Source organism: Pseudomonas sp. MWU16-30316, assembly GCF_020515645.1.
GTDB classification, from domain to species: domain Bacteria; phylum Pseudomonadota; class Gammaproteobacteria; order Pseudomonadales; family Pseudomonadaceae; genus Aquipseudomonas; species Aquipseudomonas cerasi.
The window spans coordinates 114,610-172,280 of sequence record NZ_JAIZAZ010000004.1; the positions used below are offsets into that span (position 1 = coordinate 114,610).

A 57,671-nucleotide genomic window follows, 5' to 3' on the forward strand; every position below is an offset into this window, starting at 1 on the left:
CCGTGGCAATACCAACGAGAAGCTGGAAAGCCTTGAGCAGTTCCGCTCGGACGCGACCCAGCAGGCCCTGCGCACCAATCACGGTGTCAAGATTTCCGATAACCAGAACACACTGAAAGTCGGCAGCCGCGGCCCATCGCTGCTTGAAGACTTCATCATGCGTGAAAAGATCACGCACTTTGACCATGAGCGTATTCCGGAGCGTATCGTCCACGCCCGCGGTACTGCAGCACATGGCTATTTCCAGACTTACGAAGACCACGGCGCCCTGAGTAAAGCAGGCTTCCTGCGCGATCCGGGCAAGAAGACCCCGGTGTTCGTGCGTTTCTCCACCGTTCAGGGCCCACGCGGCTCGGGCGACACCGTGCGTGACGTGCGTGGCTTTGCCGTCAAGCTCTACACCGACGAAGGCAACTTCGACCTGGTGGGCAACAACATGCCGGTGTTCTTCATTCAGGACGCCATCAAGTTTCCTGACTTCGTGCACGCGGTGAAACCCGAGCCGCATAACGAAATCCCTACGGGCGGCTCGGCTCACGACACCTTCTGGGACTTCGTCTCGCTGGTGCCGGAATCCGCGCACATGGTGCTGTGGACCATGTCCGACCGTGCGATCCCGAAAAGCCTGCGCACCATGCAGGGCTTTGGTATCCACACCTTCCGCTTCATCAACACCGAAGGTAAGTCGAGCTTCGTGAAGTTCCACTGGAAGCCCAAGTTCGGCGTGTGCTCGCTGGTCTGGGACGAAGCACAGAAGCTCGCCGGCAAGGACACCGATTTCCACCGCCGCGACCTGTGGGAGTCCATCGAGATGGGCGACTATCCGGAATGGGAACTGGGTGTACAGATCGTTGCCGAGGAGGACGAGCACAAGTTCGACTTCGACCTGCTCGATCCGACCAAGATCATCCCGGAAGAGCTGGTGCCGGTCACCCCGCTGGGCAAGATGGTCTTGAACCGTAACCCGGACAACTATTTCGCCGAAACCGAGCAGGTTGCCTTCTGCCCCGGCCATATCGTGCCGGGTATCGATTTCTCCAACGACCCGCTGCTGCAAGGTCGCCTGTTCTCCTACACCGACACGCAGATCAGCCGTCTGGGTGGGCCGAACTTCCACGAAATCCCGATCAACCGTCCGATTGCGCCGAACCACAACGGTCAGCGTGACGCACAGCATCGCACCACTATCGACAAGGGCCGCGCCTCCTACGAGCCGAACTCGATCGATGGCGGCTGGCCGAAAGAAACCCCTGCCGGCCCGGTAGATGGCGGCTTCGAGACCTACCCTGAGCGCGTTGAAGCGCACAAGGTGCGTGAGCGCAGCGAATCGTTCGGCGATCACTTCTCGCAGGCCACCCTGTTCTTCCAGAGCATGAGCCATCACGAGAAAGAGCACATCATCGCGGCCTACAGCTTCGAGTTGGGCAAGGTCGAGCGCGAGTACATCCGTGCCCGTCAGGTCAACGAGATTCTGGCCAACATCGATCTGGAGCTGGCCAAACGTGTAGCTGCCAACCTGGGCTTGCCAGCACCGACAGCCGGTACCGTACCTGCGCGTCAGACATCGGTAAAAGAGTCGCCGGCGCTGAGCCAGGTCAACCTGCTGTCTGGCGATATCGTTTCGCGCAAGGTTGCCATTCTTGTGGCTGACGGCGTCGACGGCAAAGCGGTCGAAGCCATGAAGGCTGCACTGACTGCCGAAGGCGCACACGCCAAGGTATTGGGCCCGACCTCCGCACCGGTCAAGACAGCTGACGGCAAGAGCCTGCCAGTGGACGCATCGGCTGAAGGCCTGCCTTCGGTAGCGTTCGACGCAGTGTTCGTGCCGGGTGGCAAGGCTTCGATCGAAGCCCTGAAAGGCGACGGCGTGGCATTGCACTTCATCCTGGAAGCCTACAAGCACCTCAAGGCCATCTCCTTTGCCGGGGAAGCCAAAGAGCTGTTGAGCCTGCTACGCCTGGAAGAAGATGCCGGGCTGCTGGAAGTGTCCGATAGCAAATCGTTCAAAGCGTTCTTCAACGCGATTGCTCAGCACCGTGTGTGGGATCGTGAAGTGAAAGCCAAGGCCGTTCCGGCTTGATCTGACGCTGCTACATCGCTCCCACGCTCCGGCGTGGGAGCGCCTTTCTGAACGTTCTCGCCCCCACATAGACTCCCCAACACTTCTCGTTCCTCACGCTCCGCGTGGGAATGCAGTTCTGGACGCTCTGCGTCCGCTTTGGAGGATCGACTCAGGGCTTCGCTGGCGTCAGGATGATCTGCGCTTTTTCATTGCGCTCGATCTGGCGACGCAATTGCAGCTCGAAATCCGGATTGGCCTTGACCACCCGCTTGGTCAGCAACGTGGCCAGCCACGGATAGTCTTCGGTGCGCGGCACCACCATCAGCACTTCACAGTTGAACGCTACGGTATCCGCCGCGATATCGTCCAGTTGACGACGCAATGCACGCATATCGCCGATCTTGAGTTCAATTGTCGTGCTTTCTGCCGACGGATCGATGAGCTTGGCAACCCTTCTGGCTTCGGCCGCCTTCAAATCCTCTTCGGCTTTTTCCAGCTCGGCCTTGCGCGCATGGGCAATGGCGCCGTTGACGCCGCTGGTCAGCGCCGGTGCCTTGGGCATCAGGGCGCGTGCGCGGCTCAGCGCAGAGGCCGCCGCGTTCATGTCACCCTTCTGCAGGCTGATCTGGCTGCGGCTCAGATAGGCTTCGGCCAAACGACGTTGAAAAGGCTCAAGACGGATGTCGGCAGGATTGGCAGCCTGCAACGCCGCCAATTGGTCCTCAGCCGTTGCCAGCTCATTACCGGCGATGTTCTGCTCAAGCTGAGCGAACGCGTCAGGCTGGGCCTCGGAGGCAGGCGTCTCGACAGTGGGCGCACTCTGGCAGGCACCCAGCAGGATGGAAAATGCGACAAGCAGCAGATAGCGTGGGGCGAACGGCTTCATTCCTGCGATTCTCTAGTTTGCGCAAAAAACGAGCAAGTCTACACCGCTCGCCTGGGTAGAACAAAGCTGAGCAAGAACAACGCTGCAGCGCAAACCACTATAGACGGTCCGGCAGGGGTGTCCTTGAACCACGACAATGATAGCCCGGCACACACGGCTATCACGCCCAACAGGCTTGCGCCCAGCGCCATTTGCTCCGGCGAACGGGCGTGACGCTGTGCCGCAGCCGCCGGGATGATCAACAGCGAGGTAATCAGCAGAACACCGACGATTTTCATCGCCACCGCGATCACCACGGCGATCAGCAGCATCAAGGTCATGCGCAGTGTAGCAACCGGCAGGCCCTCGACCCGCGCCAGTTCTTCGTGCACGGTCATTGCCAGCAGCGGGCGCCACAGCGCGACGATCAGCACCAAAACCAACGTGCTGCCGCCCAGAATCCAGCCCAGATCAGCCGGGCTGATAGCCAGCAGATCGCCGAACAGGTAGGCCATCAGGTCGATGCGCACTTCGTGCATGAAACTGAGCACCACCAGCCCCAGCGACAAGGTGCTTGGTGCCAGAATCCCCAACAGCGTGTCCGAGGCCAGCGGTTGGCGCTGTTGCAACGTGACCAGCAACACCGCCAGCAGCAGGCAGCCGAACGTCACCGCGATGGTCGGGCTGATATCCAGCAGGAAGCCCAACGCGACGCCGAGCAGCGCGGCGTGGGACAGTGTGTCGCCGAAATAAGCCATGCGCCGCCAGACCACGAATGATCCCAGCGGGCCAGCAACCACGGCCAGCGCAACGCCTGCGAGCAAGGCATACAGTAGAAAATCAGCCATGCTTGCAGCTGTCTCCGTGAACATGAGTATGAGGGAGGGACGCAGCGTCATTCACCACCGCGCCATGCAGATCATGGGCGTGGTCGTGATGGTGGTGATAAATCGCCAGGCTCTGCGCATTGTTGCCGAACAGCTCGACAAAGGCGGGGTCATGGCTGACCTGCTCGGGATGCCCGGAGCAGCAGACGTGACGGTTCAGACACACCACCTGATCGGTGGTGCTCATGACCAGATGCAGATCATGGGAAACCATCAACACGCCGCACTGGTGGCGGTCGCGCAGCCGGGTAATAAGGCTGTACAGCTCGGCCTGTCCGGCCACGTCGACACCCTGCACCGGTTCGTCGAGGACCAGCAACTCAGGCTTGCGCAACAACGCGCGCGCCAGCAGAACACGCTGCATCTCGCCACCGGAAATGCCTTGAATCGGGCTGTCGATGACTTTCCCGGCGCCGACTTCTTCCAGCGCCGACGCTGCGGCCGTGCGATCCACACCGGGCACCAGACGCAGGAAACGCAGCACCGACAGCGGCAGCGTCTGGTCCACATGCAGCTTTTGCGGCATGTAGCCGACACGCAGCCTCGGCTTGCGCCAGACGCTACCGGCGTCGGGCTTGAGCAGTCCGAGCACCGCACGCACCAGCGTGGTCTTGCCTGCACCGTTGGGGCCGATCAAAGTGACGATCTCGCCGGGTTTGACGCTCAACTGGATGTCATCCAGCACGTTTTGCCCGGAAAGCGTAACGGCGACCTTGTCCAGACGTATCAATGCATCCGACATCAAGCGGCCTTGCAGCCAGCGCACACGCCGACGATCTCGACCGTCTGGCCTTCGACCGCGAAGCCGACGCCTGCGGCGGCATCGACCACGGCATTGCTGATGGCCGGATGCTGCAGCTCGATCGCCGCATGACACAGGCGGCAAATCAGGAACTGGCCCTGATGCGCGTGGGTGGGATGGTTGCAGCCTGTGAAGGCATTGAGCGAGGCAATACGGTGCACCAGCCCGTTTTCCAGGAGGAAATCCAGCGCACGGTAAACGGTTGGCGGGGCCGCACGGCGACCGTCTTCATCACTCAGCACTGCAAGGATGTCGTAGGCACCCAGCGGCTTGTGGCTTTGCCAGACCAGTTCCAGCACGCGACGGCGCAAGGTGGTCAGGCGCAGACCCTGTTTGGCGCACAGCGCATCGGCTTCGGCGAGGGCCGAATGCACGCAGTGAGAGTGGTCATGGGGGCGACTGGCCAGGGGAGTATTGGGCATGAGCAGCGACGATATTGGCTAGAGACGTTATTATGTTACCCGTTCCTGGCTGATATGAGTGATTCGAGTGCGCCGTCTTTTAAATCTTGCTGCTGTTTTCTGGGTCAGCCTGCTGATCATCGCCCCTGCTCAGGCCGAGGTCCGAGTGCTGACCAGCATCAAGCCTCTGCAACTGATTGCAGCGGCTGTGCAGGATGGCGTCGGGACACCGGAAGTGCTTCTGCCACCGGGTGCCTCACCGCATAACTACGCGCTGCGCCCATCCGACGTACGGCGTGTACAGGAAGTCGAGTTGCTCTACTGGATCGGCCCGGACATGGAAACCTTCCTGCCGCGCGTCCTTCAGGGCCGCAAACTGCATGCAGTTGCCGTGCAGACGCTGCCGGGCATGCACTTGCGTCACTTTGGCGAAGACAATGCCTCGCATGATGACCACGAGCATGATCACGACAACGACGCAGACGAACATGACCACGACCACCGGCCCGGCAGTCTCGATTCGCACCTGTGGCTGTCGACCGTCAACGCGCGGGGGATCGCCGCAAAAATGGCCACTGACCTGAGCGCTGCCGACCCTGCCAATGCAGCACGCTACGCCAGCAACGCCGAGGCCTTCAGCAAACGCCTCGATACGCTGGACGGCCGTATCAAGCAGCGTGTCAGCGCAGTGGCAGGCAAGCCCTACTTCGTGTTCCACGAGGCCTTCGATTATTTCGAAGAGGCTTATGGGCTCAAGCATGCCGGGGTATTCGCCATCGCCGCCGAGATCCAGCCCGGCGCCCAGCACGTCGCCGCCATGCGCGAACGCCTGAAAGCTGCCGGCAAGACCTGCGTATTCAGCGAACCACCCCTGCGCCCGCGCCTGGCCGAAACCCTGAGCGCCGGCCTGCCGGTCAAACTGGCCGAACTGGATGGACTGGGCGGCTACACCCCGGCCACCGCGCAGGGTTACGAGCAAGTCCTGCAAAAGCTGGCGGATGATTTGGCAGGTTGCCTGAGCAGTCTCTGACTGCCACCGCCCACATCGCAGCACTGCTGTGTGACGCAGAGCGTCACGAACTGCATTCCCACGCTGTAGCGTGAGGAACGATAGTCGTCAGGGATAACACTATCGTGCCCATGCTCCGCGTGGGCATGCCGGTCTGGACGCTTCGCGTCCTCTTGCGACGCAGAGCGTCACGCACTGCATTCCCACGCGGAGCATGGGAACGAGAGTCAACCGTCCGACTGGTTCAGACGCGCGGAGACAGGTCTGGTCTCAGAGCGCAAACGGCAACGCAATGTGCGCTTCCTGGCGCTCGGCCAGGCGGCGCTCGAACTCCGCCGGATCATGAATCAGCACGTCCTGACCGGCGAAGGTTTCGGCGGCGATCAAACGTGACAGCCAGAAACGCACGCAAGCGATACGCAACATGGTCGCCCAGAGCTTCGATTCCGCCGCCGTGAACGGTCGCAAGCCCGCATAGGCACCCAGCAAGGCACGGGCGCGGACAGCATCGAGCTGACCGTTTTCGCGGGAACACCAATCGTTGAGAGCAATCGCCAGGTCATACAGCATCGGCCCCGAACAGGCATTGTAGAAATCGATCAACCCGGTCAGGTGCGTCCCTTCGAACAGTACGTTGTCACGAAACAGGTCGGCATGCAGGTTGGCACGCGGCAGCGCCATGATCTGTGGTTTGAACGCCTCGATCTCCTGAAGGCTGTTTTCAAGCAGCGCTCGCTGGGTCTCGCCCAGGTGCGACAGAAAATTGCGCCCCTCGCTCAACATCCAGTCCAGGCCGCGATCAGTCTTGCGCTCGACGATCTGCCCACGGGTCGCCAGATGCAGGTTGGCCAGCAACTCGCCAATCTGCACGCAATGCTGGGTGTTCGGCTCGCTGATGTGCTTGCCCGGCAGACGCGGCTGCAAAAGCGCCGGTTTGTTTGCCAGTTCGCGCAGCGCCTGACCATCGGTGGTGCGCAGCGCATAAGGCACCGGCAGATCGGCTTCATGCAGCACGTCGAGCAGTTCGATGAAGAACGGCATCTCCTGAACCGGGCCGCGCTCGACCAGCGTCAGCACGAACTCGCCCTGCTCCAGGCTGATGAAGTAATTGGTGTTTTCACTACCGGCAGCGATGCCCTGATAGTCAAGCAGACGGCCGAGCCCGTAAGGGGCGAGAAATGTTTCCAGCTCGGGCCGAGCCAGGGGGGTAAAAACGGACATATCAGGACTGCCAACGATTGAAGTGAATGTAGGGTGCTACCAGCTGAATATTTCCCACTGCGGGATCAGCATGTCCGGTTGGTCCGAACGAATGAAATTGGGGCTTGTACCATCGGCGCGCACCAGAAAATAGGGTTTGCCGTGTTTCGGGGTGATTTTAACCGCATACAGAAAGCCGTTCTGGCGATATTCCTGAATGGTTCTGTCACCGTCGGTGCGAATAGTAACGTCCGGCGCCGCTGAAGGTGGATCTTCTGCTGCAATAGCGAACAAAGGGCAAAAGGCCAACAGTCCGGTCAATATCAGTCGATTTACCTTGCACATGATAACCTTGTCCCTTTGTCGTCAATGGTTCGCGCATTCTAGCGCCGACCCCGCCGAAAAGGTTGATTCTGCTCATGACCCAAGCGCCACTCGTCCTGGTAGACGGTTCCTCTTACCTCTACCGCGCCTTCCACGCACTGCCACCACTGGCTACCTCCAAAGGATTGCCGACCGGTGCCGTCAAGGGCGTGCTCAACATGCTCAAAAGCCTGCGGCGTCAATACCCGGAAAGCCCGCTCGCGGTGGTGTTCGACGCCAAGGGCGGGACGTTCCGGGATGCGCTGTACAACGACTACAAAGCCAACCGACCGAGCATGCCGGACGATCTGCGTGTGCAGGTCGACCTGCTGCATGCCTGCGTCAAAGGCATGGGCTACCCGTTTCTGTGCGTCGAAGGCGTCGAAGCCGATGACGTGATCGGCACGCTGGCACGCAGCAGCGCGGCGGCCGATCGTCCAGTGGTGATTTCCACCGGCGACAAGGACATGGCGCAACTGGTCGACGGCCATATCACTCTGGTCAACACCATGACCGGCAGCGTGCTGGATGTGGCGGGCGTGAAAGAGAAATTCGGCGTCGGTCCGGAACACATCATCGATTACCTGGCCCTGATGGGCGACAAGGTTGACAACATTCCCGGCGTGCCCGGCGTTGGCGAGAAGACCGCGGTCGGTTTGCTGGTCGGCATTGGCGGTGGCATCAAGGAGCTTTACGAGAACCTCGACAAGGTCGCCTCCCTGCCGATCCGTGGTGCCAAGACCCTGGCCGCCAAACTCGAAGAACATCGTGAGATGGCCTTTCTGTCTTACGAATTGGCGACCATCAAGATCGACGTCCCGCTGGACATCGAACTGGATCAATTGCATTGCGGCGAGCCCGACCGCGACACGTTGATGGAGCTGTACGCCGAGCTGGAATTCAAGAGCTGGATCGAAGACCTGCAACGCGACGCCAAACGTGCCGGCCAGGAGCTGACCGTCGAAGAGCCGACCGTTGAGGCCAGAGAAGCGGCTTATGAAGTCATTCTTGAACAGAGCCAGTTCGATGCCTGGCTGAAGAAGCTGCAGGCCTCGCCACTGTTTGCCTTCGTCACCCAGAGCAACGGCACCGATGCCCAGCGTGCGCAACTGGTCGGCCTGTCCTTCGCCATTCAGACCCACGAAGCCGCTTACATTCCGCTGACCCATTCATACATGGGCGTGCCGCAGCAGCTGGACCGCGACACCGTGCTCAAGGCGCTCAAGCCGCTGCTGGAAGACCCGGACAAAATCAAGGTCGGCCAGCACGCCAAGTTCGCCATCAACCTGCTTGCCAATTGCGCGATCGACGGCGATCAGGCTCAAGGCATCGACCTGCAGGGCGTGCGCTTCGACACCATTCTGGAATCCTATGTACTGGACTCCACCGCCACCCGCCACGACCGCGACAGCCTGGTGGCCAAGTACCTGACGCACACGCCGATCAATTTCCAGGAGATTGCCGGCAAAGGCGCCAAACAACTGAGCTTTGACCAGATTGCCCTGGAGCAGGCGGGCAATTACGCCGCCGAAGAAGCGGACCTGACCCTACGCCTGCATGAAGTCTTCGACGCACGGCTGGCCGCGATTCCGACCCTGCAGCCGGTATTGAACGATATCGAGATGCCGCTGGTGCCTGTGCTGGCACGTATCGAGCGCCAGGGCGCGCTGGTCGATGCCAACCTGCTGGGCATCCAGAGCGTCGAACTGGGCGACAAGATGACCGCGCTGGAACGCGAGGCCTTCGCCATTGCCGGCGAAGAGTTCAACCTCGGCTCGCCCAAGCAACTGGGCGTGATTCTCTACGAAAAACTTGGTATGCCGGTTCTCAGCAAGACCGCCACCGGTCAGGCATCGACTGCCGAGGCCGTGCTTGCCGAACTCGCGGAGCAGGATTTCCCGCTGCCCAAGGTGCTGATGCAATACCGCTCGATGAGCAAGCTCAAGAGCACCTACACCGACCGCCTGCCGGAGCAGATCAACCCGCGTACCGGGCGTATTCACACCTCCTATCATCAGGCGGTGGCGGTCACCGGACGTTTGTCCTCCAGCGATCCGAACCTGCAGAACATCCCGATTCGTACTGCAGAAGGCCGGCGCATCCGTCAGGCGTTCGTGGCTCCGAAGGGCTACAAGCTGCTGGCCGCCGACTATTCGCAGATCGAACTGCGGATCATGGCGCATCTGGCCCAGGACGAAGGCTTGCTGCACGCATTCCGCAATGACCTGGACGTTCACCGCGCGACGGCTGCGGAGGTGTTTGGCGTCGAGTTGGAAAACGTCACCACTGACATGCGTCGCAGCGCCAAGGCGATCAACTTCGGCCTGATCTATGGCATGAGCGCGTTCGGCCTGGCCAAGCAGATTGGCGTCGATCGCAAGCAGTCACAGGCGTATGTCGACCGCTACTTCGCCCGCTACCCTGGCGTGCTGAACTACATGGAGCGCACCCGCGCCCAGGCTGCCGAGCAAGGTTTTGTCGAAACCATCTTCGGCCGCCGCCTGTACCTGCCGGACATCAACGCCAAAAACCAGTCCCTGCGCAAAGGCGCGGAACGCATGGCGATCAACGCGCCGATGCAGGGCACCGCTGCGGACATCATCAAGAAAGCCATGGTGGCGGTGAATGGCTGGCTGGACGAGTCCGGTCTGGATGCTCGGGTCATCCTGCAGGTTCACGACGAACTGGTGCTTGAAGTGCGCGAGGACCTGGTCGATCAGATCAGTGAACAGATCCGTCCACACATGAGCGGCGCAGCGGAACTGGCCGTGCCGTTGCTGGTGGAAGTAGGGGTTGGCAACAATTGGGACGAGGCTCACTGAGCCTGAAGAGGCGAACCTGTGCGCAGGTTCGTCAAATATTGTAGGAAATGTGAACTTTTCTTCACTGCTGGAACTTAACCGTTTGGACAGGAGTCAGACGTGTCGATTGGTTGAAAAATCGATCGTGCTCCTAGTTGTGTTAAGTGTTGGCAGTTATCCAGATCCCACCCTAAGGTCTGGACCTTAAGCCCCGGAACTTCCCCCTCCCCATGCGAAGTCCGGGGTCTTTTTTGCCTGCGATTTACTCCGCAGGCGCCTTGTCTTCCAGTTCCATCCAGTCGGCCAGCACGGTGTAAGCCTCTTCCAGTCCCATGCGCTTGGGGGCCGAGAACAACTGGATGCTCACTGCATCGCCCCAGCCTTTGCGAATCTCGGCCTGAACCTTGAGCAGCGTGTTCTTGGCCGCGCCGTAGGTCAGCTTGTCGGCCTTGGTCAACAGAATGTGCATCGGCATGTTGCTGGCGATGGCCCAGTCCAGCATCAGCACGTCGAAGTCGGTCATTGGATGACGGATATCCATCATCAGGATCAGACCCTTCAGGCTTTCGCGGCTGCCCAGGTAGGCTTCCAGGTGACGCTGCCAGTGCAGTTTGAGCGGGATGGGCACTTTGGCGTAGCCGTAACCGGGCAGGTCGACCAGACGGCGATCTTCGTCCAGGCCGAAAAAATTCAGCAACTGGGTACGCCCCGGGGTCTTGGATGTGCGCGCCAGGCTGGCGTGGGTCAGGGTGTTCAGCGCACTCGATTTGCCCGCGTTGGAGCGACCGGCAAATGCGACCTCAAAACCTTCGTCGTCGGGGCATTGGTCGACCTTGGCGGCGCTGAGCATGAACGTGGCCTGTTGGCACAGACCGAGAATGGGGTTTTTGAGTTGCATGTGATTTCCGGTGAAGACCTGCCTGCAAGGGGTGCGGCAAGAGGTGTCGGTTTCGTTTGGATGCGTGCGCATATAATGACACACCTGTCCCCCGGCCCACACTCACACCGTATCGCGCCGCTCTGACCGGTGTGCTGGAACATTCAGACATGACCTGCTTCACTCCTTATGCAAAAAGGCCGTCTGCGGTCGCCCATTTTTACAACCTCAGCGTTACACTAACGAACTCAGGCTTTCGCGTCCGGTCGAAACCACCGTCGCTTGAAGGCGATTCAATCTGCTCAGGAGTAAAGCATGCGTAATCTGATCATCAGCGCCGCTCTGGTTGCCGCCAGTCTGTTCGGTATGTCCGCCCAGGCCGCCACGCCCATCGAGGCAGGCAAGCAATACGTCGAGCTGGCGAGCGCTGTGCCTGTTGCCGAGCCAGGCAAGATCGAAGTCGTCGAGCTGTTCTGGTATGGCTGCCCGCACTGCTACGCGTTCGAGCCAACGATCAATCCGTGGATTGAAAAACTGCCGTCCGACGTCAAGTTCGTACGCATCCCTGCCATGTTCGGCGGCCCGTGGGATGCACACGGCCAGCTGTTCATCACCCTCGACACCATGGGCGTCGAGCACAAGGTTCACGCGGCCGTATTCGAAGCCATCCAGAAAGGCGGCAAGCGTCTGACCGACAAGAATGACATGGCTGACTTCGTCGCCACACAGGGCGTGAACAAGGAAGACTTCCTGAAAACGTTCGACTCTTTCGCAGTCAAGGGCAAGATCGCCCAGTACAAGGAACTGGCCAAGAAGTACGAAGTGACTGGCGTTCCGACCATGATCGTCAATGGCAAGTACCGCTTTGACCTGGGTTCTGCCGGTGGTCCGGAAAAGACCCTGGAAGTTGCCGATCAACTGATAGCCAAAGAGCGAGCGGCTAGCACAGCCGCCAAGTAAGCGCACATCATGCGCCGCTGGGGCAAAGGCAGTACCCGTATCGTTGGCCTGCATGATCCGCAGGTCAACGAACATCATCTGCTGCAAAACGGCTTGCCGGAAGACGGCAGGCTGCGTTTGCTCAGTTTCAATATCCAGGTGGGTATCAGTACCCAGCGCTACCATCATTACCTGACGCGCAGCTGGCAGCATTTGCTGCCGCATGGCGGTCGAGCTGGCAACCTGCAGAAGATCGGCGATCTGATCAATGAATTCGATCTGGTGGCACTGCAGGAAGTCGACGGCGGCAGCATGCGCTCCGGCTTTATCAACCAAGTCGAGCACCTTGCCCAGCTGGGTGGTTTTCCGTACTGGTATCAACAACTCAATCGCAACCTCGGGCGCCTGGCGCAGCACAGCAATGGTGTGTTGAGCCGTCTGCGCCCGACCAAGATCGAGGATCATCCGCTGCCGGGTCCTGCCGGGCGCGGCGCAATTCTCGTGCGCTTCGGCGAGGGCGAAGATGCCCTTGTCGTGGTCATGATGCACCTGGCGCTGGGGACCCGAACCCGAACCCGGCAGCTCGCCTACATTCGCGAACTGATCGGCGGTTACCGCCATCAAGTGCTGATGGGCGACATGAACACCCATGCCAACGACCTGCTGGAACACTCGCCGCTACGGGACCTGGGGCTTTTGGCTCCGCAGATAGAAGCAACCTTCCCCAGTTGGCGACCACAACGTTGCCTCGATCACATTTTGCTCAGCCCGACCCTGACGCTCGAACGTGTGCAGGTGCTGGCACAGCCCATTTCCGATCATCTGCCTGTCGCTGTCGAGATTCGCCTGCCTGACTCACTGCGTGGGGACTCACTGCCTGTGCCCTCTGGTGGAAGCCTTGCATGAGCGACGACGCGGAGCGTTGGAAAGAGAAATACCTTAAAGGGATCGAGCAACAGGACAAGCTCGAAAAACGCTGGGATGCGCGGCTCGATTTGTTGCGACGCGGTCTGGTACGCAGCAGTCTGGCAGCTGAGGGCTCTGACCGCGCCGTCGACGAATGCATGAAGGAGATGCGCGAAATTGTCCGCAAGGATGATATGGACGCGGGCCTGGCAGCCCTGATCCCGCGCCTCGAAAAGGCCGTACTGGACTCTGAACAACGCCGCGAAGTACGGGCCGCGCAAATCAGCTCGGCACTGACCGCACTGGTTGCGCAACTGCAGTCATTGCCGCTGCCACGCGACGTACGCAAGCCACTCAAGCGCTTTGCCAAGGAGCTTGAAGAGCGTGCCTCACAAGCCCGTGAGCTGCCCCTGCTGCTCGGCGAGTTGAGCAATTTGCAGGGCCAGGCCCTGACGCAGGTTGAAAAACCCGAGGAAGGTCCGCGCCAGGGATTGCTGCAACGCCTGTTCGGTTCGCGCGAAGGCCAAGGCAACGATACTCATCCCGAGGCTGCTCACCCCGAAGACCCCACCTCGGCACCGGACACGCATGAGCCCGATGCAGAGCCGCAGGCAGCAAGCACTCACGCCCCGGCAGACATCGCTCATGGCGAAGCCGAGGTCGATGACTCACCTGCCACCGTAGCCACCGCGGCCACAGACAGCACACCGCCCACGCCTGTCCCGGAAAACGATACGCCTGCCGTCGTGACACCCGCCGCTGCAACGCCTGAAGAACCTGCACCATCGGTCACGGCTGCGGATATTGCTCCAGCACCGGCAGAGTCCTTCGCCGAACCTGCACCTGTCACTGTCGAACCCATCGATTTCGCGGATCTCCTGGCGCCTGTTCCGTCAGTGCCCTATCAACAACGGCCCGCGCCAATCGACGCGACAGTTGAAGAACCCGACGCAGAGGCCGAGCAGCAGCCCGAGACGGCAGAAGGCGAAGAAGGCTACGCGCTACCCTCATCACCCGAGCCCAGCTACAGCTCGGTGGCTGCGCATATTGAACAAACCCTGCTGGGCCTTCTGGACGACCTGACCCTCTCCGAGCACTTTCGCCCGCAGGTCGAGGATATGCAGTTACGCTTGAAACATGGGCTTAACTGGTACGAATTGCTGCCGATCCTCGACGATATGGCGGTGCTGATGCTGGCGATCAACAACGGCGGTCAACAGGAGTTCGGCACCTACCTCAAGCAGCTCAATGAACGGCTCGAATCGTTTCAGAGCCACTTGCAGGCGGCCAGTGAAGATCACGCCGAGGATCAGTCCACCGCGCGCGACCTCAACGACCAGTTGCGCGAACAAGTGGGCGGTCTGCAAAGCAGTGTTCAGGACGCCTCCGATCTGCCCAGCCTCAAGCGGGTGCTCGACAATCGGCTTGAAGCCCTGCTCGGCACCATGGATCACTACCAGCTCAAGCGCGATGCCCGCGAGCGCGAAGTGGCCTCGCGACTGCAAGGTCTGGCAGCCCGCGTCGCGAGTATGGAACAGGAAGCCCTGGGTTTCAGGACTCACCTGGAAGAACAGCGTCAAAAGGCCCTGATCGACCCGCTCACCGGACTGCCCAATCGAGCAGCCTGGGGCGAGCGCCTCGAACAAGAGATGGCCCGGTGGCAGGAAGAAAAAAACAGTCTGTTGGTCTGCATTCTGGACCTGGACCATTTCAAACGCATCAACGATGGTTACGGGCATCTGGCTGGCGACAAGGTATTGAAGATTGTCGCCAATGTGTTCAGCAAACGCCTGCGCGCCAACGACTTCCTCGCACGCTTTGGCGGCGAAGAATTTGTCATGCTGCTGCCTGCAACACCTCCTGCCACGGGGCTGACGCTGCTCGACGAACTGCGCGCCGCCGTAGAGTCATGCCCCTTCCACTTCAAGGGTGAGCGAGTCACCATCACCGTGTCCATTGGCCTGACGGCTTTTCGCCCCGGAGAACGGAGCGACACCGCTATCAAACGTGCCGACCAGGCGCTTTACAAGGCCAAGGAGAACGGCCGGAACCGCATCGAACAAGGCTGACTGAAACATTTTGACCTGAACAAATAGTCGGCGGCCCATGCTATTTGTACACATTTTGTTATGATGTTTCATTTCCTGCCGACGCTGCCGACCTCATGAAGCTGTATTTCTCCGCCTTTATCATGCTCATCCTCACTGCCTGCGCCAGCGGCCCCAGGCTGGACACCAGCCACCCCTCGGTAAATTTCGATGGCCGTGCCCAGTATGTGGTGATGCACTACACCTCGGCGTCGCTGGAACGCTCGCTGCAATTACTGACCCATGGCGAGGTCAGCGCCCACTACCTGATCGGTGACGACAGCAAGGCCACCATCTACAAGCTGGTCGATGAAAACGCACGTGCCTGGCATGCCGGCGAAAGCGAGTGGGAAGGCCGCACCTGGCTCAACTCCAGTTCGATCGGCATCGAGATCGTCAACCCGGGCTTCAAGGAAACGCCGACAGGTCGCCTGTGGTATCCGTACACCGAAGCGCAGACCCAGTCGATCATTGTCCTGCTCAAGGACATCGTCAAACGTAACAAAATCGACCCCAAACACATCATCGGTCACAGCGACATCGCCCCGTTGCGCAAGCAGGACCCGGGGCCGTTGTTCCCGTGGAAACGCCTCGCTGCCGAAGGTCTGGGGAACTGGCCGGACGAACGCCAGGTTGCCCAGCGTCAGGCATTGCTGGCAGCCAACCTGCCGAGCATCACCTGGTTCCAGCAGCAATTGGCACGCCTGGGCTACAGCACTCCGCAAACCGGTGAGCTGGACGTCGCTACGCGCCAGGTACTGGCCGCGTTCCAGATGCACTATCGCCCGGCACGCTTCGACGGAGAGCCCGACGCACAGAGCGCGGCCATCCTGCAGGTGCTCAATCACTCGAATTGAAGCGCATGGGGGCTGGGGGCTGGCCCTCAGTCAGCCGATAAGGGCCTGGCGATCAAGCCCTCAGAGCGGTAAAGCCATATAGAACTGCGTGCCCTGCCCTGGCCTTGAGTACACGCCCATGCGTCCGCCGTGCAGTTGGACGATCTCCTTGCACAGCGCCAGCCCGAGCCCGGCGCCGCCTTTCTTGCGACCCACCTGGACGAAGGGTTCGAAGATCCGCCCCTGCTGTCCGTAGGCAATGCCTTCACCGTTGTCCTCGACACTTATGATCGCCCGCTCGCCGTGACGCCTGGCCTGCAGGCGGATCAGGCCGTTCGGCGGCGTGTGACGCAATGCATTGTCCAGCAGATTATCCAGCACCCGCTCCAGTTGAGACTGATCGGCATGCAGACGCGGCATGGGCTCCTGCATATCCAGCATCAGCACAATATCCTGCTCCTGGGCCTGATCCTCGAAGCGCGCCTTGGCCTCCTGCAGCAAGGTCTCGACGGAACAAGGTGCAAGTTTCAGCTTCTGCAGACCGTTCTGGTAACGCGAGAAATTCAGCAGGTCGTTGATGAGCTGCATGAGGCGCTGCATCTCTTCGGTGACTGTATTGAGCAGGTCGGCCTCACGGGACTCGGGAGCGAAATGCAGACGCTCCTGAAGGAGGCCGAACGCCATGTGCATGCCCGTGACCGGCGTGCGCAACTCATGCGAGGCGCGCAGGACGAACTCGCTGCGTACCCGCTCGAAAGCACGCTGTTCGGTCACGTCGTGCAGCACCATCACAGCACCCAGGATGTGGCCCTTGGTGTGACTGACCGGTGTCATGCTGTAGGTCAGCAATCGAGACTCGCCGTCGATTTCGATGGCCAGATCTTCCGGCGCGCGCTCCAGCGTTCCGCCCCGCAGCACCAGATGCAGTTGCTCATCCAGTTCTGGACGGCTCAATGCCTCGCCGAGACTTTGCCCAAGGCGACTCTCGTCCCATCCGAGCTGGCGCTGCGCAACAGGGTTCAGGTGCTCCAGGTGCCCCTGGCGATCGATCATCAACAGGCCGTCGTCGATACTGTCGAGGACCGCTTGCAGGCGCTGCTGGCCCGCCAGAAGCTCATCGACGTTGGTCGCCTGATGCTGACGCAGGGCTTCGGCCATGATGCCGAAGCGCCGGGTCAGCAGGTTCATTTCTGCGGCCGAGGAAATGGGCAGCGTGACCTCGTAATCACCTTCCCCAATGCGATCGGCAGCCTTGGCCAGCGCCTCGATCGGTGCACCGAAACGGCGGGCGATGCCGTGCGCGGTCACAAAGCCGATGCACAGCACCGCCAGCCCGACCAGCCCCAACAAGCCGGCGATCCACAATGCACGGTCCCTGGAATTGATCTCGGCGGTGCTGATGTTCTCCAGTGCCTTGCGATGCACACTCAGCAGACCGTTGCGCAGAGCGTCGAAACTCTCGCTCAGTTGCGGGTTGCCCCGTATGCCTCGCGGATCATCGCCATATTGCTTCCAGGTGGCAATGAATCGCTGATAATCGCCCCGGGTCTTCTCAAATCCGTTACGCACATTTTGCTGGGTGTCCTGCGCCGACCCTTCCTCCAGCAGTTCTTCGAACTGCTGCTGGATTCTGTCCAGCTCAGCCTCATTGCGATTGGCACCGGTCATCAACACCAGTTGATCACCCATGTTCTGGCGCAACTTCAAACCCAGATCGAGGATGGCGAAGTTATGCTGAATCAGTGATTCCTGAGTACGGGCCATCTGCATGACACTGACGAGCCCCAGCAGCAGCCCAAGCAACGCGACCGTGATAAGCGCCGAGATGCTCAGGAAGAGGCGAGTGCGCAACTTCATGGCCAGCTTCATTTGAGGTATTTCATAGGTTGTACTGTTTTCGTTTGCGGTAAAGCGTCGAAGCATCGATACCCAGCGTCTTGGCGGCCTGATCAAGGGTTTCACTGGTTGCCAGTACGGCCCCGATGTGTGCCTTTTCAAGCTCGTCCAGACTCAAGGCCGCGCCCACACGTGGTGCATTGTTGGTCGGTTGCTCAGCCATGCCTAGATGACTGACCTCTACGCGATCCTGTGGACAGATGATGCTGGCACGCTCGATCACGTTGCGCAGCTCACGAATGTTGCCTGGCCAGCGGTAATTGAGCAGCGCGGCACGGGCTTCTTCGCTGAAGCCTCGGGCCGGACGCGCGTATTCCTTGACGAAACGCGCCAGAAAGCGGTCCGCAAGGGTCAGAATGTCTTCGCTGCGCTCACGCAGGGCCGGCAGATTCAGGGTGATCACGTTCAGGCGGTACAGCAGATCCTCACGGAAACGCCCGCTGCGCACCATGTCTTCAAGGTTGAGGTTGGTGGCCGCCAGGATGCGCACGTCGGCACGGCGGGTCACCGGGTCACCGACTCGCTCGTATTCCTTGTCCTGAATGAAGCGCAGCAATTTGGGCTGCAGCGTCAGCGGGAAGTCACCGATTTCGTCGAGGAACAGGGTGCCGCCATCGGCCTGATTGACGCGGCCCAGCGTGCTTTCGCTGGCACCGGTAAAGGCACCGCGGCTGTGGCCGAACAGTTCGCTTTCCATCAGTTCTGCGGTCAGCGACGGGCAGTTGATGGTGACGCAGGACTTCTTGGCCCGCTTGCTCCAGCCATGAATCGCCCTGGCCAGCTCGCCCTTACCGGTACCCGATTCGCCCAGAATCAGGATGTTGGCATCGGTCACGGCAACCTGACGGGCCGTTTCCAGTATCGCCATCATCGAAGGGCTGTGGGAATCCAGACCATCCTTGGGCTTGCGAACCTCGCCTTCCAGTGCTTCGAGACGGGCAGACAGTTGCCTGACTTCAAGCTGCTTGGCCGTTGCAAGGCGCAACTGGTCAGGACTGCACGGCTTGACCAGGTAGTCGGCTGCGCCCGCCTGAATGGCATCGACAGCGGTATCCACCGCCGAATGGGCAGTCACGATCACCACACGCATCCACGGCGCCTGAATCCGCATCTGCGCCAGCACGTCCAGGCCGTTGTCTTCGCCCAGACGCAAATCTAGAAAGCACAGATCGAATACTTGACGCTGCATGAGCGTGTCGGCCTGGGCTGCGCTGTTGGCAGTGGCGACACTGTAGCCTTCGTCTTCCAGACAGTACCGGAAAGTGCGGAGGATGGCGGACTCATCGTCCACAAGCAGAATACGGCCCTGATTCTCAGTGGCTGCTTCCATTTTTCCTACGCTCCTTAATGAATTGTCTCAGTTAGTCTCGGAATCATCGGGCAAGTTGCATGGTCAATTCTGATTGATTCTTCGGCATGCATGGTAGCTTTCTGATCAGCTAATGGCGAACAGCCTGATTAATCCGCGTTTATGCCGTTAAAACCGTCCATTCGGAGACGAGATCTCACCGCAAAAGGAACGCTCCTATGTTTTCACTGAAAAAGATTGCTCTGATCACGGCCGCCGCTGCGCTGCTGGGCAGCGGCCCGGTGCTCGCCCAGCCAGACCTGCCCACTCAACTCGCCGAGGCGCGTCAGGAAGGTTCGATCTGGACAGCTTTCGCGCTGAACAAGCATCTGAGCCCGTTCAAGATCGATGTGGGTGTCGAACAAGGCACCGCGACGCTAAAGGGCAAGGTTGAAAACGAAGTGGACCGCGAGCTGGCCGAACGCATCGCGCTGGATACCAAAGGCATTGAAAAGGTGGACAACCAGCTGGAGGTAGATCCTTCTGTTGCCAGCGAGCCCGGCACACGGACCAACATGGCTCAGCGCTTCGAGGATGCGACGCTGGTCGCGACGGTGAAATCCAAACTGCTGTGGAGCAGCGTGACTGAAGCGCTGACCATCGATGTCGACAGCAAGGACGGCGTGATCACCCTCAAGGGCCGCGCGCAAAGCCCTGAAGCGAAGGAACTGGCGGGTAGCCTGGCGAGTAATACCGATGGCGTGGTCAGTGTCAACAACCTGATCAGCCTCAGCGCGGCCGACTCGATTGCGGCCAAGACCCAGCCACAGTCGCTGACCCCGACCGAGGAAATGAGTGACGCCTGGATCACCAGCAAGGTCAAGGCGAGCCTGATCTACAGCCGGACGCTGGATGGGCTGAATATCAAAGTAGACACCAAGGCAGGTGTGGTCAGCCTGAATGGCGTGGTTGCCAACTTCGCCGAGAAGGAACTGGCCGTGGAAATCGCGCGAAATATTCGGGGCGTAAAAGGCGTCAACGGCGACGCACTGAAGGTCATGGCGCGCAGCGCAGGCTGACAGTTCAGGGCCGGAGTGTCGAACGCTTCGTGCAGAACGCACGATTACAAAGGGGTAATCGTGCAGCTTGCTGGTAGGACGCTCTCGTCAAACTTAATAAGCTGTTGATTTTAAAGGATTTTAATCCACTCAAAAAACTGGCATGCAGTCTGCAATAACCTATTCAACAAGGTCGATACACAACGACCCATCAGATTGAATGCCCACTCAGGCCAGGGGAGTTTGCAGATGAACAGCCAGCGTATTTCACAATTGCGTATCTCTCCCCTGCATATCCAGCAAGGTCTTTTTCTGCTCCTTGCCCTGCTCGTCACTCTGATCGCCATTCAGCAGTTCCAGCGTTGGAATCAAGCCAACGAGGCAACTCAACCAAAACAGCAATTCATCCAGACCAGCAGCATCTCCTATCGCGGCGTCAGCGCTCCAGCGGTCAAGGACATGTCCTCAAACCTGCGCAACGTTGACGGCCTGGTTTCTGTAGATGAAGTCGCTCCACAGCAAAAATGGGCTTTCTGACCCGACCTTAAAAGCAGCACCCCCTTATTAAAACGGCATCAAAAAGGAGTATCACCATGTTGAGTTGGGCAATCACGTTTCTGATCATCGCTATCGTCGCTGCAGTACTGGGCTTCGGTGGTATCGCGGGCACGGCTACTGGTATCGCCAAGATCCTGTTCGTCGTCTTCCTTGTGATGTTCGTTGTGTCGTTCTTCTTCGGTCGTCGCGGTCGAGGCTGATAATGCACACGTCATTTCGCACACTGGCCGCCGCCCTGTTGATGGGTGGCAGTGTCATGGCCATGGCAGCCAATGATGGACAGTCTCGGGTCAATGAGCTTCTGAGCTCCGCCCCCGAGTACCGCACCACCTGGGCGAAAGTCGTCAAGAAGGAAGAGCGTTTGCCGGATTGGGTGATCAACCTGTCCGGTGCTTCCGAGCAGCAGATGACGGCGGCCACTGAAGATGGCGACAACTATCTGGTTGGGCCGCTTTGCGAAACGGCCGATACGTGCAAAAGCAAGCGCCTGATCGTGGCTTTCAGCCTCGACAAGGAAGATGCTTACGCTATGTTGGTTGAGGTGCCTGCCGGTCTTCCCGCAGACAAATCGCCAACACGTCACGCGACTTACCGTTATCTGGGTAAGCCTGACGAGGGTATGCAAAAGCTCTTGAATGAAGAGCTGCGCAAAGACCCTAACTGGTATTGATTCAGAAGAAAGGTGTCGACTCCAGGAGTCGACACCTTTCGGCTTTGTGCGGCCTGAGGAAGGTACGCGCATGACCAGGGGGCCGGGACGCGTTGATCAAGTGGATCGGCGTGACCTAGGGGTACAGGGAGTACCTCCGCCAAGGGCCGGGTCAGGCAAGCCGCCGTGCAAGTCCACGAGAATGCGTCGACCTTTCGAACGCCTCCAGTGACCTTGCACGGCGCTTTATATTTCCTTCCTGCTTCGATCCCGTATTAAATTGCATCCCTCGGCAACATCAGCCCCAGTGGCAACCTGACGCGTGCTTCAAGACCACCTCCCGAACGATTCCTCAACTCGACGTTACCCCCGTGCATGGCAGCAATACGCTTGACGATGGCCAGGCCGAGGCCGGTGCCCTTGCCACTGCGTGCGCGATCACCGCGAATGAACGGGTTGAAAATGGTGTCCAGTTCGGACGGATCGATGCCCGCCCCTCTGTCCAGCACACTCAACACTACGTAGGGCGCGTTTCGGTCACCGGATACATAGGCAGCGACTTCGATACCGTTGCCGGCATGGTGCTTGGCATTGCCAATCAGGTTGGTCAGCAGGCGCTTCATCGACACCCGACGCAGCGGGAAGGGCGGAATAGGCTCCAGACACAGACGGATGCTGTCTTCATCGTCATTGAAGGGTGCAACCACATCGCGCACCAGATGCCCCAGATCGACCTCTTCGATCTCCTCGTCACGGCCATCGCGGATGAACGCCAGGAACTGATCGAGAATGGCGTCCATGTCCTCGATATCGCGCACCATGCCTTCGGAGAACTCATTGTCGTTCATCAGCTCCAGAGACAGGCGCAGGCGCGTCAGCGGTGTGCGCAGGTCGTGGGAAACCCCGGCCAGCATCAGCTCGCGTTCCTGCCCGGCCTGCTCGACGTCTTCGGCCATCTGATTGAAGGCCCGATAGACTTCGGTCATCTCGCTCGGTGTGTCACTCACCGGCAGCCGCACGCTGCGCCCCTGCCCCAACTGGCGCGCCGCAAACACCAGACGCTTGAGCGGCTGACTCAGTTGACGCACGAAAATCCAGGCTGATGCCGTGGAAAGCAACCCGATGGCCAGGAACCAGCCCAGCACGTTCCAGATTTTCTGACCGCGCAACGGGTGCGGATAAAGCGGCACTTTCAGCCAGCCGTCACCCAGGCTCGGCGCTCGCACCCACAGCGCGGGGGGCGCGTGTACCCGCAGACGCACTTCCGTATCGGCACCCAGCTCCGCCTGCATCTGCCGCTGATAGATCTCACTGTAAGGCCAGTGCTGCTCACCTTCCGGCACGCCACCGCCCACCACCCGAATCAGACCTGCCGCCTCGGCAATCGCATCGCGGTCGCTTTCACCGGCAGCCCAATAAGCACGCAGTGTCAGAGCAACGCCGTGGCTGTATTGCCTGTCGACCAGCACGTCTTCGTTCATCAGCAGATAAACCAGCGTCAGGGCCTTGGAAAACAGCACGACGATGAGCACCAGCCAGAGCGTGCGGGAGAAAAAGCTTTGCGGGAACCAGAGCGGAGTCTTCATAACTGCAGCCATACACTTTGCAGGGCGAGCGAGGCTCGCAGGTTTGCCGAACGCGGGCCGGACCCGATGGACGAACGCAAAAAACCAGTACGTCGATAAGCCTGTGAAAGATTATCGACGTAACTGGCAGCAATGACGGATGTCTGTGCCGACAACCGGGTTATCAGCGACTTCCGGCACCGTCCGGAACGAATACATAACCTACGCCCCAGACTGTCTGGATATAACGGGGCTTGGACGGGTCAGGCTCGATCAGGCGACGCAGACGGGAAATCTGTACGTCGATGGATCGCTCCAGCGCATCCCACTCCCGGCCACGCGCCAGGTTCATCAGTTTGTCGCGGGTCAGCGGCTCGCGAGCGTGCATGACCAGCGCTTTCAGTACCGCGAATTCACCGGTGGTGAGCATGTGCACTTCTTCACCGCGCTTGAGCTCGCGGGTTGCCAGAGACAGCACGTAGTCACCGAAACTGACCGACTCGTCTTCGCTGCCAGGGGCGCCGGGCACCGGTGCCGCCTGACGACGCAACACCGCCTTGACCCGCGCCATCAGCTCGTCCGGGTTGAACGGCTTGGCCAGATAATCGTCAGCACCCAGTTCGAGCCCCTTGATGCGGCTCAGCTCATCGCCCTTGGCGGTCAGCATGATAATCGGCACCTGATTGTTCGCGGCACGCAGACGACGACAGGCTGAAAGGCCGTCTTCGCCAGGCAGCATAAGGTCCAGCACCACAAGGTTGAAAACCTCACGGGCCAGCAGTCGGTCCATTTGTTCCACATTTGCCACGGCGCGGGCACGGTAGCCCTTGCTGGTGAAAAAACGTTCCAGGAGACTGCTCAGCCCCGGATCGTCATCGACAATAAGGATTTTTTCGCCTTCGGCATTTTGTGCGGTGCTGCTCATCGGATGCTCCTCTGATCTCGGGGCGCATTATGGCGTAGCTGCGGTGATGCGCACCTTGTGCATTGTTAGCAGATTTTACTGGAGGCGACACTTGTGCCTGCGTTTTCGCCGAAAAAACACCCCATTTGTCGGCCGATCCCCTAATCCGGCTTCGCTGGGTATAATGCGCCGCCCTCGAAGTCAGGCAACGCCGGACTCATGGCGGTTCGCCAGCCCTGAAAATAAATGCTGGCGCACGATACCCAGGCAAGGCAATTCGTACATAGCCCAGTTTTTTGCTCACAACTCCAGGTGGTTTTATGGACAGCATCAACAGCCGCATCGCCGAAGAACTCGGCGTACGCCCACAACAGGTCGCAGCGGCCGTAGCACTACTGGATGAAGGCTCGACTGTGCCCTTCATTTCCCGCTACCGCAAGGAAGTGACCGGCAGTCTTGATGACACGCAACTGCGCCATCTGGAAGAGCGCCTGCGTTATCTGCGTGAACTGGACGAACGGCGCGTCAGCATTCTTGCCAGCATCGAAGAGCAAGGCAAGCTGACCCCGGAGCTGGCGCGCGACATCAAGCTGGCCGATACCAAGACCCGCCTCGAAGACTTGTACCTGCCTTATAAGCAGAAACGCCGCACCAAGGGCCAGATCGCCCTTGAAGCCGGGTTGGGCGAACTGGCCGATGGCCTGTTCAACGACCCGAGCCTGGCCCCTGAAGCAGAAGCAGCCCGCTTCGTCGACGCGGAAAAAGGCGTAGCCGATGTAAAGGCCGCGCTGGAAGGCGCCAAGTACATTCTGATGGAGCGCTTTGCCGAGGATGCCTCGCTGCTGGACAAGCTGCGCAGCTTCCTCAAGCAGGAAGCGGTGATCAGCGCACGCGTGGTACCGGGCAAGGAAGAGGAAGGCGCCAAGTTCCGCGACTACTTCGAACACGACGAACCGCTCAAAAGCATGCCGTCGCACCGTGCGCTGGCGATTTTTCGTGGTCGCAACGAAGGCTTTTTGAGCTCCGCACTGAAAGTCGGTGAAGAATTGCCGGGCGCCATGCACCCGTGCGAGCTGATGATCGGTGAGCGCTTCGGCATCCAGAACCAGAACCTCCCGGCAGACAAATGGCTGGCCGAAGTGGTGCGCTGGACCTGGAAGGTCAAGCTGTACAGCCACCTTGAAACCGATCTGCTGGGTGAACTGCGTGACGGCGCGGAAACCGAAGCGATCAATGTGTTCGCCCACAATCTGCACGACCTGTTGCTGGCCGCGCCGGCCGGTCAGCGCGCCACGCTGGGCCTCGATCCAGGTCTGCGCACCGGCTGCAAGGTCGCCGTGGTCGACGCCACCGGCAAACTGCTCGACTACGCCACCGTCTATCCGCACGTACCGAAAAACCAGTGGGACCAGACCATCGCCGTACTGGCCGCACTGTGCGCCAAGCATTCGGTCGACCTGATCGCCATCGGCAACGGCACCGCCAGCCGCGAAACCGACAAGCTGGCTGCCGACCTGATCAAAAAATACCCGGGCCTGAAGATGACCAAGGTGATGGTCTCCGAAGCAGGCGCTTCGGTGTACTCGGCATCGGAACTGGCCGCCAAGGAGTTCCCGGACCTCGACGTGTCGATCCGTGGCGCGGTGTCCATTGCCCGTCGCTTGCAGGACCCGCTCGCCGAACTGGTGAAAATCGACCCGAAATCCATCGGGGTCGGCCAGTACCAGCACGACGTGTCGCAGCTCAAGCTGGCACGCGGCCTGGATGCGGTGGTGGAAGACTGCGTGAACGCCGTGGGCGTGGACGTGAACACGGCCTCCGTGGCGCTGCTGGCACGCATTTCCGGCCTCAACACCACGCTGGCGCAGAACATCGTTGCGCATCGTGATGAAAACGGCGCGTTCAAGACCCGCGCGGCGCTGAAGAAAGTCAGCCGCCTGGGCGAAAAAACCTTTGAACAGGCCGCCGGTTTCCTGCGCGTCATGACCGGTGACAACCCGCTGGACGCCTCCGCCGTTCACCCGGAAGCCTACCCGCTGGTGCAGCGCATTGCGGCTGAAACCGACCGGGACATTCGCTCGCTGATCGGCGACGCCAGCTTTCTCAAGCGCCTGGACCCGAAGAAATTCACCGACGAGACCTTTGGTCTGCCGACCGTGACCGATATCCTTCAGGAACTCGAAAAACCGGGCCGTGATCCGCGTCCGGAGTTCAAGACTGCCGAGTTCCAGGACGGGGTCGAAGACCTCAAGGACCTGCAACTGGGGATGATCCTCGAAGGCGTGGTCACCAACGTCACCAACTTCGGTGCGTTCGTCGATATCGGCGTGCATCAGGACGGTCTGGTACACATCTCGGCGTTGTCCGAGAAGTTCATCAAGGACCCGCGTGAAGCGGTCAAGGCCGGTGATGTAGTGAAAGTGAAGGTCATGGAAGTCGATATCCCGCGCAAACGCGTCGGCCTGTCGATGCGCATGAGCGACACGCCCGGCGAGAAAATCGATGGCGCACGCGGTGCCCGCCCAGGTTCTTCGCCTCGTCAGAACAACGCTCCGCGCAAGGAAACCACTGCGCCAGCGCCCGCCAACAATGCGATGGCGTCGCTGTTCGCCAATGCCAAGCAACTGAAGAAGCGCTGATGGATATTCCTGAAGATCTGACCCACAGCGCCTATTTCAAGATGCTCGGCTGCGAGCTGCGGCGTCTGGACGAGGGCGTTGCCGAAGTTGCGTTGCCGCTGGAGGCGCACCTGCGCAATCGCGGCAACGTGATGCACGGCGGTGCAATCTTCAGCCTGGTCGATATCGCCATGGGCCTGGCCTGTTCCAGCGCTCACGGTTTCGACCAGCGCAGCGTGACCATCGAGTGCAAGATCAACTACGTGCGTGGCGTCTCCGAGGGCGAAGTCCTGTGCATCGCCAAGGTGCTGCACGCGGGTCGCCGCACGCTGGTGGTCGAGGCTGAAGTCGTTCAGGGCGACAAGCTCGTCGCCAAGGCCCAGGGCACATTTGCGGTGATCTAGACTTGATCAAGGGCTGATGAAAAGCATCCCTGCGAACTGAACCTAGCCGTACCGACATCATTTGGGTTAATTTCGGCACCATTAGCGTGGTGCCGAGTCCATTTGGGTAGTACGACAAAGAGCAGTGATTGTGAACAGGCGCTACCGACCCACCAGGCGACTACGCCAGTTCCTTTCTTCACCCTTGTAGACCGTCAAGTCCACCCCCATATCGGGGCGACCGATGCGTGAAGGATTACACCTTGAGCGAACTTTTAAACCGTCGTCTTGCATTGCTCGGCGAGCGTAACAACCTCTCTCTGCTGGAGCAGTGCCTGCACGGTATCGAGCGTGAGTGCCTGCGCGTTACCGCAACGGCAGAACTGGCCCGGACGCCCCACCCGCAAGCTCTGGGTGCCGCCCTGACCAATGGTCAGGTGACGACCGATTATTCCGAATCGCTGCTGGAGTTCATCACGCCAGCCTTGAAGAACCCGGCCGAGACCATCGACAACCTGGACCGGATCCATCGCTTCGTTTACAGCAAGCTGGACAACGAACTGCTGTGGAGTCCGTCGATGCCTTGCCCGTTGCCGGACGAAGAGCACATACCGATTGCCTATTACGGCACGTCGAACATCGGCAAGCTCAAGTACGTGTACCGCAAGGGCCTGGCGCTGCGTTACGGCAAGACCATGCAGTGCATTGCCGGCATTCACTACAACTTTTCGTTGCCGGAAGACGCGTGGGCGCTGCTCAAGCAGACCGAAGACTTTGCCGGCGATGCCCGCGACTACCAGTCGCATTCCTACATCGCGCTGATTCGTAACTTCCGCCGCTACAGCTGGCTGTTGATGTACCTGTTCGGTGCTTCACCGGCACTCGACGCGGGGTTCCTGCGCGGCCGCAAGCATCAGCTGGAGCAACACTTCGACGCCGACACCCTGTATCTGCCTTACGCCACCAGTCTGCGCATGAGCGACCTGGGTTATCAGAGTGACGCCCAGGCCGACCTGACCCCTTGCTACAACGATCTGGTCAGCTACACCGATAGCCTGCGCAAGGCCGTGGCCACGCCTTACAAGCCTTACGTCGAGGTCGGCACTCATGACCAGAACGGCGAGTGGGTGCAGCTCAATACCAACGTGTTGCAGATCGAGAACGAGTACTACTCCAACATTCGTCCCAAGCGTGTGACCTATAGCGGCGAACGCCCTATTCAGGCGCTGGTGGCCCGTGGTGTGCAGTACGTCGAAGTACGCTGCCTGGACATCAACCCGTTCCTGCCGACCGGCATCAGCCTGGAGCAGTCGCGCTTCATCGATGCCTTCGTGCTGTATTGCGCTCTCGAGGAAAGCCAGCAACTGGCCAGCCACGAATGCTCCAACGCACGCTCGAACTTCCTGTCAGTGGTCAAGGAAGGGCGTCGCCCGGGCCTGAGCCTGATGCGTGACAACCGCCCTGTGGATCTCAAGACCTGGGCAACCGAGCTGGTGGAGAAGATCACGCCGATTGCCCGCCTGCTCGATCAGGCTCAGGGCACCGATGAGCACCTCAAATCGATTGCCGTGCAACAGGCCAAGATCGACGATACCGCGCTCACACCGTCTGCTCAGGTGCTGGCCAGCATGGAAGCGCATAACGAGGGCTTTACCGCGTTCTCCCTGCGCCAGAGTCAGGTCCATGCCGAATACTTCCGCACTCACCCGCTGAGCGCTCAGGAACAGGCAGACTTCGAAGCCCAGGCCAAAACCTCGATCGAAGAACAGGCCGAACTGGAAGCGACCGAGGAAGTGGTGGATTTCGACACGTTCGTGGGGTCGTATCAGGCGAGCATTCTGTCGATCAGCAACTGATCGTGCAATTACTGTGGGGAGCTTGCTCTCGAAGGTGCCGGTGCAGGCGCGACTATCGTGCGGCGCTCTGCGTCGCATGCCTTTCTGGACGCTTCGCGTCCTCTTGACGACGCAGAGCGTCGAGAACTGCATTCCCACGCTGGAGCGTGAGGAACGATCATCTCAACTATCGTGCCCAATGCTCTGCGCTTCTGCCCGAAGGGCGTGGGTGAGCCTGCTCACGAAAGGGACGGTTCAAACGCCCCTTTCCGGAGGCTTGTACCAGCCTCTTCGTGAGCAAGCTCACTCCCACAAAATATAGCCAAGAGTGCTCTGCGTCCGCCCCCAGGCTTATATCGCCTTTTCGAAGATCTTCGAATTACGCTGGTAGTTGTACAGCGAGGCGCGGGCGCTTGGCAGACGGTCGACGCTGCTGGGTTCGAAACCGCGTTCGCGGAACCAGTGTGCGGTGCGGGTGGTGAGGACGAACAGGGTCTTGATACCCAGGGCCCGGGCGCGGTTTTCAATACGCTCCAGAAGCTCGTCACCACGGCCGCCGTGCCGGTATTCCGGATTGACCGCCAGACATGCCAGTTCGCCTGACTCCGAGTCCGCAATCGGGTACAGCGCCGCGCAGGCAATGATCAGCCCTTCCCGCTCGACCACACTGAACTGAGTGATCTCGCGCTCCAGCACTTCGCGGGAACGACGTACCAGAATGCCCTGCTCTTCCAGCGGCGTGATCAGGTCCATCAAGCCGCCGACATCCTCAATGGCCGCTTCGCGCACCAGCTCAAACTGCTCCTGCGCAACCAGCGTACCGCCACCGTCGCGGGTGAACAGCTCGGTCAGCAGTGCGCCATTCTCGGCATAGCTGACGATATGGCTGCGCGCCACACCACCGCGGCAGGCCTCGGCCGCTGCATCGAGCAATTCAGCCTGATAGTTGGCACCCAGACGCTGCAAGTGCGCAGGTACCTGTTGCGGACGCAGCTCGCGCACCAGTCGGCCCTGCTCGTCCAGCAACCCGGTTTCGGCACCGAACAGCAGCAGTTTGTCGGCAGCCAGATCAATGGCCGCACGCGTGGCGACGTCTTCACAGGCCAGATTGAAAATCTCGCCGGTCGGTGAATAACCCAGCGGCGACAGCAGCACGATATGACGCTCATCCAGCAGGCGATTGATGCCCTTGCGGTCAACCCGACGCACTTCGCCGGTGTGCTGATAATCGACACCTTCCAGCACGCCGATAGGCCGCGCAGTTACCACGTTGCCACTGGTCACCCGCAGCCGCGAGCCCTGCATCGGTGAAGCAGCCATGTCCATCGACAGGCGCGCCTCGATCGAGATGCGTAGCTGACCCACAGCATCGATCACGCACTCCAGCGTCTCGGTATCGGTGATGCGCATGTCGCGATGGTAACGCGGCGTAATGCCGCGCTGGGCCAGGCGGCTTTCGATCTGTGGACGCGAGCCGTGCACCAGCACCAGACGCACGCCCAGGCTGTGCAGCAGCACCAGGTCGTGGACGATATTGCCGAAGTTAGGGTGCGCAACGCCGTCGCCGGGCAGCATGACGACGAAGGTGCAATCACGGTGAGCATTGATGTACGGAGACGCGTGGCGAAGCCAGTTGACGTATTCGGGCATGACAACAAGAGCCTGTAGAGAAAATGGACGAAGAGAAAAAGCACGCACAACGGTGTGGTGGTTATCGTCGGAACAGGCTTGGCAACACGCGCAATCTCCTTTTATTCAACGTTGGTAGTACCGGGCTCACTGGGGAGTCAGGCAGTAATGTTCGATCAATTGACGTAACAGACGCACTGTAGGGTCCAGGCGTGACATTTCGAGGTATTCCCCCGGCTGATGCGCACAGGCGATGTCGCCCGGGCCGAGCACCAGCGTTTCACAGCCAAGGCGCTGAAGATAAGGCGCTTCGGTGCCGAATGCTACTGCTGCGGCCGTATGACCGGTCAGACGTTCAGCGACACGCACGAGTTCAGCGTCAGCGACCTGCTCGAACGGCGCGCATTCGGGGAACAGCGGCGCATAGTCGATCTGTACCTGATGCAGCTCGGCCAGCGGCTGCAGCTTCTGCCGAATGGCCGAACGCAGCACTTCCGGGTCCATGCCCGGCAGCGGACGCAGGTCGAATTCCAGCGAGCACTGGCCACAAATCCGGTTCGGGTTGTCGCCGCCATGAATACAGCCCAGGTTCAGCGTCGGCTGCGGCACCGTGAATTGCGGGTTGCGGTACTTCGCTTGCCACTGCGTGCGCAGGCCCTTGAGTTCGCTGATGGCGTCGTGCATGGCTTCGAGTGCGCTGTGCCCAAGGCTCGGATCGGAGGAATGGCCGCTGCGCCCGAGAATATCGATGCGCTCCATCATCACGCCCTTGTGCAGGCGGATCGGCTTGAGCCCGGTCGGCTCGCCAATCACCGCCGCACGACCCAGCGGGCGGCCGGCCTCGGCCAGCGCACGGGCACCGGCCATCGAGCTTTCCTCGTCGCAAGTGGCGAGGATCAGCAGCGGCTGCTTGAACGGCTGGTCAAGAAGGCCACGCACCGCTTCGATGACCAGCGCAAAAAAGCCCTTCATGTCGCAACTGCCCAGCCCGACCCAGCGGCCATCCACCTCGGTCAGCTTCAAGGGGTCGGTCTTCCACAGCGCCTCGTCGAACGGCACGGTATCACTGTGCCCCGCCAGTACCAGACCGCCTGGGCCTGTTCCATAGGTCGCCAGCAGATTGAACTTGCCGGGGGACACTTGCTGGATGTCGCAGGCAAACCCCAGATCGCCGAGCCATCCGGCCAGCAGATCGATGACGGGGCGGTTGCTCTGGTCCAGAGAAGGCTGAGTGCAGCTCACCGAGGGTACGGCGATCAGGGCGGCGAACTGGTCTTTCATGGACGGCAACGGCATGGACGCTTCCTGTAATCGGGACGGAACACGGCCCATCATAGGGCCATAGCAACCCAGGAATAAACCGTTTCGGGCCATGTCCTGTACACTGACGGCCTCAGCAGCCGTTCAATCATGGGCTGCGCTCCCGTTTATCCGTATCAGCGTTTGGATTCCCCCGGCCATGCAAAAAGAAACAGAAATCAAACTCCGCGTCAGCCGCGAGACCCTCGCTGCACTGCGTGAACACCCGTTGCTCAAGAAGCGCAACAAGAGTGGCTGGGAGCGCCTTGAACTGTCGAACCAGTATTTCGATACCCCGCAAGGTGAGCTGGCGCAGGCCAAAGTCGCCCTGCGCATCCGCCGCGACGGCGATCAGATCATCCAGACCATGAAGACTCGCGGGCAAAGCGTGGCCGGCCTGTCCGAGCGCAATGAATACAACTGGGACCTGAGCAAGGCCAAGCTGGACCTGAAGAAGCTCGAAGGCGATTGCTGGCCCGAGCAACTGGCCGATCTGGACAAGAAAACCATCAAGCCTCTGTTCACCACCGATTTCGTGCGTGAGAAAGCAGAGATCGCCTGGGGCCGTGGCAAGGCCAAAGTGGTGATCGAAGCCGCACTGGACCTGGGCCAGGTGGTAGCGGGCAAGCAGAAGGAAGAAATCTGCGAGCTGGAACTCGAGCTGCGTGAAGGCGAACCTCCCGCGCTGCTGGAGCTGGCCGCCGAATTGGCTGCAACGCTGCCGCTGATGCCGTGCGATATCAGCAAGGCCGAACGCGGCTATCGTCTGCTCGATGCCAGCAGCTACTCGCTGAGCCTGCACGCTCCCGCTCTGCACGCAGAAACGCCGCTGGACGACGCTTATTCCGCGCTGGCCTGGCATCTGCTGGGCAGCAGCCAGCGTCTGGCCGAGCAATACCGTTTCAACGGCCACTGGCGTCTGCTGCAGGACTGGGTCGAGATGCTCGCCGAACTGCGCGCCCTGACCAGCAGCCTCGGCCAGGCCGCGCCACGCACCTCGACTGCACAACTGCGTACTGCGCTGGACGCCTTGCTGGAAGACTGGCGACCGCTGGTTCAGGCCGGGCAGGACGATGCCGATGTACGCGGTGCCGCCCACGAGCAATTCCTGGAAGAATTGCAGGACACGCGCTGGGGCGAGTTCTCGCTGAATACCTCACGCTGGTTGCTGGCCCGCAGCTGGACCACCGAACGCAACACCCGCGGCAATCGTCAGGGCGCCGCACTGTTGAGCAGTTGGCTGCCACGCCTGCTGGGCGAAGAAGCCACGTCCCTGCAATTAAGTCGTTATCAGCAGCAGCCGGAAGACCTGGCAGAGCAACTGCCCCGCATCGAGCGCATCCAGTCCTGGCTGCACTGGGCACGCGGCGCGCTGGACCTGCCGGAACTGGATCGCTTGTATGGCGAACTGCGCAAGCTGGAAGAACTGGCGCATCTGGACATCAGCGACGAAGTCCTCGATGCCCGCGTGCAACAGGCAATCACCGTATTCCAGAGCCGCGCGTGGAAAACCCTGCTGCGCTTGTAAGGGCTGGATTCGTGGCATTGGTCCCCACGCTCCGCGTCCGATCTTGAACATGTGGTGCGGCGCAAATTTGTGACGCAGAGCGTCACGAACTGCATGCCAACGCGGAGCATTGGCACGATAGTCATCTTGATGCGTAGGTTAACTATCGTCCCCACGCTCCGCGTGGGGACGCCGTTCTGGACGCTCTGCGTCCGATCTTGAGTGTGCGGCGCGGCGCAAACTTGTGACGCAGAGCGTCACGAACTGCATGCCAACGCGGAGCATTGGCACGATAGTCAAAAGCGCACCTCGGCATCCGGTATGAGTTCAGCCTCCCTGGCGCAGCAGCGGCAGGCTGGTGGTGGATTTTATCTCTGACAGCGCTACTGTCGAGTTCACTTCCTGGATGCCGGGCACCAGCGACAGCTTTTCAAAGAAGAACCGCTCGTACGCCTCGATATCCGGGGTCACGATGCGCAGCAGAAAATCCACCGACCCCATCAGCACATAGCACTCCAGCACCTCCGGAAAACCACGAATCGCATCGGTGAACTCGGTGAAGTTGGAGCGCCCGTGGGCATTGAGTTTTACCTCGGCGAATATCTGTGTGTTCAGACCGATTTTCTTGCGGTCCAGCAACGCCACCTGACGGCGAATCACGCCTTCATCCTTGAGCCGTTGGATGCGGCGCCAGCAGGGTGATTGCGACAGACCGACCTGCTCGGCGATCTGCGCACTGGAAAGCGAAGCGTCTTCCTGCAGCAGCGCCAGAATCCTGCGATCGTAACTGTCCAGCTCGATTTGCATAATTAATTTTCTCAAACAGTCTGTGGCGCATTAACAAGTCTTATAAAGACTAATCCACCCAATGATGGACCAGAAATTTCTTTTCACGCATGCAAAGATTTCCAGCATCCTTCTGGAGTACCAGCATGCCCAATCTCGAAGCCGTCACCCCCCCTTCGCAGCGTCCAGATAGCTGGTCGTCGAGCAATGCGCAGTGCTGCGCACGCTACCGTGTCTGCGCCGAAGCCGAGCCTGCCTTGCTCTGTCAGGTGTTGAACCTGTTTGCCATGCAGTACCTGATTCCCGACCAATTGAGTGCCGTGCAGCAAGAGAACCTGCTGCTCATCGATCTTCAGGTCTCCAGATTGAGCTGGCATCGGGCACAAGTGATTGGTGAAAAAATGCGCAACCTGATCGACGTCTGCTCAGTGGAGGTCGAGCAAGTCGACGCCCGCAATACCGCGCAATCCCGTGTCGCCCTGGCGACGGGCTGAATCAATTCGCCTGCTCCGGCAATTCCCGGTCGCATAGAACGAACAACGCTGTCACGCTTGGCGTCTACTCTTGTTCATCGTCCAATGACGAATTGCCTCAAGGAGCGCACATGGCAGCCCTGGCCCCCTCTTCACAGGATCGCTGGCTCGATCTGAATGATGTGTTGCGTGATCTGGTTGCCGAAGGCTATCTCGGCCAGGACGACGCGGAAACGGCACTCACCCAACGTCGCAGCGCGGTGAACATCCAGCTGCATCCCCTCGAGTTTCTCGCTTCGCTGCAGTTTGACGACCTCAAGCGGCCGGGCAAGAAGCTGGACGTGGAAACCCTGACCGCCTGGCTGGCCAAAACCTGTGGCCAGCCTTACATGCGTATCGATCCGCTGAAGATCAACGTCGCGGCGGTCACACCACTGATGTCCTACGCCTTTGCCCAGCGCCACAAGATTCTGGCCGTGGCGGTCGATCGCGAATCGGTGACCATCGCCAGCGCGCAGCCTTATGTGCGCTCATGGGAAGCCGACCTGGCGCATGTGCTCAAGCTGCAGATCAAACGTGTGGTCGCCAACCCGTCAGACATCCAGCGCATGGCGATGGAGTTTTTCAGGCTGGCCAAGTCGGTCAGCGGTGCCAGCGCCTCTGAGCAAAAAATGAGCAACATGGGTAACTTCGAACAGTTGCTCAAGCTCGGCGCCAGCGATCAGGAGCCTGACGCCAACGACGCGCACATCGTCAATATCGTCGACTGGCTGTTTCAGTACGCCTTCCAGCAACGCGCCAGCGATATTCACATCGAGCCGCGCCGCGAACAGGGCACCGTACGCTTTCGAATCGACGGGGTGCTGCATAACGTTTACCAGTTTCCGGCGCAGGTGATCATGGCGATTGTCAGCCGCCTGAAAAGCCTGGGGCGGATGAACGTCGCCGAAAAACGCAAACCACAGGACGGGCGGGTCAAGACCACCACGCCTGAAAATCGTGAAGTGGAGTTGCGCCTGTCGACCCTGCCGACCGCGTTCGGCGAAAAAATGGTCATGCGGATCTTCGACCCCGAGGTGTTGCTCAAGGACTTCGACCAACTGGGCTTCTCCAGTGACGACCTGCGGCGCTGGCAGGAAATGACCCGCCAGCCCAACGGCATCATTCTGGTCACCGGCCCGACCGGTTCGGGCAAGACCACCACGCTGTACACCACCCTCAAGAAACTGGCGACCTCCGAGGTCAACCTGTGCACCATCGAAGACCCCATCGAGATGGTCGAGCCGGCCTTCAACCAGATGCAGGTGCAGCACAACATCGAACTGAGCTTTGCCGCCGGCGTGCGCGCGCTGATGCGACAGGACCCGGATATCATCATGATCGGCGAGATTCGCGACCTGGAGACCGCTGAAATGGCAATTCAGGCGGCGCTTACCGGTCACCTGGTGCTGTCGACGCTGCACACCAACGACGCACCCAGCGCCATCAGCCGGATGCTCGAACTGGGTGTGCCGCACTACCTGCTCAAGGCGACCATCCTCGGCGTCATGGCCCAGCGTCTGGTGCGTACCCTTTGCCCGCACTGCAAGGCCCCGATCAACCTGAACGAAACCGACTGGCAAACCCTGACGCGCCCCTGGCAGGCACCGGTGCCACCCGGCGCGCATCAGGCAGTCGGTTGTGTGGAATGCCGAGATACCGGCTATCGGGGCCGGGCGGGTGTCTACGAGATCATGGTCATGTCCGACAACATCAAGGCATTGATCTCGGCGGACCTCGACCTGACCGCCATGCGTCGTCAGGCCTTCAAGGAAGGTACGCGCAGCCTGCGTCTGTCCGGCGCGCAGAAAGTCTCGGCAGGCCTGACTACACTCGAGGAAGTGTTGAGGGTGACACCGCAGAGCGAACAACGTTGATCAGGGTGAAAGCGTTGTTCCAGAAGGCCGCGCGGCATGGCGAGCCAGCTAAAGTGAACTACGCGGTACACCTTGATTGAACTAGTTCGTAGCTTTGGCTATCCAACCCCTCAGAACAACCACAGCTGGAGTAATTCATCATGCGTCTCAAGTTCGCTGTCGCCACCGTAGCCTTGCTTTCCATCCCAATGGGTTCAGCGATGGCTGACACCTTCTGGCGTAATGTGCTGTCTTCCGGTGCAACCACCGGCTCGACTTACCTGACCTTCAAGGATCACAAGCTGATCGTTGCCGCCCAGGACGACGCAGGCAGCTTCGTCGCCAGCGACGGTGGCATCCGCGGTCCGTTCCTGGAAGCGGCCATCGAGCAGGTGCGCAAAGACAATCCAGGCCTGAAAGCCACCGACATGGAACTGGCCAACGCGATCCTGGATAAGAATCTGGTCGCTGAAAACCAGTAAGTCTTGCCGATTAGCTTCGCGCATAAAAAATGCCGCTCCATGGAGCGGCATTTTTGTGAGCGGCAATCGGTTATTCGCCGATAGCGCTCTTGTACCCGGCTGCATCCAGCAGCTTGGCCAGATCGCCGCTGGCGTCGCTTGGCTTGAGCTTGAAGATCCAGGCGTCGTACGGATCACTGTTGAGCGACTCGGGCGAATCGCCCAGCGCTGCGTTGACTTCGATCACCTCGCCCGCAACCGGCGAGTAGATATCCGAAGCAGCCTTGACCGACTCCACAACACCGGCGGTGTCAGCGGCAGCGAACACTTTGCCGATTTCCGGCAGTTCGACGAAGACCACATCGCCCAGTGCTTCCTGTGCATGGTCCGAGATGCCAACGGTCACGGTGCCGTCTGACTCCAGACGTGCCCACTCATGACTTTCGGCGAAACGCAGCTCGGCGGGAATATTGCTCATTTAGTCATCCTCAACATCGGGTCAGCGGAAAACCCGCCATTAGGTTAGATCAAGGTTTTGCCGTGGCGCACGAACGCAGGCTGCACCACGCGCACCGGGTACCATTTGCCGCGGATTTCCACCTCGGCCCGGTCAGCGGTCGCCATCGGAACGCGAGCCAGTGCAATCGATTTGCTCAACGTAGGAGAGAAACTACCACTGGTGATCTCTCCTTCGCCAATTTCTGCGACACGTACCACCTGATGCGCCCGCAAAACGCCGCGTTCTTCGAGCACCAATCCCACGAGTTTGAAGGCGGTTCCTTCAGCCCGTTCGCTCTCCAGTGCCTTGCGACCGATAAAATCACGGTCGGCAGGCTCCCAGGCGATGCTCCAGGCCATATTCGAGGCCAAGGGCGAAACATGTTCACCGATGTCCTGGCCATACAGGTTCATGCCCGCCTCAAGACGCAGCGTGTCACGAGCGCCCAGGCCGATCGGCGAAATACCCGCGCCAACCAATTCATTGAAAAAGCTTTGAGCCTCTTCGGCAGGCAGCATGATCTCCAGGCCGTCCTCGCCGGTGTAGCCGGTGCGCGCGATAAACCAGTCACCGTCATCAAGCCCTTCGAACGGCTTGAGCTGGTGGATCAGTTCGGCGCGGGCGCTTGAAACCAGCTCGGCGATACGGGTTCTGGCCTTGGGGCCTTGAATGGCGAGCATTGCCATTTCACTGCGCTCGACCAGTTGCACGTCGAAGTCGCCCAGTTGCGCCTGCATCCAGGCAAGATCCTTGACGCCGGTCGCCGCGTTGACGACCAGCCGATAACCTTCAGGCGTGAGGTAGACGATCATGTCATCGATCACCCCGCCGCTCTCGTCCAGCATGGCGCTGTACAAGGCACGACCGGGGGTTTTGAGCTTGTCTACATCATTGGCCAGCAGACGACGCAGCCAGACCCGGGCCTGACGGCCGAGCACATCGATCACGTTCATGTGAGAGACATCGAAGACCCCACAGTCGCGACGCACCTGATGGTGTTCCTCGACCTGCGATCCGTAATGCAACGGCATGTCCCAGCCACCAAAATCGACCATTTTCGCGCCAAGGGCGAGGTGCAGGTCGAACAGGGGGGTACGCTGTCCCATGGGTTTCTCCTTCCGGGCGTGGCGAAGGTGCGGGCAGACGAGATCGGCAAGCCCCCCAATAAACCGGAGTTTGCAGCACGTAACAGCTGACCGAATTGTCTGACAGACCGCACCAATTGCGGCGCATTGTAGCCGTAAGGTGAGAACCCCGCACCTAGCCAGTCTGACGGGCAGAGCGGCGAATCAGCCCAATGACGGGTAATAGTCCTACAAGCACCAGCGACAAAGCTGGCAACGCAGCCCGTGCCCACTCGCCCTCGCTGGTCATTTCGAAGATGCGCACCGCCAGCGTATCCCAGCCAAACGGGCGCATCAGCAGGGTTGCCGGCATTTCCTTGAGCACATCGACGAACACCAGCAGCGCCGCGCTCAGCGCCCCTGGCACCAGCAACGGCAGATACACGTTGAGAAACAACTTTGGTCCGCTGACCCCCAGACTGCGCGCCGCTTCAGGCAATGACGGGCGGATACGCGACAGGCTGTGCTCCAACGGACCGAAGGCGACGGCGATGAAACGCACCAGATAAGCCAGCAGCAAGGCCGAGAGGCTGCCCAGCAGCAAAGGCTTGCCTGCGCCGCCCAGCCAGCCGGACAGCGGAATGACCAGTTCGCGGTCCAGGTAACTGAACGCCAGCATGATTGAAACCGCCAGCACCGAGCCGGGCAATGCGTAGCCCAAATTGGCGAGGCTGACGCCGGAGCGGATCGCAGGCGTGGGCGCCATACGTCGGGCAAACGCCAGAATCAGCGCCACACTGACGGTGATCAACGCCGCCATGCCACCCAGATAGAGCGTGTGCAGAATCAGCCCTGTGTAGCGCTCATCCAGATCGAAGCGGCCACGCTGCCAGACCCAGACGATCAGTTGCAGCATCGGCACCACGAAAGCACAGAGAAACACCAGCCCACACCAGAAGCTCGCGGCCAATGCCTTGAGGCCGCGCAACCGGTAAAGCGCAGCGCCACGCGGACGCTCGTTGGCCGGTCGGCTTGCACCCCGGGCGCGGCGTTCGCCGTACAGCAGCACCAGCACGGCCAACAGCAGCAGGCTGGCCAGTTGCGCAGCGCTGGACAGGCTGAAGAAGCCGTACCAAGTCTTGTAGATGGCAGTGGTGAACGTGTCGAAGTTGAACACCGACACCGCACCAAAATCGGCCAGGGTTTCCATCAGGGCCAGCGCCACCCCCGCGCCGATGGCCGGACGCGCCATTGGCAGCGCCACGCGCCAGAACGCCTGCAGGGGTGTGTTGCCCAGCACTCGCGCAGCTTCCATCAAGCCCTTGCCCTGCGCCAGAAACGCCGTGCGCGCCAACAGGTAGACATAAGGATAGAAAACCAGCACCAGGACGATGATCACCCCACCGGTGGAGCGCACCCGAGGCAGGCGCAGACCGGAGCCGAACCATTCGCGCAACAGGGTCTGCACCGGACCGGAAAAATCCAGCAGCCCGACGAATACGAACGCCAGCACATAGGCGGGGATCGCGAAAGGCAGCATCAGCGCCCAGTCCAGCCAGCGGCGACCGGGAAATTCACACAGGCTGGTGAGCCACGCCAGGCTCACCCCCAGCAACGTCACGCCCACGCCGACACCCAGCACCAGGATCAGCGTATTGCCCAGCAGACGCGCCATCTGGGTTTCGAGCAGGTGCGACCATATCTGCTGGTCAACCGTCTCCCACGACAGCAGCAAAACGCTCAGCGGCAGCACGACCAGCGCTGCGATGGCGAAAACCAGGGGGTACCAGCGGCGTTGGGCAGGATGGGCCACGGTGTTCTCGAAATCGGGATGGATGAGTGAGTGACAAGTCTCTGCGTCATTCGTCTAGGGCGCTGGAGCGCCCACCGTTACACACCCGGAAAATGGGGGGGGATGAACCGTAGTATCAGGCCGGACATACACCTTTGTGGGAGTGAGATTGCTTACGAAAGCAACAGTCCAAACACCTCATTTACGGGGCTGTGCCGGCCTCTTCGCGAGCAAGCTCGCTCCCACGAGTCTTATGTATAACGATAAGCCACTGGGTATTAAATCAATTCCAGCCCGCGCGATCCATCATGCGTATCGCTTCTGCCTGACGCTTGCCTGCCACTTCGACCGGGAGGGTGTCGGCCTTGAACTGCCCCCAGCTCGCCACTTCTTCTGAAGGCGCCACGTTCGGGTTGGCCGGGAACTCCTGATTGACGCTGGAGAAAATCTTCTGCGCCTCAGGGCCGGTCATCCACTCGACCAGTGCCTTGGCCGCTTCAGGGTGCGGAGCGTATTGGGTCAGACCGATACCCGACAGGTTGACGTGCACACCGCGATCCGCCTGGTTCGGCCAGAACAGCTTCACCGCCAGGTCCGGTTTTTCCTTGTGCAGGCGGCCGTAGTAATAGGAATTGACGATGCCCACGTCGCATTGCCCGGCATTGATCGCCTCAAGCACTGCGATGTCATCGGAGAACACGTCGGTGGACAGGTTGTTGACCCAGCCCTTGAGGATTTTCTCCGACGCTTCGGCACCGTGGGTTTCGATCAGCGTAGCGGTCAGCGACTGGTTATAGACCTTCTTCGCGGTACGCAGGCACAGGCGGCCTTCCCAGTTCTTGTCGGCCAGCGCCTCGTAGGTACTCAGCTCGGCAGGCTTCACGCGGTCGGTGGAATAGGCGATGGTGCGCGCGCGAAGACTCAGACCGGTCCAGCCGTGCGTCGATGAGCGATACTGCGGCGGAATGTTGGCTTCGATCACCGGGGAGGTGAACGGCTGCAGGATACCCATCTGCTCGGCCTGCCAGAGGTTGCCCGCATCGACCGTCAGCAACAGGTCGGCGGTCGCATTCTGTCCCTCGGCCTTGATGCGCTGCATCAGCGGCGCTTCCTTGTCAGTGATGAATTTGATCTTCACCCCGGTACTGGCTGTGTACGCATCGAATACCGGCTTGATCAGCTCGTCGATCCGGGATGAATACACCACCACTTCATCGGCAGCCTGAGCGGTGCTGCCCAGTAAAGTCAGTGTCAGAGCAGCCAGAAGACGCTTGCTTGCCTGCATCGGGGTATCTCGCGTTCGCAAAGGAGGCAAAATGGTAGTGAATCCCATTTGCTATCTCAATCGAAGCGGCAGCGGAGCCGTTACCGGATGTGTCCAGGCTCGATCATGACCGGTGATCAGCACACAGCCCTGGCTCTGGAAAAGTTCGCGACCCGGCGCAGCTTGTCGACATCGAACACCTCCAGGTGCCCCTCTCCCAAGCGCACGATCCTGCGCTCATGCAGGTCCTGGAGCACTTCCAGCAAGGCCGGCGAGGCAAGCGCAAGACGCACCGACGCCTGAATGTCATCCAGCGCAATCAGGCGGCGTGCCTGGCTCAACGGGCCATACCCCTCGCTGAGCATCAACAGGCGCCAGGCAACCCGCGCCCGCGGCGGCAGGCGACGCATTTTCTCGGGGCTCTGCAGTGGCAAGCCGACCTTCTGGCTGAGCAGTGCGGCAAACCAGCGCCAGTACTCGGGGTGCCTGTCGAGCAGCCGGGCCAGGAATGGCTGCGGGATGTGCAGGAAGATGCTCTGTTCCAGCGAGCAGACTTCGAAACGGCGCGGCAGCCCGTCAAACAACGAGACTTCGCCAAACCAGCATGGCGCGCTCGCCGATTCCACATGCGTCAGCAGCCGCTGCTCGTGGGCACCGCCGATCCGCACGCGGCCCTCCAGCAGCACATAAACACCGCAGGGCAGATCGCCCTTGTCGAACAGCCGCTGGCCGGGCGTCTTGCGGCGCTGGCGGGCAGCCTCCAGCAGGCTATCCTGCAGATCGGCAGGCAGATGGGAAAACCAGTAATCGGATAGCAATCGTGACCGCCACGACACTCCATTTGTCATTTTTGCTCCCTTCTCTTTCAGCCATGCATGTTGTACAAGAAATCAGGCTCACGCCGGCCATCGTCTCAGGCAGGAATAATAATGAAAAACCTTGTCGATCATCTCAGCCAATACGCGGCTTATCACCGTGATTCGCGCAATATCGTGACGCACTTCGTGGGTATCCCACTGATCGTGCTGGCCGTGGCGGTGCTTCTCTCACGACCGGGATGGAATATAAGCGGGCTGTGGCTTTCACCGGCGGCGCTTCTGGCCCTGGGCTCGACGGTCTTTTACCTGCGACTTGACCGCGCTCTGGGCATCGTCATGGCGATATTACTGGCGCTGTGCATCTGGGCCGGGGCCGACCTTGCGCAGCAGCCAACCATGGTCTGGCTGAGTGCGGGCGTCGGGCTCTTTGTGATTGGCTGGATCATCCAGTTCGTCGGCCATTATTACGAGGGGCGCAAACCGGCCTTCATCGATGACCTGACCGGGCTGATCATCGGCCCGCTGTTTGTGGTCGCGGAGCTGGCGTTCCTGATGGGCCAGCGCAAACCGCTGCAGCACGCCATCGAAGAGCGCGTCGGCCCGGTCGGGCGTGCGACCCGCAAGGCGACGACCTAGGCGCCAAGCGCCGGGCACCGATCGTCACCAGCAACAACGATCAGTGCCCGCCTCTTAGCCGGCAAGCCCGGTGCTGTTCTGCAACCCGGCCAGCAACAGCCGCTGATACAACTCTTCGCGCAAGCCCTGCGGCTGGTCGAGCTGCATGCGTTGCAAGTGCGCAAGGAAGGCTTCGGGGTCCGGAGCATCGAGGGTCGCCTTGCCCAGCTCGAGGATTTCAGTGAGCTTGAGCTTGCTCTTCAGCCAGTTCAGGGCTCTCAGCAGATCGCGCTCCTCGGCGGTAAAGTCGCACCCCAGCGGGTACTCGGTAAACAGCGACGGATAGCGTGATGCGGTGTCCTTGAGGCGCTCGGGTGTGTTGTCAGTGAAGCGCGGATCGAGACGGAAGTCCTTGGGCAGCTTGCCAGCCTTTTGCGCCTGCTCGATCAGGCCCGATTGAAACCGCGAGTCGGTGATGTTCAGAATCCGCTCGATCACCGTCGCATCGGTCTGCCCACGCAGATCGGCGATGCCGTATTCGGTCACGACAATGTCGCGCAAGTGTCGGGGAATGGTGGTGTGGCCGTACTGCCAGACGATGTTGGAGCTGACCTCGCCGCCCGACTCACGCCAGCTGCGCAGCATCAGAATCGAACGCGCGCCTTCCAGTGCATGGGCCTGCGCCACGAAGTTGTACTGACCGCCCACGCCACTGAGCACCCGGCCGTCTTCCAGCTGATCAGCCACTGCCGCACCCATCAGGGTGACGGTAAACGCGCTGTTGATGAAGCGCGCATCGCGGCGTTGCAGGCGCTTGAGTTCTTCCTGGCCGTAAAGCTCGTTGATGTAGCTGATGGCGGTCATGTTGAACTGCGCCAGCCGCTCGGCGGGCAGCTCGCGCAGTCGCGCGTAGAAACTGCGCGGGCCGAGGAAAAAGCCGCCATGCACGACTACGCCACCAGGATGGGCATCCTCATCCAGCGTGCCCATGTTGGCCAGCCGTTGCAGCTCTGCATCGGCATACACCTTGCGCCGCACGATGCCGGCATCGGCGAGTACCAGCAGGCCGTTGACGAACATTTCGCTGCAACCGTAAAGGCCGCTGGCGAACGGCTGAACGCCGCCCTCCCGATCTATCAGGGTCTGCCAGTTACTCATGTTCAACTCGGCCAGCAGGCCGCGCCAGGTTTCGTTATCGGCCTGACGGGCCAGCAGCGCGCCGGTCAGTGCATCGCCCATCGAGCCGATCCCGATCTGTAACGTGCCACCGTCACGCACCAGCGTGCTGGCGTGCAGACCGATCAGGTGATCCTGATAGCCTACCGGCATGTTGGGGGTGGAAAACAGCGTACTGCGCTCGTCTTCATCGATCAGCACATCGAAGGCGTCGACATCCAGTTCCGAGTCGCCCGGCATGTACGGCAGATCGGCATGCACCTGGCCGAGCATCAGAATGGTCTCCCCGGCAGCCCGGCGCTTGGCGATCATGGGCAACAGGTCGAGGGTCACGTCCGGGTTGCAGCTCAGGCTCAACGTGCCTGGACGCTGCTCGTCACGGGCCACCAGTTGCGCGACCAGATTCAGGCCGTTGGCGTTGATGTCGCGGGCGGCGTGGCTGTAATTGCTGCTGACGTAGTCTTGCTGGGCTGACTGGCTGTTGAGCAAACTGCCTGGCTGCATGAAGAATTGCTGCACATGGATATTGGCAGGGAGTTTGTCGCGGCGCAGCGCAGCCAGGAAATCGAGTTCCGGATAGTCAGCGAAGACGCGTTCCAGAAACGGTTCGAGAAACCGCGCCTGCAAACCCTCCCCCGGCGTCGGCCGCCCGAGGGTCAGCGCGGTGTAGATCGTCAGCCGTCGTTCGGGCAACTCGCTGATGCGCTGGTATAACGCGTTGACGAAGCGGTTGGGCTTGCCCAGCCCCAGCGGCATGCCGAGGTGGATATGCTCGGGTAGCTGCGCAAGAACGTGATCGACGGCATGCTCAATGGAACAGGAATACGGCATCCCAGCTCTCCTGAATTGTTATTGGGTGCAGGTTGGACCGACGACAACGTCAAAGTGCTGCATGCTCTGCCACGCAGAGCATCATCGTTATACACAAGTCCTGGAACGCCCGGGACAAAAGGCTCCCAGGCTTCTGCCCGAAGGGCGTAGGAGCGAATTTGTTCGCGAAAGGGCGTGGACTATCGCCAAAAAAGCATCGATCTAAACATCATCTCCGCCAGCGAGCGAAGCGTCGCCCGGCTCGCTCCCAAAACACGCATGTACAGCGCCAGGCGCTCCAGCGTGTGAACGAGCGTGCACCTCACTTCAGCCCGGACATGCTCTGGATGGCACTCTTCAGTTCGTCGTTTGTGCAATCGCCGCAGGTGCCTCTCGGGGGCATGATGCCGAGGCCTTTGATGGTGCTGGCCAGCAGTCCATCAAGGCCGCCTTTTTGCTGGGCCCGCTGTTCCCAGGCCGCTGTGTCATCGATCTTCGGCGCGTTGAGCAGGCCGACGCTGTGACAGGCGACGCAATGCGCCGCGACGATGTCGTCAGGCGCTCGGGCGGTATCGGCGGCTTGCGCATTGAACGCCCACAACGCCAGAACGCCTGCGCTGCTCAGAATCTTTCGGGTCAGTTTCACGCATCACTCATCGCAAGGGGCGGGTCAGAAATTGGCCGGGGTGGCCGCACTGATCAATCGTGCCGGGACGTCGAACGGGTTACGAAAGCGATGCGGCCGGGTGCTTTCGAAATAGTAGCTGTCACCCGCTTCGAGCACATAGGTATCCAGCCCGACCACCAGTTCCAGCCGACCCTCGACGAGGATGCCGGTCTCTTCGCCTTCGTGGACGAGCATCTCTTCGCCGGTGTCGGCACCCGGTGGGTAGGTCTCGGTGAGAAAGGCGATGGCGCGGCCCTGATGCGATTTGCCGACCAGCTTCATGGTCACTGCACCGTCCGAGATATCAATCAGCTCGCTGGCCTTGTACACCACTTGAGCTGCGTTCTCGGGCACGGATTCTTCCGAGAAAAATTCGACCATGGACATGGGGATGCCGCCGAGCACCTTGCGCAGCGAACTGATCGAAGGGCTGACGCTGTTTTTTTCGATCATGGAGATGGTGCTGTTGGTCACACCTGCGCGCTTGGCGAGTTCACGCTGGGACAGGCCCTTGAGCTTGCGAATCGATTGCAGTCGTTCACCCACGTCCAATGCAATATTCCCCCAGGTTTTGTCAGGTCTAGTCGGTATGAACGCCATCATGGCAACAGCGTTCGATATTTACAACACTTCGACAGACACCTGACCCACTGCGGCCTGGGGCACAGAGAGATGAATCAGTCTTCGGAATAGATGCGCGGAACGCGACGCAGGTTGCAGAAGATTTCGTAGGGAATGGTTTCTGCACGCTGGGCCACTTCACTGGCGAGCACCTGCTTGCCCCACAGCTCGACACGGCTGCCGAGCCCGGCCTGCGGCACATCGGTGAGGTCGACGCAGAGCATGTCCATGGACACCCGTCCGAGCAGTCTGGACGGCTGGCCGTCGATCTGCACGGGCGTGCCGGTCGGCGCGTGACGCGGATAGCCGTCGGCGTAGCCCATCGCTACTACGCCGATACGCAAAGGCCGGTCACAGACAAATGTCGCGCCATAGCCCACGGGCTCACCAACGGGCAGTTCACGCACGCTGATGATCTTCGATTCCAGGGTCATCACCGGTTGCAGGCGATCCGCCAGCGGGTGCACCTGATCAAACGGCGTAGCACCGTAGAGCATGATGCCCGGACGCGACCAGTCGCTCGGGATCTGTGGCCAGCCCAGCACCGCCGGGGAGTTTTTCAGGCTGGTTTCCGCTGCCAGCCCCTTGCGAAAGGTCTCGAATACGGCGAGCTGCTCATCACTGCAGGCGCTGTTAAGCTCATCGGCGCGGGAGAAGTGGCTCATCAGCACGATTCTGGCCACTTTGCCGGTTGCCAGCAGACGCTGATAAGCCGCCTGGTACTCGTGAGGATGCAGGCCAACCCGGTGCATGCCGGTGTCGAGCTTGAGCCAGACCGTTATCGGCTTGCCCAGGCGCGCCTGCTCGATGGCCTCCAGTTGCCAGGTCGCGTGTACAACGGTCCACAGGTCATGCTCGACAATCAGCGCCAGCTCGTCGGCCTCGAAAAAGCCTTCAAGCAGCAGGACCGGCGCACGAATGCCTGCCGCACGCAGCTCCAGAGCTTCTTCAATGCAAGCCACTGCAAAACCGTCGGCCTGTGACTCCAGTGCCTGCGCGACGCGCACCGCGCCGTGACCATAGGCATCGGCCTTGACGACGGCGAGCGCTTTGCCGCCGCTGTTTTCACGGGCCAATTGGTAGTTGTGACGCAGTGCCTGAAGATCGATAAAGGCGCGGGCTGGACGCATGATGACGTTACTTGCCTGAAAGGATGGAAAGGGAGAGGACGAACCCGACGCAGGGACGCGCCGGGCAAAGAGGATCAAGGCAGCGCGGCGACCACCGACAGTTCAACGAGCATTTCGGGCTGGCACAGCTTGGCCTCGACCGTTGCGCGTGCAGGCGCGAAACCCTTGGGCAGCCATTTGTCCCAGACGCTGTTCATGCCGGCGAAGTGGGCATTGATGTCTTTCAGGTAAATGGTGACCGACAGGATACGCGTCTTGTCGGTGCCGGCCAGGTCAAGCAGGCGCTCGATGCTGTTCAGTACCTCTCGGGTCTGCTGCTCGACATCCGCAGTCATGTCATTGCCGACCTGGCCCGACAGATAGACGGTGCCATTGTGGACAACGACCTGACTCATGCGCTCATTGGTGAGCTGGCGCTGGATTGACATGCTGTGCATTCTCCTGAGTGTTGCCGTAACGAGAGATATCAAGGCCTTCAGCACTGATACGGGGTGTCTTGCGGGCAATGAGGTCTGCCAGCAAGCGACCGGAACCACACGCCATCGTCCAGCCCAGAGTGCCATGGCCGGTATTGAGGAACAGGTTACGGAACGGTGTTGCACCCACAATCGGTGTGCCGTCGGGCGTGGTCGGACGCAACCCGGTCCAGAAATCGGCCTGGGTCAGGTCGCCGCCCTGAGGATAGAGGTCACCGACGATCATCTCCAGTGTTTCGCGTCGACGCGGATTGAGCGACAGGTCAAAACCGGCTATTTCCGCCATGCCACCGACGCGGATCCGGTTGTCGAAACGGGTGATCGCGACTTTATAGGTTTCATCGAGAATGGTCGAAGTCGGTGCCATGTCCGGGTTGGTGATCGGCACGGTCAGCGAGTAGCCCTTCAGCGGATAGACCGGCGCCTTGATGCCCAGCGGTTTGAGCAACTGCGGCGAGTAACTGCCCAGCGCCAGCACGTAACGATCGGCGGTTTCGAGCTTGCCGTCGATCCACACGCCATTGATGCGGTCGCCAGCGTGGTCGAGGCGTTCGATGTTTTGTCCGTAGCGGAACTCGACACCCAGCGCCACGGCCATTTCCGCCAGGCGCGTGGTGAACAACTGACAGTCACCCGTCTGGTCATTGGGCAGGCGCAATGCACCGCTGAGGATGCCGGTCACACCGGCCAGCGCGGGCTCGACACGGGCAATGCCTTCGCGATCCAGCAGTTCGTAAGGAACACCTGACTGCTCGAGCACAGCGATGTCCTTGGCGGCGTTGTCCAGCTGGGCCTGGGTCCGGAACAACTGCGTGGTGCCCAGGCTGCGCCCTTCGTAGGCGATGCCGGTCTCGAGGCGCAGTTCATCCAGGCAATCGCGACTGTATTCGGACAGGCGTACCATGCGTTCTTTATTGACGGCATAACGGCTGGCCGTGCAGTTGCGCAGCATTTGCGCCATCCACAGGTACTGATCGATATCCGCCGTCGCCTTGATCGCCAATGGCGCATGGCGCTGCAGCAGCCATTTGAGCGCTTTGAGCGGAACACCCGGCGCAGCCCATGGCGAGGCATAGCCCGGAGAAACCTGGCCGGCATTGGCAAAACTGGTTTCCATGGCGGCAGCAGGCTGACGGTCAACGACGGTCACCTGGAAACCGGCACGCGCCAGATAATAAGCACTGGTTGTACCGATAACGCCACTACCCAGGACCAGAACGCGCATGTCGATGACCTCATCGCGGATATCCGCTGATAATTCGAAGTTTTAAGCAAGGATGTGCGCAGTATATTGAGCAATGGGCAGTGCTTCTCACTGTATAAAGATCTATATTTGGTGTTTATTCGCGGCGATAAACGCTTTGCTAGAGGGGAAATGACCCGTGCGCACTCAACACCAGTCAAATCGTGAGCTGGACAAGATCGATCGCAATATTCTGCGCATCCTGCAGGCCGACGGGCGCATCTCGTTCACCGAGCTTGGCGAGCGGGTCGGCCTGTCAACTACGCCCTGTACAGAGCGGGTGCGCAGGCTGGAACGCGAGGGGATCATCATGGGCTACACCGCCCGGCTGAATCCGCAAAGCCTCAAGGCCAGCCTGCTGGTATTCGTCGAGATCAGCCTGGACTACAAGTCTGGCGACACCTTCGAAGAATTCCGCCGTGCCGTGCTGAAGCTTCCCCATGTGCTGGAGTGCCATCTGGTGTCCGGCGACTTCGACTACCTGGTCAAGGCGCGGATTTCCGAAATGGCGTCCTACCGCAAACTGCTGGGCGATATCCTGCTCAAACTGCCGCATGTGCGTGAGTCCAAGAGCTACATCGTCATGGAGGAAGTCAAAGAGAGCCTGAATCTGCCGATTCCCGACTGATTGCCTGCTATACGAGTACCTGGCGAGTCGAGGCCATGTACTCATGAATCTGCTTTTCGACCCGTGGATGGATCAACTCGACCGGCCGACGGCCATTCGGGCAGGGCAGGCTTGCGGTGGTGCCGAACAGGCGGCAGATCAACGGGCGTTCGTCATACACGGTGCAGCCTTGCGGACCAAGGTGTACGCAATTGAGTTCGTCCAGTGCAGCGTCCTGTTCGGCGGCCGTCTTGCGCGGCAGACGCGACATTTCCTCGGGCGACGTGGTCACCGGCCCACAGCAGTCGTGGCAGCCGGGCACACACTCGAACGAAGGAATCTGGCGACGCAGATCCGCTATTTTCTGACAGTTGCAGCTCATTGACTCGACCACTCATACATAAGGTCGCAAGTTTGCCTCAGTTGGCAGGCTCATGACAGCGGCTTATCCTCCCGACACGCCATCCGCCACCAACAGGACACGCTCATGAACGCCCGCGTTCAGCACCCGACTCGTCACGATCAGCACGCTGCTTCCTACTACGCCGCCAGCAGTCATGCGCAAGCGGATCATCCTGCGCTGCAAGGTGAGGTGAAGGTGGATGTGTGCGTAGTAGGCGGCGGATTCTCCGGACTCAACACCGCCATCGAACTGGCCGAGCGCGGGTTCAGCGTGGCGCTGCTCGAAGCGCGCAAGATCGGTTGGGGGGCCAGCGGGCGCAATGGCGGTCAGTTGATTCGCGGGGTCGGTCATGGCGTCGAACAGTTCGCCAATGTCATCGGCAGCGAAGGCGTGCGGCAGCTCAAGCTGCTGGGCATCGAGGCCGTCGAGATCGTGCGTCAGCGCATCGAACGGCATGCTATCGATTGCGACCTGAAATGGGGTTATTGCGATCTGGCCAACAAACCGCGCGACCTGCACAGCCTTGCCGAAGATGCAGAAGAGTTGCGCGGCCTGGGTTATCGCCATGCACTGCAGTTGCTGCAACCCGAAGAGATGCACAGCGTGGTGGGCTCCTCACGCTATGTCGGTGGCCTGATCGACATGGGCTCGGGGCATTTGCATCCGTTGAACCTTGCCTTGGGCGAAGCGGCTGTGGCGCAGTCGCTCGGCGTCCAGTTGTACGAACACTCAGCGGTGACGAACATCGATTATGGCCCGCAGGTTCGGGTGCATACAGCGGGCGGTTCGGTGCAGGCGCAGACCCTGGTGCTGGGTTGCAACGCCTACCTCAATGACTTGAATCCGGAAATCAGCGGCAAGGTGTTGCCTGCCGGCAGCTACATCATCGCCACCGAGCCATTGAGCGAAGCGCAGGCCCGTGAAGTGTTGCCGCAGGACATGGCGGTCTGCGATCAGCGGGTGACGGTGGATTACTACAGGCTGTCTGCCGACCGCCGTTTGCTGTTCGGCGGCGCCTGCCATTACTCGGGGCGTGACCCTGAGGATATCGCCGCGTACATGCGACCGAAGATGCTCGATGTGTTTCCACAACTGGCCTCAGTGAAGATCGATTACCAGTGGGGCGGAATGATCGGCATCGGCGCCAATCGCCTGCCGCAAATTGGCCGGCTCAAGCAGCACCCCAACGTGTTTTATGCTCAGGCCTACTCGGGCCACGGTCTGAATGCCACGCATCTGGCAGGCCGACTGCTGGCCGAAGCCATCGCCGGGCAACATAGCGATGGCTTCGAGTTGTTCGCCAAAGTGCCGCACATGACCTTTCCCGGCGGCAAGCACTTGCGCTCGCCTCTGCTGGCATTGGGCATGCTCTGGCACCGCCTCAAAGAGCTGCGCTAGGCTCAGGGCCTCCAGAACGGTTTCATCGCCTCGACCCGCGCCTGACGGAAATCCAGCCCGATGTCGCGCAACTGGTCGTCCGTCAGTGTCAGCAAGGTACGGCGTGACAACCAGCGGTGGCGATACAGTGCCCAGCGCCCCATGCCTGCCAACAGATCGGCCTTGTTCGAGCGGACCGTTCTGACCGCCGCTGGCCGATACTCATTCAATTCATGGCTGTGAAGCTCAAGGCGCACATCGCTGAACCCGTTCATGTCCTGTTCCCTCATCCTGGGTGGGTGTGGGTTCATGATGAAGCGAACAGCAAAACCAATACAGATCCAAAAGTTCTTTATATTTTCCATACAGAAGATTCAAAAACGCCACTGAATGCTATATTTTCGGCCAATCTGTATTGCTTTACCGCATTCGAATTTCTGAGAGTACGCCATGACGCTCTACGTCAACCTCGCCGAACTGCTCGGCTCGCGCATCGAAAACGGCTTCTATCGCCCCGGCGACCGCCTGCCCTCGGTGCGCGCGTTGAGCGTCGAACATGGCGTCAGCCTGAGTACCGTGCAGCAGGCGTACCGGGTGCTGGAAGACAATGGCCTGGCCGCGCCGAAACCCAAGTCCGGCTATTTCGTCTCGGTCAGCCGAAAAGCCCCTGCGCTGCCAGCGGTCGGCAGGCCAGTGCAGCGGCCTGTGGATATCTCTCAATGGGATCAGGTACTGGACCTGATTCGCGTGGCACCTCTTGAAGCCGTCACGCAACTGGGGCGCGGCATGCCCGATGTCACCAGCCCGACCCTGAAACCGCTGATGCGCGCGCTGAGTCAGTTGAGTCGCCATCAGGACATGCCGGGCCTGTATTACGACAACATCTACGGCGTGCGCAGGCTGCGCGAGCAGATTGCCAGGCTGATGCTCGACTCGGGCTGCAACCTGACCGCCAATGACCTGATCGTCACCAATGGCTGTCATGAAGCGCTGTCAGCGAGTGTCCGGGCCATCTGCTCGCCGGGGGACATCGTGGCGGTGGACTCGCCAAGCTTCTTCGGCGCCATGCAAACGCTCAAGGGCGTGGGCATGAAAGCCATGGAAATCCCTACCGACCCGTTGACCGGCATCAGCCTCGAAGCACTGGAACTGGCGCTGGAGCAATGGCCGATCAAGGTCATTCAGCTGACGCCCAACTGCAACAACCCGCTGGGTTATGTCATGCCTGAAGCACGCAAGCGGGCACTGCTGACCCTGGCGCAGCGCTTCGACGTGGCGATCATCGAAGATGATGTGTATGGAGACCTGGCCTACAACTACCCTCGCCCGCGCACCATCAAATCCTTCGACGAGGACGGTCGCGTGCTGTTGTGCAGTTCGTTTTCCAAGACCCTGGCGCCCGGGCTGCGAATCGGCTGGGTAGCGCCGGGCCGCTATCTGGAGCAGGTGCTGCACATGAAATACATCGGCACCGGCTCGACCGCCCCGCAGCCACAATTGGCCATCGCCGACTTCATCGAAGGCGGCCATTACGAGCCACATGTGCGGCGCATGCGTAGCCAATATCAGCGCAGTCGCGACCAGATGATCGACTGGGTGATGCGCTACTTCCCTGAAGGCACCCGCGCCAGCCGGCCACAAGGCGGCTTCATGCTGTGGGTGGAACTGGCCGAAGGCTTCGACACCCTGCGCCTGAACCGCGCCTTGCTGGGCAAGGGTGTGCAGATCGCTGTGGGCAGTATCTTTTCGGCATCGGGCAAGTACCGCAACTGCATGCGCATGAACTTCGCGACCAAACCCAACCGCGAAATCGAGAGCGCTGTGCGTATCGTGGGCGAGACAATTGCACTACTGAATGCGCAAACTGACTGATGCGGGCAAATCTTTCCCGGTTTTGCGGGTCATATCGCCAAGTCGAGCCATGTCCAGACGCGGAAGATCAATTTGAATAACTCATGGGCCTTGCCCTTTTGCTTGCTGGTTGCGTTATGCGTCAGCGGTTGCGCGCATCAACAGGTCGCCAGTGAGCCAAGCCAGGCCATGCCGTCTTCAGGCTCCGCGTTCGGCCGTTCGATCCAGGCCATGGCCATGCCCCACGAGGGACGTTCTGGCTTTCGTCTGTTGCCTGACAGCAGTGACGCTTTCAAGGCTCGCGCCGAACTGATCCGCAATGCAAAAAGCAGCCTTGATCTGCAGTATTACATCGTCCACGACGGCCTGAGCACGCGCGCCCTGATCGATGAACTGCTCAAGGCGGCAGACCGTGGCGTACGCGTGCGTATCCTGCTGGACGACACCACCAGCGACGGTCTGGATCAGGCCATCGCCACCCTGGCCGCTCACCCGAACATTCAGATTCGCCTGTTCAACCCGCAAAACCTGGGGCGCGAGACCGGCATCACCCGCAGCCTCGGGCGCCTGATGAACCTGTCGCGCCAGCACCGGCGCATGCACAACAAGCTATGGCTGGCCGACAGCAGCGTGGCCATCGTCGGCGGGCGCAACCTGGGCGATGAATACTTCGATGCCGAGCCGAACCTGAATTTCACCGATATCGACATGCTCAGCGTGGGGCCGGTGGCCGAGCAGCTCGGCCACAGCTTCGACCAGTACTGGAACAGCACACTCAGCAAGCCTATCGATGAGTTCATCTATTTCCGGCCAGACGGAGAGGATCTGGCCGAGGCCCGGCGCAAGCTGGACGATTCTCTGGAGCAGGCGCACCAGCAGCACAAGGCGCTGTATGAGCGATTGATGGCCTACAAGACTCAACCGCGCATGAAAACCTGGCTCAACGAGCTGGTCTGGGCTTACAACCAGGCGCTGTGGGATGCACCGACCAAGGTACTGGCGCAGGGCGAGCCTGATCCGCACCTGCTGCTGACCACGCAACTGGCGCCTGAACTGCTGAACACGCACAAGGAACTGATGCTGATCTCGGCCTACTTTGTGCCGGGCCAGGAAGGCTTGCTGTACCTGACCGGTCGGGCCGATGCCGGTGTCAATGTCAGCCTGCTGACCAACTCCCTGGAAGCCACCGACGTGCCTGCCGTGCATGGCGGCTATGCGCCGTACCGCAAGGCACTGCTGGAGCATGGCGTGAAGCTCTTCGAGCTGCGCCGACAGCCTGGCGATACCGAGACGATGCGCGGCAGCGGTCCGCATCTGTTCAAGAAAAGCCATTCTCTGGTCAGTTCCGAATCGAGCCTGCACAGCAAGGCGATGATCTTTGATCGGCAGAAGGTCTTTGTCGGCTCATTCAACTTCGATCCGCGCTCTGTGCTGTGGAATACCGAAGTGGGCGTATTGGTCGACAGCCCGCAACTGGCCGAACAACTGCGCGAACTGACCTTGCAAGGCATGGCCCCGTCGCTCACCTACGAAGCGCGGCTGGAGGACGGCAAAGTGGTGTGGGTGACCGAAGACAACGGGCAGATCCACACGCTGCATACCGAACCGGGCGACTGGTGGCGGCGTTTCAATGCGTGGATGAGCCGCGCCATCGGCCTGGAAAGAATGCTTTAAGCGGGCGCAGCCTGCGTATCGCCGAAAGCGCAGCGTCGCCGGATCAGTATCAGCAGGCCCAAGGCACCTGCAGCCATCATCAGCGGCAAGGCCTCACCGCTGACCCACTGGCTGCCCGCGCCGGCTATCAACGGGCCGAGCAGGCAGCCGATGCCCCACAGTTGAGCGACATGCGCGTTGGCGCGGACCAGCGAATCATCGCGATAGCGTTCGCCGATCAAAATCAGCGACAGGGTAAACAGCCCACCGGCACTGGCACCGAAGACGGTCCACAGCGGCCAGATCAGAACAGTGTCGATCAGCAATGGCACCAGCAGACTGGACGCCAGCAGCAAGGCGGCACAGCCGGTGAACATCGCGCGACGTGAAATGCGGTCGGCGAGCATGCCGATCGGCAGTTGCAGCAGCGCGTCACCGACCACCACCACGCTGACCATGATCAGGGCGATTTCCGGGGTGAAGCCGTGGCGTATGCAGTAAAGCGGCAACAGGGTGAGGATCAGCGCTTCGAACGCAGCAAACAGGGCGACCGCCCAGGCGATGGCAGGCATGCCGCGACAGAAGCCGGACAGGTCGGCAAACGTCACGTTGCAGGATTCGGTCGACGGCGCACCGGTGCGCCCCAGCAGCAGAAACGGTGAGCCGACCAGCAGCGCCACGCCAATCCAGAAACCGTAGTCGGCCTCGGTGCCGATCACGCCCAGCAGCAGCGGACCTGCCAGTTGGCTCAATGCGTAGGTGCTGCCATACAGCGCCACCAGACGCCCGCGCAGGCGCTCGATGACCAGCTGATTGATCCAGCTTTCACCCAGCACGAAGACGATGGTCAGAATGACCCCGAGGGTCAGGCGCAAGACCAGCCAGATCCAGTAATACGGTAGCAGCGCCAGCGCACCGACCGAAAACGCCCCGGCCCACAGACACAGGCGCATCAGATTGGCCGTGCCGAAGCGCGCCGCCAGACGACTGGCCAGCGCCGCGCCGAGCAGCACGCCCACCGCAGGCATCGCCGCCATGATGCCAATGGCGAACGAGCCATAGCCCCAGCCTGCCAGCCGCAATGAAACCAGCGGCATGCTGACGCCCATTGCCAGACCAACGCCCAGCACGGACGCCAGCACAGCAAAATAAGTACCCCAACGCATTTTCAAGCTCCTGCCTGCCCTCACTGCACAATCAAGACCGGACGCAGAGCGTCCAGAACGGCATGCGACGCGGAGCGTCGCACGATAGTTAAGGTTATCGTTCCTCACGCTCCAGCGTGGGAATGCCGTGCGTGACGCTCCGCGTCACAAATCTGCGCCACGCCGCAAACGCGAGACCGGACGCGGAGCGTCCCAGAACTACACGCCCACGCAGAGCCTGGGAGCGATAGGCAAATGACTACAACTTGATCCAGGTCGCCTTCAGTTCGGTGTATTTGTCGAACGCATGCAGCGACTTGTCACGACCGTTGCCCGACTGCTTGAAGCCGCCGAACGGTGCGGTCATGTCGCCGCCGTCGTACTGGTTGACCCATACACTGCCTGCGCGCAAAGCCTTGGCGGTCAGGTGTGCCTTGGAGATGTTCGAGGTCCATACGGCAGCCGCCAGGCCATACTGCGTGTCGTTGGCGATCTGAATCGCCTCTTCGGCAGAATCGAACGTCAGCACCGAAAGCACAGGGCCGAAGATTTCTTCCTGAGCGATTTTCATCGCGTTGTTCACACCGTCGAAAATGGTCGGCTCGACATAGGTGCCGCCGGTCTCCTGCAGAATGCGCTTGCCGCCCGCAACCAGCTTGGCACCATCGGAGTGCCCCGCCTCGATGTAGGACAACACGGTATTCATCTGCTGGGTATCGACCAGCGCGCCTACGGTGGTCGCAGGGTCGAGCGGGTTGCCGGGCTTCCAGGCGCTCAGCGCCTCGATCACCATCGACAGGAAGCGATCCTTGATGGAGCGCTCGACCAGCAAGCGTGAACCGGCGGTGCAGACTTCGCCCTGGTTGAAGGCAATCGCGCTGGCGGCGGCGCTGGCGGCGGCCTGCAGATCAGGCGCGTCGGCAAAGACGATATTCGGGCTCTTGCCGCCGGCTTCCAGCCACACGCGCTTCATGTTCGATTCGCCCGCATAGATCATCAGCTGCTTGGCGATTTTGGTCGAGCCGGTGAAGACCACGGTGTCCACGTCCATATGCAGGGCAAGCGCCTTGCCGACGGTGTGGCCATAGCCAGGCAGCACGTTGAGTACGCCCGCAGGAATACCCGCCTCAATGGCCAGTTGTGCGATACGAATGGCCGTCAGCGGAGATTTTTCCGATGGCTTGAGGATGACCGAGTTGCCAGTGGACAGCGCAGGGCCCAGCTTCCAGCAGGCCATCATCAGCGGAAAATTCCACGGCACGATGGCGGCCACGACACCCACCGGCTCGCGCGTTACCAGACCCAGTTGGTCATGAGGCGTTGCCGCGACTTCGTCATACAGTTTATCGATGGCCTCACCGCTCCAGCTCAGGGCTCTGGCAGCACCGGGAATGTCGACGCCGAACGAGTCGCCAATCGGCTTGCCCATGTCCAGGGTTTCAAGCAAAGCCAGTTCTTCGGCATTGTGCTTGAGCAGCTCGGCGAAACGGATCATCGTTTCTTTGCGCTTGGCCGGAGCCAGTCGCGACCAGGCACCGGAGTTGAAGGCGCTGCGCGCACTGTCGACCGCGCGTTGTGCGTCAGCGGTATCGCAGCTGGCAACCTTGGCAAGCATCCGGCC

General features: G+C 60.5%; 52 protein-coding genes (2 of these 52 only partly in view). 23 read left to right on the forward strand and 29 right to left on the reverse strand.

Features of this window, described 5'->3' with window-relative positions; genetic code table 11:
• Positions 1–2,080: the 3' portion of a catalase HPII gene (gene katE, locus LCH65_RS15210; RefSeq protein ID WP_003367375.1), read on the forward strand. Its footprint begins 71 nt before the window's first position; 2,080 of the gene's 2,151 nt are visible here — the last part of the coding sequence; the start codon falls outside the window, past its left edge; the stop codon is at positions 2,078–2,080.
• Between the two features lie 151 nt (positions 2,081–2,231).
• On the opposite strand, the gene LCH65_RS15215 is transcribed toward katE, so the two are convergent.
• From LCH65_RS15215 to LCH65_RS15230, 4 genes are read right to left on the reverse strand one after another with little or no spacing between them, the layout of a single operon-like run.
• On the reverse strand, positions 2,232–2,948 hold the full coding sequence (locus LCH65_RS15215) for a PA5502 family lipoprotein (protein ID WP_054081227.1): 717 nt from the start codon (positions 2,946–2,948) through the stop codon (positions 2,232–2,234).
• Positions 2,949–2,986: 38 nt separating this feature from the next.
• Complete coding sequence (gene znuB, locus LCH65_RS15220; RefSeq protein ID WP_003432227.1) at positions 2,987–3,775, reverse strand: zinc ABC transporter permease subunit ZnuB; 789 nt, start codon at positions 3,773–3,775, stop codon at positions 2,987–2,989.
• On the reverse strand, positions 3,768–4,556 hold the full coding sequence (znuC, locus tag LCH65_RS15225; RefSeq protein ID WP_003367380.1) for a zinc ABC transporter ATP-binding protein ZnuC: 789 nt from the start codon (positions 4,554–4,556) through the stop codon (positions 3,768–3,770). Before znuC ends, znuB begins: the two co-directional genes overlap by 8 nt.
• Positions 4,556–5,038 (reverse strand): Fur family transcriptional regulator, encoded by a 483-nt coding sequence (locus LCH65_RS15230; RefSeq protein WP_003425978.1) that lies wholly within the window; start codon positions 5,036–5,038, stop codon positions 4,556–4,558. Before LCH65_RS15230 ends, znuC begins: the two co-directional genes overlap by 1 nt.
• 67 nt (positions 5,039–5,105) lie before the next feature.
• On the opposite strand from LCH65_RS15230, the gene znuA reads away from it, so the two are divergent.
• The gene (znuA, locus tag LCH65_RS15235) at positions 5,106–6,047 is read left to right on the forward strand and encodes a zinc ABC transporter substrate-binding protein ZnuA (RefSeq protein ID WP_226439587.1); all 942 of its coding nucleotides are present in this window, start codon (positions 5,106–5,108) and stop codon (positions 6,045–6,047) included.
• Positions 6,048–6,296: 249 nt separating this feature from the next.
• On the opposite strand, the gene LCH65_RS15240 is transcribed toward znuA, so the two are convergent.
• A complete protein-coding gene (locus tag LCH65_RS15240; RefSeq protein ID WP_226439588.1) occupies positions 6,297–7,247 on the reverse strand; it encodes a homoserine kinase in 951 nt (316 codons plus the stop codon).
• 36 nt (positions 7,248–7,283) lie between these two features.
• On the reverse strand, positions 7,284–7,571 hold the full coding sequence (locus tag LCH65_RS15245) for a DUF2782 domain-containing protein (protein WP_003367388.1): 288 nt from the start codon (positions 7,569–7,571) through the stop codon (positions 7,284–7,286).
• Positions 7,572–7,645: 74 nt separating this feature from the next.
• On the opposite strand from LCH65_RS15245, the gene polA reads away from it, so the two are divergent.
• The gene (gene polA, locus LCH65_RS15250; RefSeq protein ID WP_103736016.1) at positions 7,646–10,411 is read left to right on the forward strand and encodes a DNA polymerase I; all 2,766 of its coding nucleotides are present in this window, start codon (positions 7,646–7,648) and stop codon (positions 10,409–10,411) included.
• Positions 10,412–10,652: 241 nt separating this feature from the next.
• On the opposite strand, the gene yihA is transcribed toward polA, so the two are convergent.
• Positions 10,653–11,288: a ribosome biogenesis GTP-binding protein YihA/YsxC gene (gene yihA, locus LCH65_RS15255; RefSeq protein WP_003341625.1), complete on the reverse strand. Its 636-nt coding sequence runs from the start codon at positions 11,286–11,288 to the stop codon at positions 10,653–10,655.
• Positions 11,289–11,582: 294 nt separating this feature from the next.
• Here yihA and LCH65_RS15260 point away from each other — a divergent pair, with 294 nt between their 5' ends.
• The 4 genes from LCH65_RS15260 to LCH65_RS15275 all read left to right on the forward strand — a co-directional run bounded on the left by LCH65_RS15260 (position 11,583) and on the right by LCH65_RS15275 (position 16,056).
• Positions 11,583–12,227 carry a thiol:disulfide interchange protein DsbA/DsbL gene (locus LCH65_RS15260; protein ID WP_003432225.1) on the forward strand — a complete coding sequence of 215 codons (645 nt, stop codon included), beginning with the start codon at positions 11,583–11,585 and terminating at the stop codon, positions 12,225–12,227.
• 6 nt (positions 12,228–12,233) lie between these two features.
• Positions 12,234–13,112, forward strand: a complete 879-nt coding sequence (locus tag LCH65_RS15265) for an endonuclease/exonuclease/phosphatase family protein (RefSeq protein WP_164989064.1) — start codon at positions 12,234–12,236, stop codon at positions 13,110–13,112.
• Positions 13,109–15,181 (forward strand): GGDEF domain-containing protein, encoded by a 2,073-nt coding sequence (locus tag LCH65_RS15270; protein ID WP_226439589.1) that lies wholly within the window; start codon positions 13,109–13,111, stop codon positions 15,179–15,181. Before LCH65_RS15265 ends, LCH65_RS15270 begins: the two co-directional genes overlap by 4 nt.
• Positions 15,182–15,276: 95 nt before the next feature.
• A complete protein-coding gene (locus LCH65_RS15275) occupies positions 15,277–16,056 on the forward strand; it encodes an N-acetylmuramoyl-L-alanine amidase (RefSeq protein WP_003367397.1) in 780 nt (259 codons plus the stop codon).
• Positions 16,057–16,116: 60 nt separating this feature from the next.
• Here LCH65_RS15275 and LCH65_RS15280 read toward each other — a convergent pair whose 3' ends face one another.
• Together LCH65_RS15280 and algB are read right to left on the reverse strand one after the other, a co-directional pair.
• The gene (locus LCH65_RS15280) at positions 16,117–17,904 is read right to left on the reverse strand and encodes a KinB sensor domain-containing domain (RefSeq protein WP_044309700.1); all 1,788 of its coding nucleotides are present in this window, start codon (positions 17,902–17,904) and stop codon (positions 16,117–16,119) included.
• Between the two features lie 10 nt (positions 17,905–17,914).
• Positions 17,915–19,261: a sigma-54-dependent response regulator transcription factor AlgB gene (algB, locus tag LCH65_RS15285; protein WP_003367401.1), complete on the reverse strand. Its 1,347-nt coding sequence runs from the start codon at positions 19,259–19,261 to the stop codon at positions 17,915–17,917.
• Between the two features lie 197 nt (positions 19,262–19,458).
• Here algB and LCH65_RS15290 point away from each other — a divergent pair, with 197 nt between their 5' ends.
• The 4 genes from LCH65_RS15290 to LCH65_RS15305 all read left to right on the forward strand — a co-directional run bounded on the left by LCH65_RS15290 (position 19,459) and on the right by LCH65_RS15305 (position 21,505).
• Positions 19,459–20,298, forward strand: coding sequence for a BON domain-containing protein (locus tag LCH65_RS15290; RefSeq protein ID WP_003367404.1), 840 nt, complete (start codon positions 19,459–19,461; stop codon positions 20,296–20,298).
• Between the two features lie 228 nt (positions 20,299–20,526).
• Positions 20,527–20,814 (forward strand): hypothetical protein, encoded by a 288-nt coding sequence (locus LCH65_RS15295; protein WP_226439590.1) that lies wholly within the window; start codon positions 20,527–20,529, stop codon positions 20,812–20,814.
• Between the two features lie 56 nt (positions 20,815–20,870).
• Positions 20,871–21,035 (forward strand): DUF1328 domain-containing protein, encoded by a 165-nt coding sequence (locus LCH65_RS15300; RefSeq protein WP_002555679.1) that lies wholly within the window; start codon positions 20,871–20,873, stop codon positions 21,033–21,035.
• Positions 21,036–21,037: 2 nt separating this feature from the next.
• Complete coding sequence (locus tag LCH65_RS15305; RefSeq protein ID WP_003367410.1) at positions 21,038–21,505, forward strand: inhibitor of vertebrate lysozyme family protein; 468 nt, start codon at positions 21,038–21,040, stop codon at positions 21,503–21,505.
• 254 nt (positions 21,506–21,759) lie between these two features.
• On the opposite strand, the gene LCH65_RS15310 is transcribed toward LCH65_RS15305, so the two are convergent.
• Positions 21,760–23,070 carry an ATP-binding protein gene (locus LCH65_RS15310; RefSeq protein WP_003432212.1) on the reverse strand — a complete coding sequence of 437 codons (1,311 nt, stop codon included), beginning with the start codon at positions 23,068–23,070 and terminating at the stop codon, positions 21,760–21,762.
• A 163-nt stretch (positions 23,071–23,233) separates the two neighbouring features.
• Positions 23,234–23,974 carry a two-component system response regulator OmpR gene (ompR, locus tag LCH65_RS15315; RefSeq protein ID WP_003318889.1) on the reverse strand — a complete coding sequence of 247 codons (741 nt, stop codon included), beginning with the start codon at positions 23,972–23,974 and terminating at the stop codon, positions 23,234–23,236.
• Positions 23,975–24,273: 299 nt separating this feature from the next.
• Between ompR and LCH65_RS15320 the strand changes: the two genes are divergently transcribed.
• From LCH65_RS15320 to gshA, 3 genes are all read left to right on the forward strand, one after another.
• Entirely contained in the window at positions 24,274–26,592 is a 2,319-nt protein-coding gene (locus LCH65_RS15320; RefSeq protein ID WP_226439591.1) for a Tex family protein, read from the forward strand.
• A complete protein-coding gene (locus LCH65_RS15325; protein ID WP_003367417.1) occupies positions 26,592–26,975 on the forward strand; it encodes a PaaI family thioesterase in 384 nt (127 codons plus the stop codon). The genes LCH65_RS15320 and LCH65_RS15325 overlap by 1 nt, the downstream gene beginning before the upstream one ends.
• A 242-nt stretch (positions 26,976–27,217) precedes the next feature.
• Positions 27,218–28,810 (forward strand): glutamate--cysteine ligase, encoded by a 1,593-nt coding sequence (gene gshA, locus LCH65_RS15330; RefSeq protein ID WP_226439592.1) that lies wholly within the window; start codon positions 27,218–27,220, stop codon positions 28,808–28,810.
• A gap of 330 nt (positions 28,811–29,140) precedes the next feature.
• Here gshA and argA read toward each other — a convergent pair whose 3' ends face one another.
• Together argA and argE are read right to left on the reverse strand one after the other, a co-directional pair.
• Entirely contained in the window at positions 29,141–30,439 is a 1,299-nt protein-coding gene (argA, locus tag LCH65_RS15335; protein WP_002555672.1) for an amino-acid N-acetyltransferase, read from the reverse strand.
• A gap of 126 nt (positions 30,440–30,565) precedes the next feature.
• Positions 30,566–31,714, reverse strand: a complete 1,149-nt coding sequence (gene argE, locus LCH65_RS15340) for an acetylornithine deacetylase (protein ID WP_003367423.1) — start codon at positions 31,712–31,714, stop codon at positions 30,566–30,568.
• 163 nt (positions 31,715–31,877) lie between these two features.
• Between argE and LCH65_RS15345 the strand changes: the two genes are divergently transcribed.
• Positions 31,878–33,245: a CYTH domain-containing protein gene (locus LCH65_RS15345; protein WP_192872496.1), complete on the forward strand. Its 1,368-nt coding sequence runs from the start codon at positions 31,878–31,880 to the stop codon at positions 33,243–33,245.
• 306 nt (positions 33,246–33,551) lie between these two features.
• Here the strand turns inward: LCH65_RS15345 and LCH65_RS15350 are convergent, their stop codons facing one another.
• Complete coding sequence (locus LCH65_RS15350; protein WP_003432206.1) at positions 33,552–34,031, reverse strand: Lrp/AsnC family transcriptional regulator; 480 nt, start codon at positions 34,029–34,031, stop codon at positions 33,552–33,554.
• A gap of 125 nt (positions 34,032–34,156) precedes the next feature.
• Here LCH65_RS15350 and LCH65_RS15355 point away from each other — a divergent pair, with 125 nt between their 5' ends.
• The 3 genes from LCH65_RS15355 (at position 34,157) to LCH65_RS15365 (ending at position 36,860) form a co-directional block, all read left to right on the forward strand.
• Positions 34,157–34,504 (forward strand): hypothetical protein, encoded by a 348-nt coding sequence (locus LCH65_RS15355; RefSeq protein ID WP_003367427.1) that lies wholly within the window; start codon positions 34,157–34,159, stop codon positions 34,502–34,504.
• A gap of 110 nt (positions 34,505–34,614) precedes the next feature.
• The gene (locus tag LCH65_RS15360) at positions 34,615–36,399 is read left to right on the forward strand and encodes a GspE/PulE family protein (RefSeq protein WP_003432204.1); all 1,785 of its coding nucleotides are present in this window, start codon (positions 34,615–34,617) and stop codon (positions 36,397–36,399) included.
• A gap of 140 nt (positions 36,400–36,539) precedes the next feature.
• Complete coding sequence (locus tag LCH65_RS15365) at positions 36,540–36,860, forward strand: DUF2388 domain-containing protein (RefSeq protein ID WP_002551535.1); 321 nt, start codon at positions 36,540–36,542, stop codon at positions 36,858–36,860.
• A 70-nt stretch (positions 36,861–36,930) separates the two neighbouring features.
• Here the strand turns inward: LCH65_RS15365 and gcvH are convergent, their stop codons facing one another.
• The 5 genes from gcvH to LCH65_RS15390 all read right to left on the reverse strand — a co-directional run bounded on the left by gcvH (position 36,931) and on the right by LCH65_RS15390 (position 42,306).
• Positions 36,931–37,317 carry a glycine cleavage system protein GcvH gene (gene gcvH, locus LCH65_RS15370; protein WP_003367432.1) on the reverse strand — a complete coding sequence of 129 codons (387 nt, stop codon included), beginning with the start codon at positions 37,315–37,317 and terminating at the stop codon, positions 36,931–36,933.
• A gap of 44 nt (positions 37,318–37,361) precedes the next feature.
• Positions 37,362–38,444 carry a glycine cleavage system aminomethyltransferase GcvT gene (gcvT, locus tag LCH65_RS15375; protein WP_003367434.1) on the reverse strand — a complete coding sequence of 361 codons (1,083 nt, stop codon included), beginning with the start codon at positions 38,442–38,444 and terminating at the stop codon, positions 37,362–37,364.
• 154 nt (positions 38,445–38,598) lie between these two features.
• Positions 38,599–40,215: an iron ABC transporter permease gene (locus LCH65_RS15380; protein ID WP_003367436.1), complete on the reverse strand. Its 1,617-nt coding sequence runs from the start codon at positions 40,213–40,215 to the stop codon at positions 38,599–38,601.
• A 262-nt stretch (positions 40,216–40,477) separates the two neighbouring features.
• Entirely contained in the window at positions 40,478–41,479 is a 1,002-nt protein-coding gene (locus LCH65_RS15385) for an extracellular solute-binding protein (RefSeq protein WP_003432198.1), read from the reverse strand.
• A gap of 116 nt (positions 41,480–41,595) precedes the next feature.
• Entirely contained in the window at positions 41,596–42,306 is a 711-nt protein-coding gene (locus tag LCH65_RS15390) for a Crp/Fnr family transcriptional regulator (protein ID WP_151342047.1), read from the reverse strand.
• An 81-nt stretch (positions 42,307–42,387) separates the two neighbouring features.
• On the opposite strand from LCH65_RS15390, the gene LCH65_RS15395 reads away from it, so the two are divergent.
• The gene (locus LCH65_RS15395) at positions 42,388–42,912 is read left to right on the forward strand and encodes an Mpo1-like protein (RefSeq protein ID WP_003432196.1); all 525 of its coding nucleotides are present in this window, start codon (positions 42,388–42,390) and stop codon (positions 42,910–42,912) included.
• A 54-nt stretch (positions 42,913–42,966) separates the two neighbouring features.
• Here the strand turns inward: LCH65_RS15395 and LCH65_RS15400 are convergent, their stop codons facing one another.
• The 6 genes from LCH65_RS15400 to dadA all read right to left on the reverse strand — a co-directional run bounded on the left by LCH65_RS15400 (position 42,967) and on the right by dadA (position 48,996).
• Complete coding sequence (locus LCH65_RS15400) at positions 42,967–44,898, reverse strand: acetyl-CoA hydrolase/transferase C-terminal domain-containing protein (RefSeq protein WP_003432195.1); 1,932 nt, start codon at positions 44,896–44,898, stop codon at positions 42,967–42,969.
• Positions 44,899–45,199: 301 nt separating this feature from the next.
• Positions 45,200–45,523 carry a c-type cytochrome gene (locus tag LCH65_RS15405; protein ID WP_122241485.1) on the reverse strand — a complete coding sequence of 108 codons (324 nt, stop codon included), beginning with the start codon at positions 45,521–45,523 and terminating at the stop codon, positions 45,200–45,202.
• Between the two features lie 24 nt (positions 45,524–45,547).
• A complete protein-coding gene (locus tag LCH65_RS15410) occupies positions 45,548–46,096 on the reverse strand; it encodes a cupin domain-containing protein (RefSeq protein ID WP_003314015.1) in 549 nt (182 codons plus the stop codon).
• Positions 46,097–46,221: 125 nt separating this feature from the next.
• Positions 46,222–47,295, reverse strand: coding sequence for an alanine racemase (gene alr / locus LCH65_RS15415; protein WP_044309689.1), 1,074 nt, complete (start codon positions 47,293–47,295; stop codon positions 46,222–46,224).
• Between the two features lie 74 nt (positions 47,296–47,369).
• Positions 47,370–47,723 (reverse strand): RidA family protein, encoded by a 354-nt coding sequence (locus LCH65_RS15420; protein ID WP_003432191.1) that lies wholly within the window; start codon positions 47,721–47,723, stop codon positions 47,370–47,372.
• A complete protein-coding gene (dadA, locus tag LCH65_RS15425) occupies positions 47,695–48,996 on the reverse strand; it encodes a D-amino acid dehydrogenase (RefSeq protein WP_003367454.1) in 1,302 nt (433 codons plus the stop codon). The genes LCH65_RS15420 and dadA overlap by 29 nt, the downstream gene beginning before the upstream one ends.
• A gap of 157 nt (positions 48,997–49,153) precedes the next feature.
• On the opposite strand from dadA, the gene dadR reads away from it, so the two are divergent.
• Positions 49,154–49,642, forward strand: a complete 489-nt coding sequence (dadR, locus tag LCH65_RS15430) for a transcriptional regulator DadR (protein WP_003314011.1) — start codon at positions 49,154–49,156, stop codon at positions 49,640–49,642.
• Positions 49,643–49,649: 7 nt separating this feature from the next.
• Here the strand turns inward: dadR and LCH65_RS15435 are convergent, their stop codons facing one another.
• Positions 49,650–50,003, reverse strand: a complete 354-nt coding sequence (locus tag LCH65_RS15435; protein ID WP_096105887.1) for a YkgJ family cysteine cluster protein — start codon at positions 50,001–50,003, stop codon at positions 49,650–49,652.
• Between the two features lie 105 nt (positions 50,004–50,108).
• Between LCH65_RS15435 and LCH65_RS15440 the strand changes: the two genes are divergently transcribed.
• Positions 50,109–51,422: an FAD-binding oxidoreductase gene (locus LCH65_RS15440; protein WP_226439593.1), complete on the forward strand. Its 1,314-nt coding sequence runs from the start codon at positions 50,109–50,111 to the stop codon at positions 51,420–51,422.
• A 2-nt stretch (positions 51,423–51,424) separates the two neighbouring features.
• Here the strand turns inward: LCH65_RS15440 and LCH65_RS15445 are convergent, their stop codons facing one another.
• Entirely contained in the window at positions 51,425–51,676 is a 252-nt protein-coding gene (locus LCH65_RS15445) for a DUF1127 domain-containing protein (RefSeq protein WP_226439594.1), read from the reverse strand.
• A 175-nt stretch (positions 51,677–51,851) separates the two neighbouring features.
• On the opposite strand from LCH65_RS15445, the gene LCH65_RS15450 reads away from it, so the two are divergent.
• Complete coding sequence (locus LCH65_RS15450) at positions 51,852–53,273, forward strand: PLP-dependent aminotransferase family protein (RefSeq protein ID WP_003432187.1); 1,422 nt, start codon at positions 51,852–51,854, stop codon at positions 53,271–53,273.
• Between the two features lie 72 nt (positions 53,274–53,345).
• Entirely contained in the window at positions 53,346–54,926 is a 1,581-nt protein-coding gene (locus tag LCH65_RS15455) for a phospholipase D family protein (protein ID WP_046718806.1), read from the forward strand.
• Here LCH65_RS15455 and LCH65_RS15460 read toward each other — a convergent pair.
• Together LCH65_RS15460 and LCH65_RS15465 are read right to left on the reverse strand one after the other, a co-directional pair.
• Positions 54,923–56,071 (reverse strand): MFS transporter, encoded by a 1,149-nt coding sequence (locus LCH65_RS15460; protein WP_074806574.1) that lies wholly within the window; start codon positions 56,069–56,071, stop codon positions 54,923–54,925. The genes LCH65_RS15455 and LCH65_RS15460 overlap by 4 nt on opposite strands.
• Positions 56,072–56,309: 238 nt before the next feature.
• A protein-coding gene (locus LCH65_RS15465) for an aldehyde dehydrogenase (RefSeq protein WP_226439595.1) crosses the window boundary here: on the reverse strand, positions 56,310–57,671 show its 3' portion. It continues 132 nt past the right edge of the window; the window shows 1,362 of its 1,494 coding nt (coding positions 133–1,494); its start codon lies off the right edge, out of view; it ends in the stop codon at positions 56,310–56,312.

Coding starts and splice junctions, on each gene's coding strand:
- LCH65_RS15445 (WP_226439594.1), bottom strand. CDS start 51,676: ATGAACGGGTTCAGCGATGTGCGCCTTGAGCTTCACAGCCATGAATTG.
- LCH65_RS15325 (WP_003367417.1), top strand. CDS start 26,592: ATGGATATTCCTGAAGATCTGACCCACAGCGCCTATTTCAAGATGCTC.
- LCH65_RS15290 (WP_003367404.1), top strand. CDS start 19,459: ATGTTTTCACTGAAAAAGATTGCTCTGATCACGGCCGCCGCTGCGCTG.
- LCH65_RS15300 (WP_002555679.1), top strand. CDS start 20,871: ATGTTGAGTTGGGCAATCACGTTTCTGATCATCGCTATCGTCGCTGCA.
- gcvH (WP_003367432.1), bottom strand. CDS start 37,317: ATGAGCAATATTCCCGCCGAGCTGCGTTTCGCCGAAAGTCATGAGTGG.
- LCH65_RS15245 (WP_003367388.1), bottom strand. CDS start 7,571: ATGTGCAAGGTAAATCGACTGATATTGACCGGACTGTTGGCCTTTTGC.
- polA (WP_103736016.1), top strand. CDS start 7,646: ATGACCCAAGCGCCACTCGTCCTGGTAGACGGTTCCTCTTACCTCTAC.
- LCH65_RS15230 (WP_003425978.1), bottom strand. CDS start 5,038: ATGCCCAATACTCCCCTGGCCAGTCGCCCCCATGACCACTCTCACTGC.
- znuC (WP_003367380.1), bottom strand. CDS start 4,556: ATGTCGGATGCATTGATACGTCTGGACAAGGTCGCCGTTACGCTTTCC.
- LCH65_RS15400 (WP_003432195.1), bottom strand. CDS start 44,898: ATGCCGTATTCCTGTTCCATTGAGCATGCCGTCGATCACGTTCTTGCG.
- LCH65_RS15305 (WP_003367410.1), top strand. CDS start 21,038: ATGCACACGTCATTTCGCACACTGGCCGCCGCCCTGTTGATGGGTGGC.
- LCH65_RS15390 (WP_151342047.1), bottom strand. CDS start 42,306: ATGACAAATGGAGTGTCGTGGCGGTCACGATTGCTATCCGATTACTGG.
- LCH65_RS15435 (WP_096105887.1), bottom strand. CDS start 50,003: ATGAGCTGCAACTGTCAGAAAATAGCGGATCTGCGTCGCCAGATTCCT.
- LCH65_RS15350 (WP_003432206.1), bottom strand. CDS start 34,031: ATGCAAATCGAGCTGGACAGTTACGATCGCAGGATTCTGGCGCTGCTG.
- LCH65_RS15360 (WP_003432204.1), top strand. CDS start 34,615: ATGGCAGCCCTGGCCCCCTCTTCACAGGATCGCTGGCTCGATCTGAAT.
- ompR (WP_003318889.1), bottom strand. CDS start 23,974: ATGAGCAGCACCGCACAAAATGCCGAAGGCGAAAAAATCCTTATTGTC.
- LCH65_RS15215 (WP_054081227.1), bottom strand. CDS start 2,948: ATGAAGCCGTTCGCCCCACGCTATCTGCTGCTTGTCGCATTTTCCATC.
- LCH65_RS15420 (WP_003432191.1), bottom strand. CDS start 47,723: ATGTCAATCCAGCGCCAGCTCACCAATGAGCGCATGAGTCAGGTCGTT.
- LCH65_RS15355 (WP_003367427.1), top strand. CDS start 34,157: ATGCCCAATCTCGAAGCCGTCACCCCCCCTTCGCAGCGTCCAGATAGC.
- LCH65_RS15450 (WP_003432187.1), top strand. CDS start 51,852: ATGACGCTCTACGTCAACCTCGCCGAACTGCTCGGCTCGCGCATCGAA.
- LCH65_RS15440 (WP_226439593.1), top strand. CDS start 50,109: ATGAACGCCCGCGTTCAGCACCCGACTCGTCACGATCAGCACGCTGCT.
- LCH65_RS15365 (WP_002551535.1), top strand. CDS start 36,540: ATGCGTCTCAAGTTCGCTGTCGCCACCGTAGCCTTGCTTTCCATCCCA.
- LCH65_RS15295 (WP_226439590.1), top strand. CDS start 20,527: ATGAACAGCCAGCGTATTTCACAATTGCGTATCTCTCCCCTGCATATC.
- argA (WP_002555672.1), bottom strand. CDS start 30,439: ATGCCCGAATACGTCAACTGGCTTCGCCACGCGTCTCCGTACATCAAT.
- LCH65_RS15240 (WP_226439588.1), bottom strand. CDS start 7,247: ATGTCCGTTTTTACCCCCCTGGCTCGGCCCGAGCTGGAAACATTTCTC.
- LCH65_RS15320 (WP_226439591.1), top strand. CDS start 24,274: ATGGACAGCATCAACAGCCGCATCGCCGAAGAACTCGGCGTACGCCCA.
- argE (WP_003367423.1), bottom strand. CDS start 31,714: ATGCCGTTGCCGTCCATGAAAGACCAGTTCGCCGCCCTGATCGCCGTA.
- LCH65_RS15345 (WP_192872496.1), top strand. CDS start 31,878: ATGCAAAAAGAAACAGAAATCAAACTCCGCGTCAGCCGCGAGACCCTC.
- LCH65_RS15270 (WP_226439589.1), top strand. CDS start 13,109: ATGAGCGACGACGCGGAGCGTTGGAAAGAGAAATACCTTAAAGGGATC.
- LCH65_RS15385 (WP_003432198.1), bottom strand. CDS start 41,479: ATGCAGGCAAGCAAGCGTCTTCTGGCTGCTCTGACACTGACTTTACTG.
- LCH65_RS15310 (WP_003432212.1), bottom strand. CDS start 23,070: ATGAAGACTCCGCTCTGGTTCCCGCAAAGCTTTTTCTCCCGCACGCTC.
- LCH65_RS15275 (WP_003367397.1), top strand. CDS start 15,277: ATGAAGCTGTATTTCTCCGCCTTTATCATGCTCATCCTCACTGCCTGC.
- LCH65_RS15280 (WP_044309700.1), bottom strand. CDS start 17,904: ATGAAGCTGGCCATGAAGTTGCGCACTCGCCTCTTCCTGAGCATCTCG.
- gcvT (WP_003367434.1), bottom strand. CDS start 38,444: ATGGGACAGCGTACCCCCCTGTTCGACCTGCACCTCGCCCTTGGCGCG.
- LCH65_RS15260 (WP_003432225.1), top strand. CDS start 11,583: ATGCGTAATCTGATCATCAGCGCCGCTCTGGTTGCCGCCAGTCTGTTC.
- znuB (WP_003432227.1), bottom strand. CDS start 3,775: ATGGCTGATTTTCTACTGTATGCCTTGCTCGCAGGCGTTGCGCTGGCC.
- LCH65_RS15395 (WP_003432196.1), top strand. CDS start 42,388: ATGAAAAACCTTGTCGATCATCTCAGCCAATACGCGGCTTATCACCGT.
- algB (WP_003367401.1), bottom strand. CDS start 19,261: ATGGAAGCAGCCACTGAGAATCAGGGCCGTATTCTGCTTGTGGACGAT.
- alr (WP_044309689.1), bottom strand. CDS start 47,295: ATGCGTCCAGCCCGCGCCTTTATCGATCTTCAGGCACTGCGTCACAAC.
- dadA (WP_003367454.1), bottom strand. CDS start 48,996: ATGCGCGTTCTGGTCCTGGGTAGTGGCGTTATCGGTACAACCAGTGCT.
- yihA (WP_003341625.1), bottom strand. CDS start 11,288: ATGCAACTCAAAAACCCCATTCTCGGTCTGTGCCAACAGGCCACGTTC.
- LCH65_RS15460 (WP_074806574.1), bottom strand. CDS start 56,071: ATGCGTTGGGGTACTTATTTTGCTGTGCTGGCGTCCGTGCTGGGCGTT.